Source organism: Polynucleobacter sp. MWH-UH24A, from assembly GCF_018687475.1.
Classification (GTDB): Bacteria; Pseudomonadota; Gammaproteobacteria; order Burkholderiales; family Burkholderiaceae; genus Polynucleobacter.
This window is the reverse complement of sequence record NZ_CP061292.1, coordinates 1,834,435-1,891,269: the sequence shown is the minus strand read 5'-3', so window position 1 is coordinate 1,891,269 and position 56,835 is coordinate 1,834,435. Positions and strand designations below refer to the sequence as shown.

The window sequence follows — 56,835 nt, the reverse complement described above, 5'->3', positions numbered from 1 at the left end:
GCTCTATAAGGGCAGGGTTGTGCGCAGGGGAGTTTGTAACAGCCCCCTTTGGAATCAGTTAAATGCCGCACCGTTTGATACCTTCGTTGAGCTTAGCTTTCCAAGCTTAGAGGATGCGAAGCGTTGGGCCAATAGTCCAGAGTACTCCGCATTATTGCCCGTTCGCGAACGGGCCATGCAATTGACGCTTTTCCCTGTTGTGACCTAAAAGCGCTCTTGTTTACCCAAAATACGCCACTGACCGCTTGGAAGTGATCCTAGGCTTATTTGACCAATACGGATTCGTTTTAGACCAATGACAGTGAGATCAACGAGCTCACACATCCTCCGAATTTGCCGTTTGCGCCCCTCTCGCAAAACAAAACGGAGTTGATCCTCATTTTGCCAACTTACTTTTGCCGGTTTTAGTGCCTTACCATCAAGCGATAGGCCATGCTGCAAAGAGCGTAAGCCCGCATCAGATAAATTGCCACTAACACGAACTAGATATTCTTTTTCGATCGGACTATCTTCCCCGATTAATAATTTAGCAATTCGTCCATCTTGAGTAAGCACCAACAAACCAGATGAATCAATATCAAGGCGCCCCGCTGGAGCAAGACCTCTAAAATGAGCGCGTTCAGTTTGATGGGATGCACCCATAAATTGATTATCGGGAATGATGAGTGATGCTGCTGGCTTGTATTGTTCTTCGTCATCTAAATGCGAAATATAGCCTACCGGCTTATTTAATAAGATGGTGAGGCGTTGTTCTTGCTGACGCTTGGCGCCAGAATGCAATTCAATGGTTTGATGCCGAAAGGCTCGAGTACCTAATTCTTGAACGACTTCGCCATCAACAGTCACTAAACCTTGTTCAATATAGGCATCCGCTTCTCGCCTTGAACACAAACCACGTTCAGATAATAGTTTAGAGACCCGAATTTTTTCCATTACCAAAATAGTAACCAAATGAGGCCAAAAATTAAGACCCATTTGCCGATGTAATAAATCTGACGATGGGAAGCCTTTAGTTTTTTTGTCTGCATCCGTAGTCGATAAAAATAAGTGAAAAGAACGTTTACAAAACCAAGCGATTCACCCTCGACATTTTGAGAAGCGGCCGCACTCATTACTTGCAAACCAAACCAGCGATTAAAACATTGCATTATCTTGGTGTGCAGCGGCCTCTCAATATCGCAGAATAAAACAATGCGTTGATGTTCGGTGTTGTTGGCTGCGAAATGGATATAAGTTTCGTCAAACATAACTGCTTCGCCGTCTTTCCAAAAGTAGGACTCACCATCCACATTAATAAAACAATGCGGACTATTCGGAGTTACAAGACCTAGGTGGTAGCGCAATGACCCAGCATAAGGATCGCGATGACGAACTAAAGTTGCTCCAGGTGGTAGTGAGGCAAACATGGCGGCCTTGATACTCGGAATCGATTTAAGTAATGCAACCGTTTGGGGGCAGGACCCTTCTGCCGATGGCAGATCTTTACCGTACCAATATAAATAAAAGCGTTTCCAGCCAGTGCGAAAGAAAGAATTAAACCCGATATCGTTGTAGCCGGTTGCTTGACGAATTTGTCCGCTGTCTTGAAGCGCTAAAGCCTCATCTCGAATCATTTGCCAGTGATCGTTTAGTGGCCGTAGTTCTGGAAACTCATTGGTGGGTAGATAAGGACTGCAACCCACTTTAGAGAATAAATAAATCAATGCATTGATGGGTGCTAGCAATACTACATAATCAGTGAGGGAGCGAAGCAAACCAAAGCGCACCTTACCCCGATAGTAAATAAATAGCGCTGAGCCTAAAAAGATGAGAAAAATCCCGTGACGAAGCTCCATCTAGATACCTACTTCCGAATCTGTGCCTGACGACGCAAAATCTCAGCATCAATCCTTTTTAACATGGCATCATCCGGATTGCTCCAGGTTGCGCCAGACTGATTGGCCATGTAGACAACCGACGCAGCAAAATCACTCACACTTAAATCCGGTTTTCCACCTTTGGCGGGCATACCACGAATCCCAACATAGCCATGAGCCGTAATTTGGATTTGGCCTTCCTTAATTAGAACGGCCCACTTGGCTTTGTCCCCTAGCTTTGGGGCCCCCGCAACCCCAGGCGTATGACAGTTTGCACAAACTTGCTTATATATTGACTCGCCCGAGCTAGCAAATGAGTGGCTAGAAAACACCATTAAGAAGCAAATGCTAAATAAATAACAAGCTGAATTAGGGCGCTTCATAAACTCATCCTCTTCGGTCAATTTAATCCAGTAAGATAGCTTTTTATTAAATAAATCGTATGGCACGTTTTTTTCGATCATTTCTCATTTTAATTCTGATTAGCGCGGTTTTAATCGCTGGTTATACATATTTAATGCTCAATTGGAGTTATGCCGAAGGCGATCGAGCCGGCTATGTTCAAAAGTTCTCTAAGCGCGGCTGGTTTTGCAAGACCTGGGAGGGAGAGCTTGCGATGGTCTCAATGCCTGGAACCATGTCTGAAAAATTCTTCTTTTCGGTGCGCGATGATGCCGTGGCGAACAAAATAAACGCTAATATGGGGCGTAAAGTTTCATTGCAGTATGAGCAACACGTTGGTTTGCCAACCAATTGCTTTGCTGAGACTGAATATTTTATCGTTGACTTAGTTGTTCTAGATTAGCCATACCCTAAAAGGCTTCACGGCTATTTTTTTCTAAAGATTATTTATTTTTATAACATTTTGTGTTTACAATTGCACCAGCGCATGTGCGCAACACAATGAACAATTAACAAGGAGCTTCACTTGAATAAAGCAGATTTAATCGCAGCAATTGCTGACGATGCCGAGATTTCTAAAGCAAAAGCAGAGTACGCTTTGAATTCTGCCATTGAGCACATCATTAAAGCAGTAACTAAGGGTGACTCAGTACAGTTAATCGGTTTTGGAACCTTCGCTTCTGGTAAACGTGCTGCTCGTATGGGCCGTAATCCAAAAACGGGCGAGCCTCTCAAAATTGCCGCCTCCAAGACAGTCAAGTTTTCTGCAGGTAAGGCATTTAAAGACGCTGTAAATAAGCGTAAAAAGTAATCGAGAACAATCTCAGACAAACCCAGCTTCGGCTGGGTTTTTTGTTGCCACCCCTTCTAAATACTTAGCTTTGAACTAGTCGTCGATGGCGGTGGATACTCATCAATATGCCGGCCCCAAACCCAAGCGTTACAAGGGCGGTTCCGCCATAACTGAGGAGCGGAAGCGGAACCCCAACCACTGGAAGAAGTCCTGTGACCATGCCGATATTTACAAAGGCATAGGTGAAGAAAATCATACTAATGGCACCCCCTAGGAGGCGCGTAAATAAAGTAGGCGCATTGACTGAGATTGCTAAGCCGCGTTTAATAAGCGCAAAAAAGAGCAGGATCAAAAGAATATTGCCAAGAAATCCAAACTCTTCAGCAAAGACAGCAAAGACAAAATCAGTATGTTTTTCAGGAATAAATTCTAAGTGGGATTGAGTACCTTCACGCCAACCTTTGCCAAAAAAGCCGCCCGATCCAACCGCAATAACTGCTTGAATGGTATGAAAACCTTTTCCAAGCGGATCGCTTGATGGATCAAGTAAGGTACAAATCCTATTTTTTTGATATTCCCGAATTAGTGGCCAATTGATGTCGGGCGCACATATGCTGCCGCTAAATACAACAAGAAATAAAATGGCAACTACTGCAATCGCCACAACGGGAATGATCCAACGCCATGGTAAGCCCGCCAAAATAATGACATAGAGACCCGAGGCGAAAACCAATAGCGCAGTCCCAAGATCGGGTTGGCGAGCAATCAGAAATACCGGTAAAGCTAGCAATATTGCTGCTACAAGATAATCAACTGCTGAGCGAATACCCTCACGTTTTTGAAAATACCAAGCGAGCATGAGTGGTACCGCAATCTTCATAATTTCCGATGGCTGAATAACAATACCAACATTGACCCAGCGTCTGGCCCCTTTTTTAATCAATCCAAAAAGAGCAACGGCGATTAATAGCGCAATGCCAATGCCGTAGATCCAAACCGCAGCAGTTTCAAGCCACTTGGGCGGGATTTGTGAAACCGCCCACATGATGACAAAGGCAATGACCAAGTTACGTATTTGGTCAACAAGAGCCACGGGGGTGCCCTGCCCGGCCGATAAAAAAACAATAAAACTAATAAATGCAAGGGCCAAGAAAATGAAGCCCAGGCGAGCATCAAAGCCATTAAACAGGTGAAGGAGGATTAATTTAAGCCGAACTAAGGCACTCTTTTCCATTCCGGAATCTCCTTAGGCCATTTACCATCAATGTAATAGTCAAGCGCTTTGCGCGCAATCGGCGCAGCATGCTGGGCACCAAAACCAGCATTTTCAACAATCATCGCAATGGCAATTTTTGGTTTGTCATTGGGTGCGTAGGTCACAAATAAAGCATGATCGCGAAGAAACTCAGGGGTTGAGCCGTGGTGATACGTTTTAGAGTTCAAGCTAAATACCTGAGCAGTACCTGTTTTGCCTCCCGCACTGTAGGTGGCATTACGAAATGACGATGCAGATGTTCCTGATTTATTCACCTCAACCATCGCTTTTTTGATGAGTTCAATATTTTCTGGCTTGAGATCAATGCGATAGCTTTCCTTGGGGGTGGTGAGTTCCTTTTGTCGTGTGAATGGATCCTCAATGGCTTTGGCAATATGAGGTTTCATGACCACACCATAATTGAGAACATTTGCAAGGCCATGTGCTAATTGCAAAATGGTGAATGCGTTATAGCCTTGTCCAATGCCTAGTGAGATGGTCTCACCCTCAAACCACTTTTGCTGCTCCGGCTTTTTGAAGGCTGTTTTCTTCCACTCTGTGGATGGCAAGACACCTTTTGCCTCACCCTCTAAATCAATCCCAGTAATCTGACCAAAGCCCAATGGTTTCATAAAATCATGCATCATGTTGACACCCATGTCGCGTGCTAAGAGGTAGTAGTAGGTATCACACGATTCCACAATGGATTTTTCCATATTGACCATTCCATGGCCGCCTACTTTATCGTCACGAAAGGTGTGATTACCAAACGTAAAAAATCCCGGATCTGCAATCGCATCTTCGGCTTTGCGTTTATTAAGTTCAAGCGCAGCAAGTGCCATGAAAGGTTTGTAGGTGGATGCCGGCGGATAAATACCCTTTAGGGGCCGGTTATAAAGGGGTTTTTCCTTTGACTCATTCAGTTCTTTCCAAGTGACAGGATCAATTCCTTCGACAAAGTCATTGGGATTGAAATTGGGCTTTGAAACGAAGGCTAGAATATCGCCGGTTTCGGGCTCAATGGCCACAAAGGCCCCGCGATGCTTGCCATACAGTTGCTCAACTAGCGCTTGAAATTTAATGTCAATTGAGAGAATGACATTTTTGCCAGGGATGGATGGCGTGCTTGAAAGAGTACGAACGGGCTTACCACCAGCCGTAATTTCTACTTCATCATAGCCTGGAACGCCACGCAAAATTCTTTCATACGTTTGTTCGATACCAATTTTGCCAACATATTGAATGCCGGGTAAAAATGCGCCCTGAAGCGCATAAGGGTCTTGACTGCCTCTCGTTTCCAGAAGCTCGTTTTGCATCCTTTCTTTATCTTTTTGTGAAACTCGTCCGATATAACCGATTAAATGGGATGCTAATTCGTTATAGGGGTATTCACGAAAGTTACGTGCGCTGACATCAACACCCGGAAAGCGATATCGATTGGCTAGAAAGCGAGCCATCTCGGCTTCGGTCAGCATGGAACGCAAAGGAAATGTACCCATGTTTCGAGAATCTTCGAGGGCACGTTTAAAGTTTCGGCGATCTCTAGGGCTAATTTGAATAATCTCCGAAAGCTCATTGATGAGATCGTCTACGTTGCCATTAATTTGTGAGGCATCTACTTCCAAAGTTAGTGCTGAGTAATTACGCCCAATCACAATCCCGTTGCGGTCAATCAGCAAGCCTCGATTGGCGGGCACCGGTACGATTGCAATGCGATTGCTATCTGCAAGTGTCGAATATTGTTGATGGCTAATGATTTGTAACCAAAACAAGCGTATAGCCAATAAGCCAAAACATACGCCAACAAAAATTATTGCAACTCGTGCCCGTTCTTGAAATGAATAGAGATCAGGTTTTTTTATTGAAGACATATCGTTTAAAGAGGTCGATTGGGATCAACATCAATTGGTCTTCGCTGTGGCAAGAGTAATAAGTAATTGGCTAACGGCCATAGCAATGCCTCAATAATCGCCTGAATCAAACTAGAAAATCCGCGCCAATGAATTTGTTCATTTAAGACCCACAGCATGAATACAGGGAATAATGAAACTAAAGCAAATATTGGAAATACATTAAGGATTTGAGACGAAACACGTAATGCTGTTACGCGGTTATGCCAAGCAATTGCGATGTAGGAGACTAGTGAATAACTAAACGCATGCATTCCCAAGAGTGAGCCACTATGAATGTCCATGAGAATTCCAAAAACAAAGGCGGTGATAACGCCTACATAGCGATGTTGGTGAATATTCCAAAAGATAATGCACACGATAAGCCAATCAGGAACCCAGGCATGGTTACCCCATGGTAAGAAATTAAGCAACAGCGCAATCGCGAGACTAATATAGATGAAGCTGGGATTAACCGGGCGCAGGATGTAGCCACTTTGATAATCAATCATGGCTGCCCTTTGGGACGTGTTTGACGGCGACCGCTAGTTTGCGCAGGTGCGTTCAACGCAGAAGCAGGTTTGGCATCAATTTCAGGATCGTAAATTAGAGCTAAGGCCTGTAAATGTCGATTGATTTCAGCAATTGGGTTGCAAAATACATTCGAGGAGTTTTGGTCAAGGTTTCGTTCAATCTTTGTAATAACTGCTACTGCAAACCCGGGCGGATAAACTCCATCAACCCCAGATGTAAGAAGAATGTCGCCCACCTCGAGATCGCTTGCGACGGGTAAATAGCGCAGCTGAAGTAATTGGTTTCTACCGCTTCCGACAACTGCAGCACGTAGTCCATTGCGGGCGACCAATACTGGTACAGCAAAATCACGATCCTCTAATAAAGAAACCTCTGCCGAGTTGTCGTATAGGCGTACCACTTGCCCCAAGATACCCATTTCATTGGCTATTGGCGACCCTAATTTAAGGCCTTGGTTTTGGCCCTGATTCACTACGACACGTTGTGAGAGGGGATTTGGAGGATTAAAAAGAATTTCAACTGGAACGGTTTTGAACCCTACATTTTTTTGTAACTCAAGAAGGTTTCTAAGATGTTGATTTTCAACTGCTAGCAAAGATGACTGATTGGCTAGCAAAGAGAGCTCAGCTTGTCGTAGTTTTAGTACCCCATTTTCGCGCTCAAGAGTGGAGCGTGAGGTGAAATAGTCTGTGCTATCAGCAACTACGGTAGTGGGGAGCAGCATTAATTGCTCAAGTGGCCGCAAGATAGTAATAACTTGATTTCTGATGAAGTCTAATGACTTAAATTTAAAGTCAATGACCATCAGCGCCAAACTTACTACGAGACAAACAATTAATTTAGCAAGAGCCGGTATGCCTTGCTTAAATAGGGGTGGGGCACTATGTTGCATAGCCCGCTCTGTCGCCTAACCGTTTACTCTTGAGAGAACACTCCACCTAATTTATCCATACGCTCTAATGCAATACCGCAACCACGAGCAACGCAGGTTAGGGGGTCTTCTGCAACATGGATTGGTAACCCAGTTTCTTCCATCAGCAAGCGATCTAGGTCTCGAAGCAAAGCTCCGCCCCCAGTAAGCATTAAGCCACGCTCAGCAATATCAGAAGCGAGTTCAGGTGGGGTTTGCTCTAATCCGGCTTTGACTGCAGTCACAATCTGATTTAGGGGATCAGTTAGTGCCTCTAGGATTTCATTGCTGGTAACCGTGAAACTGCGAGGTATGCCTTCAGAAATATTGCGACCTTTTATCTCAAGCTCTTTAATGTCTGCGCCAGGAAAAGCTGACCCAATTGCCTTTTTAACGGCTTCCGCGGTTTGTTCACCAATTAACATCCCGTAATTACGTCGAATGTAATTTGTGATGGCCTCATCAAATTTATCACCGCCCACTCGGACTGATCCTTTGTAGACCACCCCTCCTAAGGACATTACGCCAACTTCGGTTGTGCCCCCGCCAATATCAACAACCATCGATCCTGCGGCTTCAGCAACCGGAAGACCGGCACCAATGGCTGCCGCCATAGGCTCCTCAATTAAAAATACTTGAGAAGCTCCAGCCCCCAAAGCGGATTCTCGGATGGCGCGTCGTTCAACTTGAGTTGAGCCACATGGGACGCAAATAATAATTCGGGGGCTTGGTTTTAGTAACTTACTTTCGTGAACCATCTTAATAAACTGCTTGAGCATTTGCTCGGTGATGGTGAAGTCGGCAATCACACCATCTTTCATCGGACGGATTGCTTCAATATTTCCGGGGACTCGGCCCAGCATGCTTTTGGCCTCTCGACCAACGGCTAAGATTGTTTTTTTGGCATTAGGCCCACCTTCTTGGCGAATAGCAACCACAGAGGGCTCGTCGAGAACAATCCCTCGATCGCGCATATAAATTAAGGTATTGGCAGTCCCTAGATCAATCGCTAGGTCGTTGGAAAAATAACTACGAAAGAGACCAAACATAATGTAAGTGAGAAAATAGAAAAATTATTAAATACAAAAGTGAAATGATACTCTAGCACCTCATGGATATAAATGAAGTTCACCGTATAGCGAAGCTCTCTCGCTTGGAATTAAGTGCCTCCGAGGCCGTCGCGGTACTGCCACAATTAGAGGCTGTTTTTGCATTGGTTGAACAAATGCAAGCAGTCAACACCGATCAGATTGAGCCTTTGTCCCACCCCATTTTGTTTATTGAGGATTTGGCAGAACCTTTGCGGGTCGACGCATGCACGGAGAGCAATGCGCGCGAACAGAATATGGCCAATGCGCCCGCCCAAGCCGAGGGTTATTTTTTGGTGCCGAGGGTGATCGAATGAATTGGCAGCATCAAACCTTGCGTAATCTGTCTAACTTATTGATTAATAAAGAAATATCTAGTTTAGAATTGTGTGAATTCTTTTTGGAGAGAATGACAAGGCACCAGCATTTAAATGCCTATCTAGATGTTTTGCCAGACCAGACCCGAGAGCAGGCTAGACGGGCTGATCACCTGAGATCCCAAGGGCTTGCTGGCCCCTTAACAGGGATTCCGATTGCTCATAAAGACGTTTTTGTAACCAAAGAGTGGGTGACGACCGCTGCCTCCAAAATGCTGGCTGGCTATAAAAGCCCTTTTAATGCGACTGTGGTGGCGGCTTTAGGAATCCCAGACGACGATCAGCCGCAGGCTGCGGGCATGGTGTGCCTGGGCAAAACCAACATGGATGAGTTTGCAATGGGCTCGTCCAATGAAAACTCGGCTTTTGGGCCTGCTCTTAACCCATGGGATATCCGGCGGGTCTCGGGAGGCTCCTCAGGAGGGTCAGCCGTCGCCGTTGCAGCTGGTTTAGCACCGATTGCTACGGGGACCGATACTGGCGGATCGATTCGGCAACCAGCAGCGTTTTGTGGGCTAACTGGGATTAAGCCGACCTATGGACGGGTCTCTCGATACGGCATGATTGCTTACGCCTCCTCATTGGATCAGGCGGGCCCAATTGGTAAAACGGCCGAGGATTGCGCTCTCTTACTAAGTGCAATGTCGATTCATGACCCGCGTGACTCAACATCGCTTGCTGATAGCGGCGAGGACTATGGACGTTTTTTGAATCAGCCGTGGTCAGAAGCAGATGTAAAAAAACCATTGGCGGGCTTACGCATCGGTTTGCCAAAGGAATTCTTTGCCGAAGGCCTCGCACATGATGTTGCCCAAGCAGTATTGGCCGCTAAAGAGCAACTTCAGGCCTTGGGAGCATTCATTACCGAAGTGAGCCTCCCCAAAACCCAGCTATCGATCCCGGTGTATTACGTCTTGGCTCCGGCGGAAGCATCGAGCAATTTGAGTCGTTACGATGGAGTTCGCTATGGGCATCGTGCGAGTAATTATTCTGATTTGATGGAGATGTATCAACGTTCTCGTAGCGAGGGCTTTGGTGCCGAAGTTAAACGACGGATTTTGATTGGCAGCTATGTTTTATCGCATGGCTACTACGATGCTTATTATCTGCAAGCCCAGAAAATTCGTCGCATTATTGCTGCAGATTTTGCCCAAGCTTTCACTCAGTGCGATGTGATTTTAGGACCAGTGGCCCCGGATGTTGCGTGGGGGCTGGGAGATAAGACCAAAGATCCATTGCAGATGTACTTAGAAGATATCTATACCTTATCAGCGAATTTAGCAGGCCTGCCAGCAATGAGCGCTCCCTGCGGATTTTCGGGTGATGGATTGCCGATTGGCATGCAGTTGATCGGAAATTACTTTTCTGAGGCCCGCCTGTTACAAGTTGCACACCAGTATCAGCAAGTCAGCGACTGGCATCTGCGCAGACCCGAAGGGGTGGCATGATGAAGTGGGAAGTTGTCATCGGACTTGAGACGCATACGCAATTGTTAACACAGTCCAAAATATTCAGTGGGGCGAGTACGCAATTTGGCGCCCAGCCAAATACCCAGGCATGCGCAGTCGATTTGGCTTTGCCAGGCGTGTTACCAGTTCTAAATCGTCAAGCGGTTGAGCACGCAATCCGTTTTGGTTTGGCGATTGGAGCTCAGATTTCTCCGCGCAGTATTTTTGCCCGTAAAAATTATTTTTATCCTGATTTGCCCAAAGGCTACCAAATTAGTCAATACGAGATACCAGTGGTGGTTGGGGGGCAAATTGAAATCGTTGTCGATGGACAGACAAAGGTTGTAGAGCTAACGCGGGCCCACTTAGAAGAAGATGCTGGCAAATCCGTTCATGAAAATTTTACTGGCCCCCATGGCGAACCGGCAAGCGGAATTGATTTAAATCGAGCCGGGACTCCTCTTTTAGAGATTGTCACTGAGCCGGTAATGCACAGTGCTGCGGAGGCAGTTGCTTATGCCAAAGCCCTTCATAGTCTTGTGGTGTGGCTAGGGGTATGCGATGGCAATATGCAAGAGGGCTCTTTTCGCTGCGATGCGAATGTATCAGTACGACCCATGGGGCAGACTGAATTCGGGACACGCTGCGAGATTAAGAATCTAAATTCATTTCGATTCTTAGAAGAGGCTATTCAGTATGAAGTGCGTCGCCAAATTGAATTGATTGAAGATGGCGGTACGGTCGTTCAGGAAACGCGCCTATACGATCCTGATCTTCAAGAAACGCGCAGCATGCGCAGTAAAGAAGATGCACAGGATTATCGGTATTTTCCAGATCCTGATTTATTACCGCTAGTCATTCATTCGGATTGGATTGAAGAAATTCGTAGTGCTATGCCTGCTTTACCAGCGACGCTACGCGCGCGGTGGCAATCTGAATACGGACTTAGCCCTTACGATACTCAGATCCTCAGCCAAGATCGTGCGACAGCTGATCTATTCATGGAGCTGGTCCGCCGTTTAGGCGCAAAATACGCCAAGACCGTTGCGAACTTTATTGCCGGCGATTTAGCCTCGTCTTTAAATCGCTCGAATTTATCCGCCCATGAATTACCAATTGATATTACCCAGATTGAGGCACTACTTAATCGTTCTATAGACGGAACGATTTCCAACAAGATTGCAAAAGAGATATTCATTTTGATTTGGGAGGACGCGCTGGCCAATAAGCCGACTATACCAATTGATGAGATTATTGAGCAACGCGGATTAAAGCAAATTACCGATATCGGCGCCCTAGAAGCCCTTGTTGATGGGGTTTTACAGGCTAATGCAAAATCCGTTGAGGAGTTTAAGTCTGGTAAAGAGAAGGCCTTTAATGCCTTGATTGGGCAGGTGATGAAAGCCTCGCAAGGCAAGGCAAATCCTCAGCAGCTCAATGAGTTACTGCGCAAGAAATTACAAAGTGGATAGGAAATGAGATGAGCGCCCCAGAGCTTAGTCAGGATGAGCAAGAAGCCTTGGTAGTCCAATGGCTGAAAGCGTGCCCAGGATTTTTTGAGCGTCACGCAGAAGTATTGCAAGAAGTTCGCCTAAAAGACCCCAATAGTGATCGAGCCATTTCTTTGCAAGAGCGACAAATGCACCTGTTGCGCTCACAAAATCAAGAACTCAATTTACGTTTAAACGAGATGCTGCGTTTTGGTAGTCGTAATGACAAGACCCAAGTGGCGATGGTTGCTTGGTTACAAAAACTCATTGAAGCAAAAGATATCAATGAAGTAAACAGCGCGCTTGAAAGTGGTCTCTCCTCTGTCTTTGAGGTTGAGGTTTGTAAGGTTTTGCCAAACGACCCCATATTTGAAAAATTATTAGATCGTCCGATTTGCCAAGCTTTTGCAAACTGCCCTGATTTATTTAAAGAGAAGCTAGGGCATTTGCAAACGAATAATGAATGGGAAAGCTTGGCCATATTGGCAATCCCATTGGATCAGAGTCGCTTTGCCGGCCTAGTCCTTCTTAGTAAAGATAGGGAGCGCTTTACAGAGGATATGGGCGTGTTCTATTTAAGACAAATTGCTGGTTTGGCTGCAGCAGCGTTGCGGCGAGTTGCTAGCTAAGCCCATCCCAGAACGATTGTGGATACTCTCTCGGCAAAGATCGAGGCCTACCTCAATAACTTGCATATTGTGCGGCAATTGTCAGCCCATACGATTAAAGCGTATCGCGCCGATTTAAAAATACTGAGTGAGAATGCGCAAGCTGAAAAGTGTGCGATTGATCAAATAAACCATGTACACATTCGCCGTTGGACTGCAACGCTGCACGCTAAGGGACTGTCTGCGCGATCGATTGCTCGAGTTTTATCTGCGTGGCGCGGTTTTTATGATTGGCTCTTATTAGAAAGTAAAGATCAGCTCGGTCTAGGATCAAACCCTGTCACCGATATCAAAGCACCCAAGCGAAGTAAGTTGTTACCAAAGGCGTTATCGGTTGAGCAGGCGTTAGCGTTAATTGAGTTCGCCGCTAAGGAGGCGACTGAAAAAGATGAATGGGAGCTGAATCGGGACCATGCCTTGATCGAACTTTTGTATTCATCGGGTTTGCGCTTATCGGAATTGTTGGGGTTAGATAGTGAGCCAAGTCGAGATTCTTTAGGTTGGATTGATTGGAATGAAAGCGAGGTATCAGTTCTTGGCAAGGGTAATAAGCGCAGAACTATTCCAGTTGGTAAGCCCGCCATGCTGGCATTACAGCACTGGAAAACACAGCGCGCTTTATTGCCACTAAAGGATCAGCACGCATTGTTTGTGTCCATTCAGGGTAAACGTCTTGGGCCACGAACTGTTCAGGCCCGTTTGCGATCGATGGCCATCCGCGCCGGTTTACCCACCCATGTGCATCCACACATGATGCGGCACAGTTTCGCGAGCCATGTTTTGCAATCGTCTCATGATTTACGAGCGGTGCAAGAGATGTTGGGTCACGCGAGCATTGCAAGTACACAAATTTATACCGCATTGGATTTTCAGCATCTAGCAAAAGCCTATGACAGCGCTCACCCGCGTGCAAAAGTAAAGGGTAATAAATCGTGAATTGCAGCATTACTCTTGAGGCAAGTAAAGAGCGCCCCATTGTGCGGAGGCACCCCTGGGTGTATGCGACTGCGATCAAGCGAGTTGATGGACAGCCTAAAGCAGGTGCAACGGTTCAGATCCTGAGTCAGGATGGTCGCTGGATTGCCAAAGGAGCCTATAGCCCTTTATCTAAAATCCGCGTTCGCGTTTGGTCATGGAGCGAAAGCGAAGCCATCGACCACGCCTTCTTTAAGCGCAAAATTAGTACAGCAATACAGCACCGACAGCAATGGGTTAGGGGTACAAATGCGATTCGATTAATCGCTGGGGAGGCCGATGGATTGCCCGGCCTAATCGTTGACCAGTATGACCGTGTGATTGTTTGCCAATTTCTGAGCGCGGGCGTGGAGTATTGGCGTGATGCCATCATTGGTGCTTTGCTAGAGCAAACCCGGTGCACTTTAATGGTTGAACGCTCCGATGCTGCTGTGCGAGCTCGCGAGGGATTGGCGGAGCAGAGTGGTATTTTGTTTGGCGAGCATGATGGCGAGCTCATTTCGGTCAATGAGCATGGGGTTCAGTATGGAATCGATGTGCTCGGGGGTCATAAGACCGGTTTTTATATTGATCAGCGGGATAATCGCCGCATGGTATCTGAGCTCTCAAGAGATCGCCGGGTACTCAATATGTTTTGCTACACCGGCGGATTCTCTTTGGCGGCTTTGCAAGGAGGGGCAAAGAGCGTCATGTCGGTTGATTCATCTGGCGATGCGTTGGTATTAGCACAGCGTCAAATGATTATGAATGGATATTCTCCAGAATTGGCGACCTGGCATGATGCCGATGCATTTTCAACGCTGAGAGAGCTAAGGGGCGCCCAAGAAAAGTTTGATTTAATCGTTTTAGATCCACCAAAGTTTGCGCCTTCAGCCCAACATCTTGAGCGTGCCCTAAAGGCTTATAAAGAGATTAACCGTGCCGCATTGCAATTACTTAATCCAGGCGGTCTATTATTTACATTCTCCTGTTCGGGCGCTGTAAGCCCCCAGCATTTTGAGCAAATGATTGCCTCATCCGTTAGCGAGGCCTTGGGACACATGCAAGACGAGGCAACGAATTATCGCGTTATGCAGCGTTTGGCGGCAGGGTTAGACCACCCAGTTTTGGCGAGTTTTCCGGAAGGGGAGTACCTCAAAGGTTTGTTACTCCAGCGTACTTAATAATCGGTAAGATACTTTCTTTATTCACTCTTTTTAAGAAATCACACCACGATGGCATTAATACCAGTAACGATTCTCACGGGATTTTTGGGCAGCGGCAAGACCACTTTGTTAAAACATATTTTGACTGGTGAGCACGGTAAAAAAATTGCTGTAATTGAAAACGAATTTGGTGAAGAGAATATCGATAACGATATCTTGATTCAAGATACCCAAGAGCAAATTGTGCAAATGAGTAATGGCTGCGTCTGTTGCTCGATTCGCGGCGATTTGGTTGAGGCGTTAAATCAACTGTGGGAGCAGCGCAAAAATAAAAAAATTCAGTTTGATCACGTGGTCATTGAAACAACCGGTGTGGCAAATCCTGGTCCAGTTGCGCAAACGTTTTTTATAGATGACGACATAGCAAATCATTACGTGTTAGACGCCGTTGTTACCCTTGTGGACGCGAAGCATGGACAAAAGCAACTGAATGAGCACGAGGAGGTTCAGCGCCAAGTTGGTTTTGCCGATCGCATCTTTATTACCAAAACAGATCTTGTAAGCCCAGAAGAAATTGCGACCTTAAAGAATCGGTTGATGCATATGAACCCAAGAGCACCCATCCAAACGATTACAAAGGGCGTAGTGTCTCTCGATTCTGTCTTGGATTTACGGGGATTTAATTTAAACGCGAAGCTTGATATTGACCCCCATTTTTTGGAGGAGGATGATCACGACCACAGTGAGTGCGGTCATGATCACCACCACGATCATGAGCATCACCATGACCATGGCCACAACCATCACAACCACCATGGACACACCGATCGAATTCAGTCATTTGTATTTAAGAGCGATAAACCCTTTGATCACCGCAAACTAGAGGATTTTTTAGGTGGCGTTTTATCTGTATTCGGGGAGAAGATGTTGCGCTACAAAGGCGTTCTGTACGTGAAGGGCTCGGCTCGCAAGGTGGTCCTCCAAGGCGTTCATGAAATGATGGGTAGTGATTTGGCGGGTCCATGGGGGGCGGAGCCCAAACAAACTCGTATGGTGTTCATTGGGATTGACTTGCCAAAAGATACTTTGCTGGCTGGATTAGAAGGCTGCTTAGCTAACTAATTGAATTAATTGAATTACTGTACAATGCGCCGCCACGGTTGCAATTAAATAGCCATTGAAACTTTTATAGAAAGCGTAATAATGCTCCCTTGAAAGTGCAATTAAGCGACTTTTAGTAGTAACCCTGATTGGCGATTTTGCCCTAGGGTTTAAGGTGTTGACTATTTGGAACGAAGGAAAAACGATGACGACAAAAGAAGCTAGTACGAAAGCTAAATCTGCTGAGTCCAGTAAGAAAGCTTCTGGGTCGTCCGCTAAAGGCGCCCCACTCACTGAGGCTGAATTGCTGAAGATGTCTGAAAAAGACTATATGAACGCTGCTCAGTTAGAGTTCTTCCGCACCAAATTGCAGACGCTCAAAGAGGATATCTTGAAGCACGCCAGTGAAACGACCGAGCATCTGCGTGAAAACATACTGGTACCTGATCCCGCGGATCGGGCGACGATTGAAGAGGAGCACGCGTTAGAGCTCCGAACCCGAGATCGCGAGCGAAAGCTCTTAAAAAAGGTTGAGCAAGCTTTGTCCAGAATTGACTCGGGTGATTATGGTTGGTGCGAAGAAACCGGTGAGCCGATTGGCTTGTCCCGCCTGATCGCCCGTCCAACCGCTAATCTTTCGCTCGAGGCACAAGAGCGCCGTGAGCTGCGTCAGAAGTTATTTGGTGAATAGGATTTCTATTCATCATGACTAAAGCAGTACCAACACTCGCTGACATCCCACCATTATTGAAGGCCGAGATTCTGGCCGAGGCTTTGCCCTATATTCGACAATACCATGGCAAAACCATTGTGATTAAGTATGGCGGCAATGCCATGGTTGAGGAGCGCCTTAAAGAGAGCTTTGCGCGTGATGTTATTTTGCTAAAGCTTGTTGGCATGAACCCTGTTGTTGTTCATGGTGGCGGCCCACAAATTGATGAGGCCCTTAAGAAAATTGGTAAGACCGGCACTTTTATTCAGGGAATGCGGGTTACCGATGAAGAGACGATGGAAGTGGTTGAGTGGGTATTGGGTGGCGAGGTTCAGCAAGACATCGTGATGCTAATCAATCATTTTGGCGGTCAGGCAGTTGGCTTAACCGGCAAAGATGGTGGCTTAATCCATGCTAAGAAAATGATGGTTCCTAATGAACAAATTCCATCAGGCGCACCGATTGATCTCGGTTTTGTGGGTGAAATTGAATCAATCAATCCAGCCGTAGTGAAAGCTTTGCAAGACGATGCGTTTATTCCAGTAATTTCACCGATTGGCTTTAGTGAAGAAGGCCAAGCCTACAACATCAACGCTGATTTAGTTGCCGGCAAAATGGCTGAAATCTTGAAGGCCGAAAAATTAGTGATGATGACCAATATACCGGGCGTCATGGATAAGGCAGGCAAACTCTTGACGGATTTAAGTGCGCGCGAGATTGATGCGTTATTTGCAGACGGAACGATTTCTGGCGGGATGCTCCCCAAAATTTCATCTGCCTTAGATGCTGCCAAGAGTGGGGTGAACTCGGTGCACATTATTGATGGCCGAATTGAGCACTCCCTACTCTTAGAAATACTGACGGAACAAGCTTTTGGTACCATGATACGTTCTAGATAAAAAAATAATCATGAACAGCAGCGGTAGCCCTCTTCATCAAGAATCAGCTTCTGAGATTAGCGGGGGCGAGACTAAGACTCGCAAGCGCCCACGCCCAGGTGAGCGTCGCTTACAGATTCTGCAGATTTTGGCCGAGATGCTACAAAACCCAAGTGGCGATCGCGTCACAACGGCCGCTCTAGCTGCCAAGATCGGTGTTTCAGAGGCTGCTCTCTATCGGCATTTTGCAAGTAAAGCACAAATGTTTGAGGGCTTAATCGCATTCATCGAGCAAACGATTTTTGGACTCATTAATCAGATTAATCAAAAAGAAGAACTAGGCATCGCACAAGTGAAGGGGATGGTGCAAATGCTATTAGTCTTTGCTGAGAAAAATCCTGGCATGGTGCGTGTTTTACTGGGCGACGCATTGTTGCAGGAGGATGAGCGCCTTCAGGAACGTATTAATCAAGTTTTAGATCGTGTGGAAACATCCCTTAAGCAATCATTACGTATTGCGCAAAGTCAACATCAGGATGGTGCAGCTTCGGATACAGCCGGTTTACAGTCTGCACTTTTGATGAGTTATGTGGTTGGTCGTTGGCATCGCTTTGCTCGAAGTGGCTTTAGAAAGTTGCCTAGCGAAGGAATTGAACCAAGCCTACGAATTCTGCTTACTGCATGAATGAGCTGCATCTTTCAAAGAAAACTTATCATTTTGATGCGCCCCTGAGGCTTCAAAGTGGCGCTAGCATTGATCAATACAATTTAGTTGTCGAAACCTACGGACAGCTCAATGCAAATGCGAGCAATGCGGTTCTGATTTGCCACGCGCTGAATGCATCGCATCATGTAGCGGGCATTGATCCTGATAATTCAAATGAGTTGGGTTGGTGGGACAACATGGTTGGGCCTGGTAAGCCAGTCGATACCAATCATTTTTTTGTGATTGGGGTGAATAATCTAGGTTCGTGTTTTGGCTCAACAGGACCCATGAGCATTAACCCGCAAACCAATGAGCCTTATGGAGCTCGCTTTCCAGTGCTCACCGTTGAGGATTGGGTCAATGCTCAAGCGCGCTTAGCTGATCAAATGGGCATTAGAAAATTTGCGGCAGTGATGGGCGGAAGTTTAGGTGGTATGCAGGCGATGTCGTGGGCCACTCAATATCCAGAGCGCGTCGCCCATTGTGTGGTGATTGCCTCGACGCCAAAGCTCAGCGCTCAGAATATTGCCTTTAATGAGGTTGCCCGTAATGCAATTTTGTCAGACCCTGATTTTTATGGCGGCGATTACTACAAACATGGCGTCGTCCCAAAACGTGGTTTGCGCTTAGCGCGGATGGTGGGCCATATCACGTATCTATCGGATGATGATATGGCTGAAAAGTTTGGACGTGATTTACAGCGCTTAGCTGGTGCGCCAGACGAGTATCGATTTAGTTTTGATGTGGAATTTGCCGTCGAGAGCTATTTACGGCATCAAGGCGATAAGTTCTCCGGCTATTTTGATGCCAATACCTATCTATTGATTACGCGGGCCTTGGACTATTTTGATCCAGCAAAGCGCTACCATGGTGACTTGAGTCAAGCGCTAGCGAATGTCCGTGCTAAATTTTTGGTCATTAGCTTTTCAACGGATTGGCGATTTTCGCCCGATCGCAGTCGTGAAATTGTGCAAGCCTTGCTCAACAATAAAACCGATGTAAGTTATGCCGAAATTGATGCACCGCATGGACACGATGCATTTTTACTGGATGATGAACGCTATCACCGGTTAGTGCGGGCCTATTTTGCGACGATGGCGGAGGCAAAATGCAATTAAGATCCGATTTTGATGCGATCGCGAATTGGGTTGAAACGAACAGCTCCTTGCTGGATTTAGGTTGTGGTGACGGCTCGTTCCTCGAGTTCATTCGTGCAAAGCGCAAGGCAATCACTTATGGTGTTGAAATTACCGATACTGCTGTATTGGCTTGTGTGGAAAAGGGCCTAAATGTAATCCAGCAGGATTTGGAAGGCGGTTTAGCGCTTTTCAAGGATCAAAGTTTTGATACCGTCGTGTTATCGCAGACCTTGCAGACGATTCATCAAACGGAGCGTATTTTGCGAGAAGTTGTACGTGTCGGAAAACAATGCGTTGTCTCGTTTCCAAATTTTGGACACTGGTCGCACCGTTATGCGGTTGCTCTGGGTCGCATGCCCGTTTCGAAATCATTACCATACGAGTGGTTTAATACGCCCAATGTCCGAGTTCTGACCATTGCTGATTTTGAAGCCTTGGCACACAAATTAGGAATTGAAATTTTGGGACGGGTTGTTTTGCATCACGGCAAGACAGTCCACTTGCTACCTAATTTATTTGGCAGCTTAGCAATCTATCGCGTGTGTGGAGCTAAATAGCATTCGCTCTTGGTTCAATGATTTACGGGTCTATTTTGAATGGCCCAGTATTCGTATTTTCTTTTTAGGATTCTCAGCCGGACTTCCGCTTCTTTTGGTATTAGGTACCTTAAGTTTTCGTCTCAGAGAGCTCGGTATTGATCGCAGCACCATTGGCTATTTATCATGGGTTGGCCTGTTTTATGCCGGGAAGTGGCTTTGGGCGCCGTTGGTAGATCGAGTACCAATTCCCGGAATCACAAAACGTCTTGGGCGTCGGCGTAGTTGGCTGTTGCTTGCTCAAGCGCTCATTATGGTCGGCTTAGTCGGCATGGCGATGAGCGATCCCAAACAAGACTTACAAGTCATTATTTGGTTTGCATTATTAGTCGCCTTTGCTTCAGCCACCCAAGATATTGCGCTTGATGCTTTTCGGATTGAGTCGGCCAAAGCCGAGTACCAAGCCGCATTGGCAGCCAGCTATCAAACAGGGTATCGCTTGGCGATGATTTGGGCGGGAGCGGGGGCATTGTGGCTTGCTGCTCGTGCTGAAGAAAGCACCAGCTTGTACTTTACGAACGCCTGGCAATTTGCCTATTTGGTGATGGCGTTATCGATGAGCGTTGGGGTAATAACAACGTTACTCAGCCCGGAACCCCAAATTATCCAATTACCCAAAGCACGTTCTGCAGGCGAATGGCTTTTGCAAACTCTTATTCAGCCCTTTGCAGATTTTATCGGTCGGTACCGTTGGCATGCTTTTTTAATCCTGGCGCTCATAGCTGTCTACCGCATTAGTGATGTTGTTATGGGGATTATGGCGAACCCGTTTTATGTCGATATGGGCTATACCAAGGATGAGGTAGCGGCAGTCACAAAAGTATTCGGGGTCATCATGACCTTATTGGGTGCATTTATTGGTGGGATTCTGGCATTGCGTTTTGGTGTCATGCGTATTTTATTTTTGGGAGCCATTCTCTCAGCAGCCAGTAATCTTCTTTTTGCTTGGCTTAGTACACGCGGTCATGATTTGACGGGTTTAATTTGGGTGATCTCAGCGGATAATCTGAGCTCTGGTATCGCCTCGGCTGCTTTTATTGCTTATCTATCTTCATTAACTAATGTGCAGTACTCAGCAACGCAATATGCATTATTTAGTTCAATGATGGTATTGCTACCAAAATGGATGGCCGGATTTTCTGGAGTATATGTTGACCGCTTTGGCTACGAGAGCTTTTTTATCTCGACCGCACTCATTGGTATCCCGGTGCTTATCTTGATTGGGATTGCAATCCGGATGCAGGTTAAAGTGCCCAGTCGTACTCAATCATAAGCGGCGCATGGTCTGAGAAGCGCTGCTTTTTATAAACACCAGCCTTTTTAGCGGACTTGCCAAACTCTGGTGTGGCGATTTGATAATCAATACGCCACCCTACATTCTTGGCATACGCTTGGCCTCGTTGACTCCACCAGGTATAGCAGCTATCGCTTGCGTGAGGCTCGAGATGTCGATAAACATCCATATAACCCTCCTTCGTAAAAAGCCTGGTTAACCAAGCGCGCTCTTCGGGTAAGAACCCAGAATTCTTTAGATTCCCTTTCCAGTTCTTCAAATCAATTTCTTGATGTGCAATATTGACGTCACCGCACAAAACAACCTGCCGACCTTTTTGTTTGAGTTTGATGAGATGGGGTAAAAAGGCATCTAGAAAGCGAAATTTAGCCTCTTGGCGTTCAGGTGAGCTTGAGCCGGATGGCATATAAACTGAGACCACTGAAAGGGAACCGATCGAAATTTCAACATAACGCCCCTCGGCATCGAATTCGGGATTACCAAATCCAATTTGCAGATCATCAATGGGGTGGGGGGTGTAGATTCCCGCACCGCTATACCCTTTTTTCTCAGCGTAATGAAAATACGAATTTAGTTCGTTGGGAGAGCGAATTGCTGGCTCTAGGTCAGACTCTTGCGCTTTGAGTTCTTGTACGCAGATAAAATCAGCATGTTGATCGTGCATCCACTCCATAAAGCCTTTTTTGGCTGCGGAGCGAATGCCATTGAGATTGGCAGAAATGATGCGTAACATACAGACCTATGAGTGTAAATCCAGAAAAAAATCAGTCGGACTTTATTCAATTCGCGCTTGAAGCAAAAGTATTGTCCTTTGGCGAGTTTAAAACGAAGGCCGGGCGATTGTCCCCCTATTTTTTTAATGCCGGGCTCTTTAATAATGGCGCACAACTGGGAAAGCTTGGTGAGTTTTACGCGCACGCACTGCTTGGATCAAACATTGATTTTGATATGCTCTTTGGGCCCGCATACAAAGGGATTACTTTGGCAGCGAGTACGGCAATTGCACTAGCACGCTCTGGACGCAATACCCCTTTTGCCTATAACCGCAAAGAGGCGAAAGATCATGGTGAAGGCGGAACCTTAATTGGTGCTCCCGTTAAAGGCCGAGTTGTCATTATTGATGATGTGATTTCAGCGGGCACCTCGGTGCGTGAGTCGGTTGATTTAATTGTTCGAGCTGGTGCTAAGCCTTGTGCAGTATTAATTGCACTCGATCGAATGGAAAAGTCAGGAGATGCGCTCAAGGTTGGTCAATACTCTGCGGTGCAAAGTGTCGGACAAGAATTTGGATTGCCGGTGATTGCAATCGCTAACCTAGAGGGTTTAATGCATTATTTACAGCAATCGCATGACCAGCAATTGCAAACGTTTCTTCCAGCAGTTCAAGATTACCGAAATCGATACGGAATTTAAAGCGTATCTAAATCGATTTCGCCACGGTACACCGTTTGCGTAGGTCCACGCATTAACACTACCGCGTTGGGATTCTTAAAACCATCCCACATAATCTCAAGTTCTCCGCCGCGGGTGCTTACATTGACTGGTGAGTCTAGTAGTCCCCGGCGGATCCCCGATACAGCTGCAGCGCATGCACCGGTACCGCACGATAGGGTCTCACCCGCACCGCGCTCATAGACTCGCAATCGAATGGAATGGCGATTAAGAATCTGCATAAAACCGGCATTGACTCGATTTGGGAAGGCAGGATGCGACTCAATTAAAGGCCCATCGATCAACACTGGCGCACTATCAAGATCTTCAACGACTTGAACGGCATGGGGGTTCCCCATCGATAAGGCTGAAACCCAATCGGCATGCGCGCCGCTATTGCGACTGAGAGGGAGCGCATAAAGAGTTTCGTGTAATTCTTGTTTACTTGTGAGGCCTGATGGATTGAAAGGTATTTCAGGAGGGTTAAAAATCGGCCTACCCATATCAACCTCTACAGAGCCATTGGCTAGGCGTTTAAGAGTTAGAAGGCCGTTGCTGACTTCAACTCGAACTTCATTTTTAGTGCTTAAGCCCTCTTCATGCACAAAACGCACAAAGCATCTCGAGCCATTTCCGCATTGCTCCACCTCACCACCATCGGCATTAAATATGCGGTATTTGAAGTCGACATTAGGCAGGTTACTTGGTTCAACGATCAAAATTTGATCGGCTCCGACACCAAGTTGACGATGTGCTAGCTTGCGCCATATCGCTGGAGTAATTGATCGAATATCTTGGCGTGTTCCATCAATGACAATAAAATCATTGCCGGCGCCATGCATTTTGGTAAAGCGTAATCGGGTCATAACATGCAGTTGGTCTGTGTGAGCCTAATCATACAAGCTTGCTTCGCCCGGAGGTCGATATTTGAAGCGCTTATGAACCCAATAATACTCAGCAGGGCGTTGACGAATTTCTTCTTCAAAGCATTGATTTAGTCGAGCGGTATCAGCTACTGGATCATCGCTTGGAAAATTAGGCAATGCTTTGTGGATTTTGCAAATGTACTTACTTTTATCCGGATTGAGTGTTGTGATCATTAAACACACTTCTGCACCACATGCTTTAGCTAGACGTGAAATGGCAGTAATCGTATTGGTTTGAATTCCAAAAAAGGGTACAAACGCCGAGTCTTTCGGTCCTAAATCGATATCAGGTGCAATCACGACAAAATTACCCTTCCGAATCTCCCGAATTAAATCAAAGAGCCGATTCTGACGATTAATCGATTTAGCACCAAAGCGGTTGCGCCATTCGATGATTTTTTGATTGAAAAATGGATTTTTCATGTTTTGATAAAGTCCGGCGCCGCGCTGCCAGCCATTCTTTTCCCCAAGGGCAGAAAGTGCCATAAATCCGCATTCAAAACCGACAAAGTGGGGAATCACCAAAATTCTGGGCTTGTTATCGCCCAGAGGAATTTCACTTTCAATATCAACCAAGGAAAAAATTTGTTTTGCACTACCAAGCCAAACACGGCTTCGTTCGATTACGGCGCGCCCTAAGAGTCGCCAATGTTCGTTAGCCAATCTTTGTATTTGATGGGAGGTAAGATTTGGAAAACAGAGTTGTAAATTTCGAAGCACCACATATTTGCGTTGATGGGGAAGTCGTCCAAATAAATATCCGAGGGCATATCCGGTTTGAACCGTCCAGGCGTAGGGCAAGAAAGCAAAAAGCCTCAGAATACTTAGGCCAATGTAATTCAAGAAGGTATGCAGCCAGCTCATCAAATCATTTACTCTTGGGGTGGAAGTTCTGCACCCTCCGGGTGTTTATAGCGGTTGTATGACCAAATGAATTGTTCTGGAGCCTCAAGAATGACCGCCTCGATGGCTTGGTTCATTTGCGTTGCCGCATGATGCGCATCATCAGAAAAGGATGCCAAGCGATGGGCTTTAATCGTCCAGCCCTGGCCGAGTGATTTACGAATTGCTGAGAACAGAATGACCGGGGTTTGGTTACGATTGGCCAGGCGAGCCGGCAGGGGTGTGGTGTAGGCGTATCGATTAAAAAACTTCACCCACACCCCATCGCCACCACTGGGAACTTGATCTGGAAGAATGCCAATTGCCTCGCCCTCCTGAAGGGCTTTAACCATTTTGCGAACTCCCTGGAGGTTTGTAGGCACAAAATGCATGTTCGGATAGGCGCGCTGCTCCTCAATGAGGTTATTTAACCATTCTTGACGAGCCGGTCGATACAAAATGGTTGCCGGGAAATGAGTAGCCAGTATCCGAGGGATGATTTCAAAGCCCCCTAGGTGGGGTGTGAGCATCACTAAGCCCTTGCCCTCTTGAACCGCTTGGTCGACTGGGCTCCAGTCTTGAACGTCAGCCCGTTCAAGGGCCTTTTGGGGGTTATGCCAGATCCAAAGACTGTCGATAAATAGCATTCCCGAGGCTGCTGCTGCTTTCAACGAATGGGTTTTCTTGCCATGCAGTTGCATAGCGTGGTGGTAATTTTCTTGAAATAAGCTCCGAAAATGAGGAAAAAAAGTGAAGGCCACAATCCCGCCGAAGCCACCCAGAATTTGGGCCAAACCCAAAGGGAGACTGGCGACACTTTTTAGAATGAAATGCAACGCCCAATGTGACATGTGCTAATGATATTCAATTCAAAATGGGGTTTAGCGACCAGTCGTTAAATAAGATAGAATCCTATTATTCGCCGAGTTAAAGACAACTTGCGGGGCGAATTAAAAAAATCTGCTAAAGCGTCGCCGTTGTATTCCCCGGCACGTGGCGTTGTCAGTGCTTAAACAAATGGAGAATAGAATGGCTAACGATTATTTCTTTACCTCAGAATCTGTTTCTGAAGGACATCCCGATAAAGTTGCAGACCAAATCTCGGATTCAATCCTAGATGCCATTTTGGCGCAGGACCCGAAGGCACGTGTTGCTGCCGAGACCCTTTGCAACACTGGCTTAGTGGTTCTTGCCGGCGAAATCACAACTAACGCCAATGTTGATTACATTCAAGTCGCACGCAATACTTTGCGCGAGATCGGGTATGACAACACAGAATATGGCATCGATTACAAAGGGTGCGCAGTTTTGGTAGCCTATGACAAACAGAGTCCAGACATTGCTCAGGGCGTTGATAAGGCACACGATGATGGTTTGGATCAAGGCGCTGGTGATCAGGGATTAATGTTTGGTTATGCCTGTGATGAGACTCCTGAGCTAATGCCTTTACCAATTTATTTGTCGCACCGCCTGGTGGAGCGTCAATCTCAATTGCGTCGTGATGGACGCCTAAATTGGTTGCGCCCCGATGCAAAATCCCAAGTGACCTTACGTTATGTAGATGGAAAACCAGACTCGATCGATACCGTGGTGCTATCGACTCAGCATGCTGCTGATATTCCTTTGGAGAAATTGCGTGAAGCAGTGATTGAAGAAATTATCAAACCAGTTTTACCAAAGCATTTAATTAAAGGGGATATTAAATATTTAGTGAATCCAACCGGTCGCTTTGTAATTGGAGGTCCGCAAGGCGATTGTGGTCTTACAGGTCGCAAAATTATTGTGGATACCTATGGCGGTGCCGCTCCTCATGGCGGCGGTGCATTTTCTGGAAAAGATCCATCGAAGGTTGATCGATCCGCTGCCTATGCTGGCCGCTATGTAGCGAAGAACGTGGTTGCTGCTGGTTTGGCAAGCAAATGCCTCATCCAAATTTCGTATGCGATTGGTGTCGCCCGTCCCACATCGGTCATGGTTAGCACCTTTGGTACGGGCAAGATTGCCGACGAGCAGATTGCAAAACTCGTATCGGAGCATTTTGATCTTCGCCCGAAAGGTATTGTGAAAATGCTTGATCTTTTGCGACCCATTTACAAAAAGACCGCTGCATATGGCCATTTTGGCCGTGAGGAGCCTGAGTTCACTTGGGAACGCAAGGATAAAGCGGCTGCTTTGAAGGGTGCGGCAGGCCTCTAGCCCGAAATTGATTACAATTTAGGCAATTCCTTCAAGGAGCGTTGCAAGGGGCGTATTTTCGCCCCCCAGGCTTGGAGGGGAGTTACTTAGTAACTTCATTGCAACTGCGCTCGCTAACCCGAATGCTAGCGGTTAGCGAGTCAATACTGGCTCCACTAGCATTCTTTAGCTGGAGCTATTCATGAATACTGTTGCTGATTTGAAGCTAAATGGCGATTTTGCAATTGCCGATATTGGTTTGGCCGATTTTGGTCGTAAAGAAATCAAAATTGCTGAAACCGAGATGCCCGGTTTGATGGCTATCCGCGAAGAGTTTGCCGCCAAGCAACCCTTACGGGGCGCACGCATTACCGGATCGTTACACATGACAATTCAGACCGCCGTTCTCATTGAGACCCTTGAAGCCTTAGGTGCCGAAGTCCGTTGGGCGTCGTGCAATATATATTCAACACAAGATCATGCCGCCGCCGCAATCGCTGCGAATGGCACCCCCGTATTTGCGATCAAAGGCGAGACTCTTGAGCAGTATTGGGATTTCACCCACAAGATCTTTGAATGGGCAGACGGTGGTTATAGCAATATGATCTTGGATGATGGTGGCGACGCAACCTTATTGCTGCATTTAGGTACTAAGGCTGAAAAAGATCTAGCCGTTCTCAATCATCCAACCAGCGAAGAGGAACGGATTCTTTTTGCGGCAATTAAGAGTAAATTGGCGATTGATCCAACATGGTATTCAACGCGATTAGCCAAAGTTAACGGCGTTACTGAAGAGACAACGACGGGTGTGCATCGTCTCTATCAAATGCATGCAAAGGGCGAGCTGCATTTCCCGGCCATTAACGTCAACGACTCCGTAACCAAGAGTAAATTTGATAACTTATATGGCTGCCGCGAATCTTTAGTGGATGCGATTAAGCGTGCGACCGATGTCATGATTGCCGGTAAGGTAGCCGTTGTGGCTGGTTATGGTGATGTAGGTAAAGGTTCAGCCCAAGCATTACGTGCACTCTCCGCTCAAGTATGGGTGACCGAAGTTGACCCGATCTGTGCATTACAGGCCGCGATGGAAGGGTATCGTGTGGTGACAATGGAGTACGCCGCTGATAAAGCCGATATCTTTGTTACAGCGACAGGTAACTATCACGTCATAACGCATGATCACATGAAGAAAATGAAAGACCAGGCGATTGTTTGCAATATTGGCCATTTTGATAATGAAATTGATATTGCCAGTATTGAAAAATACCAATGGGAAGAAATTAAGCCTCAAGTTGATCATGTCATTTTCCCAGCGGCAAATGGGCTTCCTGAAAAGCGCCTTATTATTTTGGCCAAGGGCCGATTAGTCAATTTAGGTTGCGGCACAGGGCATCCCTCGTATGTCATGAGCTCTTCGTTTGCGAATCAAGTGATTGCGCAGATCGAACTCTGGGGAGCGGCAGGAACCAATAAATACCCTGTAGGGGTCTATACCTTGCCTAAGCACTTAGACGAAAAAGTTGCCCGTTTGCAGCTTAAGAAATTGAATGCGCAGCTCACTGAGCTATCAGATCAGCAGGCCGCCTATATTGGGGTTCAGAAGGAAGGCCCCTTTAAGCCTGAAACCTATCGTTATTAAAAGCTTAAAGGGTCTGCTATGGAGTTAAGCGTCGAGTTCTTCCCTCCCAAAACCCCGGAGGGGGAAGCGCGTTTGCTACAAACGCGGGAGCGAATTTCAGCGGCATTAAAGCCCGCCTTTTACTCAGTAACCTTTGGTGCGGGCGGATCGACTCAATCAGGAACCTTGCAGACGGTTGAGGCTATTCATCGGGCCGGAGAGCTCGTTGCGCCCCATTTATCGTGTGTCGGCAGTTCCAAAGAATTGATTACGCAGCTTCTCTCGCAATACAAGGCATTGGGCATCAAACGGATTGTGGCGTTACGCGGTGATTTGCCATCTGGCATGGGTCAGTACGGTGAGTTACAGCATGCCAACCAACTCGTTGAATTCATTCGCCAACAGACCGGTGATTGGTTTCATATCGAGGTAGCAGCTTATCCAGAGACGCATCCTCAAGCACAATCCCCAAGCAAAGATATTGCATACTTTGCTCAAAAAATTAAGGCCGGTGCCAACTCAGCAATTACCCAATACTTTTTTAATAGCGATGCCTATTTTCGGTTTGTGGACGACGCTTATCAATTGGGTGTTGATGTGCCTGTGGTTGCCGGCATTATGCCAATTACAAGCAGTACCCAATTACTCCGGTTTTCAGATGCATGCGGCGCAGAAATTCCGCGTTGGATTCGTTTGCGTCTTTTGGCTTATGGCGATGACAGCGCTTCAATTAAGGCATTTGGTGAGGACGTAGTCAGTGCACTATGCGAACAACTCATCGTTGCTGGAGTACCTGGTCTGCATTTTTACTCACTTAATCAAGCAGATCCCGTAATTCGTATCGTACAAAATTTACAATTGGACAACGCCGCTAAGCCCTAGACGTATTTTGGTGGATCCCGGAGTTGGTAATCATAAGATCAAGGGCTTGGTCATGGACCTGAGGGGTCCAGCGATGGTGATCCAGCGCTTGCCAGTCAAAAGCGATACCAGCCGTTATAAATCGATGCCCTGTAAGCTTTAAGGAAGCTATAGTTCGATCAAAATATCCCCCGCCATATCCGAGTCGCCAAAACTGGTTTTGATAGTTCAGCCAGCCAAGGCAAGGGATTAGGATACAGTCGGGGTTCATAGGCTCCACCCCTTTAGCTTTTGGGTTGGGTTCGGCAATTCCGTAGGTATTTAAAATTAAGGAGTCTGGGTCTGACCAGGTGTAAAAAATCAATTGCCGATTGGCCTCAACTTTAGGCAACAAGAGGTATCGATTCGATCTAGATTCTCGCCATGCGCACAGAGGTTCCCGCAGATCAAGCTCGTCGCGGTAAGGCCAGCAAAATGCAAGTGACCGGTATCCCTCTCCTTCTTGGAGAAGAAATTGACGAAATTGGGATAAAAAAAGAGCATATGTGGAATCAAATTCGGATGACTGGGCAAATGACGAGCGCTGGTTTAAGAGATCCTGTCGAATTTGCTGAATAGGGGTATGCATGGTACTTATTATCGGGTGAAAATAGCACGATGATCCAAAACTTTACTTTTAAGCCAAAACGCCCGAACGCACCCTTTCTTTTATCGGCGATTCTGGTGCTTTGCTTGGGCGCTTGGAACAGTGGTTTTGCAAAAAAACCAAACGTGAGCAAATCATCTGCGAGCCAGCCCGCTGCCTATGAGCTCACAGAGGCTGATAAATTATTTATTGAGCTGCGGGATGCTGCGCGGCGTAATGATGTACCAAAAACCCAACAGCTCTCCGCACAATTAAACAGCTATCCAGATACGGATTATGTGCGGTATTTTCGGATTAAGCCCCAAATGTTCGATAAGGGGAATGAGGCGCGCGCTGATTCCTCGGTCGATGAGGAAGTTGGTGCATTCTTAAAAACCTATGAGGGAACCGCAATTGGTGATCGGATGCGCAACGATTGGTTGTTGGTTCTTGGTAAACGAAAAGATTGGTCTCAATTTGATCGGGAATATCCAAAATTTGTCTTGGATGATGACACCAATGTGAAGTGTTATGCACTTCAATCGCGACTTATGAAGCAGGAGGATGCAAAGCTTGTTGGACAGGATGCATTAAAAGTGATGATTGATCCACGTCATTTTGGATCAGCCTGTCAGGAGCTCGTACCCGCATTAGTGCAAGCAAATGGCCTAACGAGTGCTCAGGCTAGAGCGCTTGGACGAGCGGCTGCCGAAATGAATTTTGAAACAGCAGGGCGTCGCATTGGCGGTGATGATCCGATCGCTAGTATTGTGCGTAGCGCAAGGGCAGATCCCAGTAAAACATACCGCGACTTTTCACAAACCAACCTACGCTATAACAAAGAAGATCAAGCGATGGCATGGGGTGTGATTGGTCAATTTTTAGCAAAACGCTTAGATCGAAATGCATACGATGCGTATCGACGTCAACAGCAACTTGGTTTTAATCCCTTGCTATCCGCAGAAACACAGGAATGGAAAGTACGCACCGCTTTACGTGCTCATGATTGGCAGTTAGTGCGTGACTCGATTGAATCGATGAATCCGGTGGTTCGTCAACGCGATCCTGCATGGACCTATTGGTACGGAAGATCATTCAAAGAATTGGGAGATTCTGAAAAAGCCAATGCCCAGTTTCATTTACTGGAAGACCAGTTTAATTTTTATGGTCAGTTGGCACGGGAGGAATTAGCTAAACCAATCGTTATCCCACCAAAAGTGAGAGTTAGTGATGCTGAAATTAAGGAGATGGGTAAACGCCCAGGATTTAATCGGGCTGAACGTTTTTATGCCATGAATCTCCGCTTTGAAGGCAATCGTGAATGGAACTGGGAGTTGCGCGGTATGAGCGATCGCCAATTATTAGCCGCCGCTGAATATGCTAAACGAATCCATTTATACGATCGAACGGTTAATACGGCTGATCGCACAAAAGGGGAGCATGATTTTGCTCTTCGTTATCCAACCCCTTTTAAGGATCAACTTAGTCCGATTGCTAAAACCATTGATTTGAATTTAGCCTGGGCTTATGGCCTGATTCGTCAAGAGTCTCGGTTTATTACCAATGCATCATCGTCAGTGGGTGCTTCGGGGTTGATGCAGGTGATGCCCAATACCGCTAAGTATGTTGCTAAGAAAATTGGTATGAGCTCGTATACCAATGAGCGTCTTAAAGAAACGCAAGTTAATTTAACCTTGGGCAGTCATTATTTAAATATGGTTCTAAAAGATCTCGATGATTCTTGGGTCCTGGCATCCGCCGCATACAACGCTGGACCTTCTCGTCCCAAATCATGGCGAGAAAAGTTAAATCAAACCACTGAGGGGGCAATTTTTGTGGAATCCATCCCCTTTAATGAGACTCGGACGTACGTTAAGAATGTGCTTGCAAATGCGAGCTACTATTCGATTTTGATGGATGGTCAAACGACCCCCATGAAACAGAGGCTTGGAGTGATTGCACCTAAAACTGCTGTATTGAGTGAGTTACCATGAAACATGACATTTTATTAATTGGTGGCAGCGGCTTTGTTGGTAAAGCCATTAGCCAGAAACTTCAAAGTAAAGGCTACTCCGTCTTGATCCCATCGCGTCGATATAGCGCAATGCGAGACCTTCGATTATTGCCTAGTGTGACATTGGTTGAGGCGGATGTAAATCAGCCAGAAGTGATTGAGCGCCTGTGTGAAGATGTGAAACCACAAGGGGCAGTCATTAATTTAGTCGGTATTTTGCAAGATCACGAAGCAAAACCATATGGTCCGGGTTTTAAGAGAGCCCATGTGGACTTGCCCCAAGCAATCATTGCGGCCATGAAAGGCAAGCAACTCAAGCGCTATTTGCATATGAGCGCGCTGGGCGCGGATTCAAATGGCCCCTCAATGTACCAACGTAGTAAAGGTGACGGTGAAAATCGTGTTCGAGCTAGCGATTTAGATTGGACCATTTTTAGGCCATCGGTCATTTTTGGAGAGCAAGATCAATTCATTAATACCTTTGCTAGCTTAGCGAGAATATTCCCAATCATTCCATTGGCATATTCAAGTGCTCAATTCCAGCCGGTGAGCGTCAACGATGTTGCCAGTGCATTTGTAATGGCACTAACGCATCCGCATACCATTCATCAGTCCTATGATTTGGTTGGTCCTCAGGTCTTTACGATGAAACAGTTGGTTGAATTTGCGGCTCGTAAAGCAGGTAAAGACCGTCTAGTTATTTCATTGCCGAATTGGGTTGGATACTTGCAAGCGCTGGCATTTGAGCTTAGTCCAGGCCCAACACTAATGTCACGTGACAATATTGCCTCCATGAGTATCCCTAATGTATTGGCTGTGGGTGGAAAAGATGCTTTGGTCGAAGATTTTAAGATCACCAAACAGCGCATTGAGAGTTTGCTGACTTGAAGGTTTATCAAGTTGGCGGTGCGGTGCGGGACCGTTTGCTTGGAAAAGCGGTTCATGATATTGATTATGTGGTGGTTGGCAGTACAGCCGATCAAATGATAGAAAAGGGATTTCGGCCAGTAGGAAGTCATTTCCCAGTGTTTTTGCATCCCGTCACGAATCATGAATATGCCCTAGCTAGGACGGAGCGCAAAACAGCGCCAGGTCACCAAGGCTTTATATTCCATGCAGATCCTGCTGTGACCTTAGAAGAGGATCTGCAGCGCCGTGATTTGACAATGAATGCCATGGCCCAAGAAGTAAATGAGATTGGTGAGCCAGTTGGTGAGATCGTCGATCCCTACGGTGGTCAGGCTGATCTAAAGGCCGGCGTATTGCGACACGTCTCGAAGGCCTTTTTGGAGGACCCTTTAAGGGTATTGCGCGTCGCTCGCTTTGCAGCACGTTTTGCAGATTTTCATATCGCCCCCGAGACACTTCTTCACATGAGGCGAATGGTTGAGGCGCTAGAGCTAGAAACCTTATCCAGGGAGCGTATCTGGCAAGAGTTATCGCGCGCCATGGAAGAAACAGAGCCGCTCCGCTTTATCGAAACACTCAATCACTGCAATGCCCTATCCGATGTTTTGCCAGCCAGCTTTGAGAAACAGTGGCATCAAGAGGCAGCTCAAGAGCGTATTCGGCAAGCAATGCAATTAATCGACCGAGTAAGCCCACGACTAAATCAACGTATGGCATGTTTATTAAGATTCATTTCATCAACAGAGATCCAGGAATGGGCCAAGGGCTCAAAGTGGCCTAATGAGATTACCGATTATTGCCAGATTGTTGCTGATTTTGAGGTCGTGCATGCCAAATTAATCGCCAAGGATATGCTGGCATTTTTTAATCGAGCGGATTTGTGGCGTAAGCCAAACCGCATTAGCGAATTACTGGCTCTTTATGAGGCGCTAGGAATTGATACTGCTATTTGGGTAACGCTTGTCAATCAATTGATGGGTATTGATGCCGGACAAATTGCTGCGTCTGTGAGCCAACGTTCTAATGCGAATGACTTAGGTAAAGCAATTCATGCGGAGCTTGAGAAGGCGCGCCTCTTACTGATTCAAGAGACCTTATCTCAATAAACGCGATTACGACCTCTAAAGCCAGGGAGTGCATGGAGGTCTAAATCAAGACTGCCCAAGTTTTTCCCAAAAGCCAATACTTTGAATAGTTCGCCCATTTCTGCCTCTGAGATTAGTTTCTGAATCCCGTTGGATATTGCGATCATTTGCTGAGGATCATTCGGGTCAGATTGCTGCAATACCAGATCGGTAATGCCAGCATCTAATAAATAAGTTGCTTGGCTAGAAAAAAATGACTGACTATTTTCTGCATCTTCAATTAAATGCAAAAGGCTTGAAAAATTAATATGGCAGGTGATATCCGATATTCCTGGAAGAGTAAGAACATTAGTTAGTGCTTGATGACGGTAATGCACCATCAGCGTTCCAGTATTTCGTTGGGGGTGATAATACTCATGATGATGAAAGCCATAGTCAATCATCAATAAGAGACCTTGTTCAAATCGATTGATCAGCTGTTTAAACCATGCCTCCGCCTGAGGATGGATTTCGGTTATATATCCATCAGCAACGTTGTCAATTGATGGCTGGCTCTCTAGTTGTGCTCCAGGTGCCGATGTAAGGGGTTGATCCGGCTTAGATCCGAGTCCAACTCCAGCGTAGTACCAAGCATGATCTTGGTAGACAATGCGTTCACATGGAATCGCGTCGAGCACTTCATTGGCCAGAATGACACCATGAAAGCTTGGTAAAAACTCTGAATGCCACTGGCAACGAGTTTGAATCCCGTGACTTTCACATGCATCAAATAATAATTCGTGTTGACGCTTAATTAAGTTGGGTGACACGTCAATGATGTGATATTCATCTAAGGTAAAGCCACGTCGATGCAGGTCTAATAGGATCGTTTTGGCAAGTTGCCCAGTACCGGCACCGATTTCGATCACCCGGGTCGGGTGCCCATGGATTCTTAATTTATCGAGGACTGGCAGAATTGTATTGACGATGGTTTGACCAAAAAATGGACTAATTTCTGGAGCTGTTACGAAATCACCAAAGCGCCCAAATTTCTCAAGGGCGCTTGTGTAATAACCAAGATTTGGCTGATACAAAGCAATTTCCATGTAGCGTGAAAAAGGAATCCAGCCACCTTTTTCCTCAATTTCTTGGGAAATTTTGGTCAGTACAGCTTTTAAATGCTCCGCTTCGGCATTGGTCAGGTTAATATCCATAGCTCGCTAGTCTAAGTGAGTTTTTCTACAGCATATGAAAACAATGGTAGATCGGACAGTTTTGGTCACCGGCGCAGCCAAGCGTCTTGGTCGGGAAATCGCCTTGCATTTTGCCAACCAGGGCTGGAATGTCATTATTCATTATGGCCAATCCGCCCAAGAGGCTGAATCTGTACTTGATGAGATTCGGGCATCGGGAGTTAAGGCGATTGCCGTACAGGCAAATTTAGCCTATCAAAAAGAAGCAGAGTCGCTGATCTTAAAAAGTATTGATCATTTCTCAAGAATTGATTGTTTAATCAATAGCGCTGCGATTTTTGAATACGATCGTCCTAGCCAAACTGATCATCCCGTAAGCGCCGATCTCATTGAGCGGCATACACAAATTAATCTAGCGGCACCAATTATTTTGGCTCAAGCAATGTTTCGTCACCTCAAGACTCAGCCAATTAACAAAGATTTTGTTCCTGCAACGATTCAGCTATTAGATCAAAAACTAATTAATTTAAATCCCGATTATTTTTCTTATACGCTCTCTAAGAGTGCATTGCTAACTGCTACTGAAATGATAGCTCGTGATTTTGCGCCGTATATGCGCTCGGTTGGTTTAGCCCCAGGAATTACCTTACCATCGGGCGATCAAAGTCAGTCCGAGTTTGAGAAAGCCCACCAAGTAACTCCGATGGGATTTTCTTCAAGCGCCCATGACATAGCTAGCGCCGCATTTTTCTTGGCCAACGCCAAGTCCATTACTGGCACTACACTGTATGTTGATGGCGGGCAACATTTATTGGCATCCGACCGTGATGTGATGTTCAAAATTAAATAATAGGTTCTATGCACTCATTACTTTCCCATCCAAGCCTGATAAATTGTCGACGTCTTTTTTTAAAAGATTACGAGGTTTATATCAATATTGGTGTTCATGATTTTGAAAAGCGCGCTGAACAGAGGGTGATATTCAATGTCGAGATTTATGTTCCTTTGGAACTAAATACTCCGAAGCAGGATCGCTTAGAGGAGGTGCTTGATTATGATTTCATTCGTAAAACAATTGTTGAGCGCGTCAAACGTGGGCACATCCATTTACAAGAGACACTCTGCGATGAAATTGTTGCGGCAATTCTTGAGCATCCAAATGTGATGGCAGTTCGAGTTAGTACTGCAAAGCCCGATGTCTATCCGGATTGTGAGGCAGTTGGCGTCGAAGTCTTTAAGATGAAGCAACCATAAGGCTAATGGGAGCCGCAGATGGTAGACCCTCGCAAGCAAGCATTTGAAGAGAATAAGCTAGATAAAAAACTATGTCGTCTGGTTGGTCAGGCCATCGGTGATTTTGGCATGATTGCCGATGGGGATAAAGTGATGGTGTGTTTATCTGGCGGTAAAGACAGCTACACCCTACTAGATATTTTGCTGAAGTTACGTGAGCGAGCTCCCATTTCATTTGATTTGGTTGCTGTCAACTTAGATCAAAAACAGCCCAACTTTCCAAGCGATACCCTACCTAATTACTTGCGTCAACTCAATATCCCATTTCATATTGAAGAGCAGGATACCTATAGCATTGTGAAGCGCGTGATTCCTGAGGGGAAAACAACTTGTGGTTTATGTTCCCGTTTACGCCGTGGGATTTTGTATCGAGTAGCGGATGAGCTTGGCGCAACGAAGATTGCTTTAGGTCACCATCGCGAGGACATCTTAGAAACATTATTACTAAACATGTTTTATGGCGGCAAGCTCAAGGCAATGCCTCCGAAGTTGCGTTCAGATGATGGCCGCCATTTAGTGATTCGGCCATTAGCCTATGTTCCAGAAAAGTTGATTGAACGCTATGCACAATCGATGGAATTTCCAATTATTCCGTGTGACTTATGTGGAAGTCAGCCCAACTTACAACGATCTGCGATGAAAAAATTGTTACGTGATTGGGAGAGGGATTTTCCTGGACGAATTGAAAATCTATTTCGTTCCTTACACCACATTGTTCCTTCCCATTTATTAGATCAGGATGCCTTTGATTTTCAGAATCTAACCATTCATTCTGATTTAGCTCATTTAAGTAAATCGTACGAGGGCGACCGCGCTATCGACGAAGGTATTGATGCCTGTGAATCAATTGAACCTTCGTGGTCTTCGCTGACATGGATTAACAAAGATTAATTAGTTCCTATTCAAATAAATCTAGATGGTTCTAAGCTCTATAATTAGTCATATGAATATCGTCATCTTGGCTGCTGGGCAAGGCAAGCGCATGAAATCGGCCTTACCAAAGGTCTTGCAGCCCTTAGCGGGAAAGCCGTTACTTCAGCATGTGCTTGAAACAGCATTAGCACTTGCGCCCAAGGCCGAGCCGATTGTTGTCATTGGACATGGGGCGGAGCAGGTTCAATCATTTTTAGTTCATTTGGCCAGCTTAGAAGTGCGCTTTAGAAATGTAAAAACGGTCTTACAAAAAGAGCAAAAAGGTACAGGTCACGCGCTCTTACAGGCTTTACCAAAGCTAAATCGTTTATTACCCACACTTGTTTTGTATGGCGATGTACCGCTGTGTTCTAAAGAAACTTTGAAAAAGCTTGTACGCTTGAGTGATGGGGCCGTTGGCTTACTGACCCATCGTATGCAAAATCCGCATGGGTATGGACGAATCGTTCGCGATATCGATGGCAATATTGATGCAATTGTTGAGGAAAAAGATGCCAATCTGGCCATTCGCTCGATTCAAGAAATTAATACCGGCATCATGGTTTTGCCTACCGAAGAGTTAGGCAAATGGCTAAAAGGCATCAAAACTAAAAATGCCCAAGGCGAATACTATTTAACGGATGTGATAGCAATGGCTGTTAAAGCGGGGGTTCCCGTACGCTCTGCTCAAGCGGCTCATGATTATGAAATTCTAGGGGTTAACAGTCGTTCGCAATTGGCGCAGTTAGAGCGTGTTCTACAGCATCAGATTGCGCATGCGCTTTTAGAGAATGGCGTCACACTTTTTGATCCTCATCGAATTGATGTACGTGGTGAGCTCAATTGTGGAAAAGATGTTTGGATTGACGTTGGATGCATTTTTGAAGGAGTCGTGACTTTGGCCGATAAGGTTCGCATCGGACCCTATTGTGTCATTAAAGATACACAGATTGGAGAGGGTGCAGCGATCGAAGCATTTAGCCATATAGATGGGGCTAAGATCGGCCCAGCCAATCGCATTGGTCCTTATGCGCGGATCCGACCGGGTGCTGAATTAGGAAGCGAAGTTCACATTGGAAATTTTGTGGAAGTAAAGAATAGCCGAATTGCTGCACAGACCAAAGCCAATCATCTCGCGTATGTGGGAGATTCAATTGTCGGATCACGAGTCAATATCGGCGCGGGAACAATTACTTGTAATTATGATGGCGTTAATAAGCATCAAACCATAATTGAAGATGATGTGTTTATAGGATCGGATACGCAGTTAGTTGCTCCCGTAAAAGTAGGTAAAGGTGCAACGCTAGGGGCAGGAACGACGCTGACCAAAGATGCGCCATCAGGCAAATTAACCGTATCGAGAGCAAAACAAATTTCCATTGATTGGCAGCGACCCACAAAAGCAAAAAGCGGATCGCCAAAGACAAAAAAGACCTCTCGAAAGTAAATCCCTTTTATGTGTGGAATCGTTGGAGCAGTTGCCAAAACGAATATCGTCGATACCTTAATTGAAGGATTACGACGCTTGGAGTATCGGGGTTATGACTCCTGTGGCTTTGCTGTCATTGATAGTCAGCAAGGATCTCATCCCATTAGGCGCGCTCGAACCACTGATCGTGTAGCTGATTTAGCGAAGCAGGCGCAAGACTTTTGCGGACAGGTCGGGATTGCACATACGCGTTGGGCGACGCATGGCAGGCCAGATACGCATAATGCTCACCCACACATTTCCAATGGCCAAATTGCTGTTGTTCATAACGGCATTATTGAAAACTATGAGGCATTACGTAATCAGTTAAAAATTTCCGGATATGTGTTTGAGTCGGAGACCGATACCGAGGTCATTGCCCATTTAGTTCATCAGGAGTTCATTAAGCTCGATAAGCCAGATCTAAAAATTGCTGTGACACAAGCCACCAAGCAACTAAAAGGTGCTTATGCGATTGCTGTCATTGCTCAAGCAGAGCCCCATCTCATGGTGGGAGCACGAGCGGGTTCGCCACTTATTATTGCAATCGGCGATGATGGTCATTACTTATCCTCAGATGCACTTGCTTTAGCTGGTAAAGCCAAAACAATGGTTTATCTTGAGGAAGGCGATCTTGTCACATTAACTGTCAATGGCTTTACGGTTTGGGACCCGGTCGGTCAGGCCATTGAGCGAGAAGTTAAGCCGATGCCTGTTCAGGCCCAAGCAGTGGAGTTAGGGCCCTATCAACATTTCATGCAAAAAGAGATATTCGAGCAAGCGCGTGCGGTCTCAGACACGATTGCAAACATTGACGAACTTAGTCCCGCATTATTTGCTGCAGATTCTGTGGAGTGGCAGGAGTTTGATCAGGTATTGATCCTTGCTTGCGGAACAAGTTACTACTCTGCATGTGTAGCCAAGTATTGGTTTGAAGACATTGCAAAGATTCCAACCCAGGTTGAAATTGCTAGCGAATATCGGTATCGACAATCGATTCCAAACCCTCGATCTTTAATTGTTGTTGTCTCTCAATCGGGAGAAACGGCTGATACTCTGGCAGCCTTGCGCCATGCTAAACAGCTCGGTCACCCCTTAAGCTTATCGATTTGCAATGTGGCTTCGAGTGCCATGGTACGAGAAACTAAATGGCACTTTTTGACACACGCCGGCACTGAAGTTGGAGTAGCGTCTACCAAAGCGTTTACCACTCAATTGGTTGCTTTGTACTTATTGGCTAATACGATTGCAAAACGCTCAAAACACTTATCACTACCTGCTGAGAAAAAAGTTCTTGAAGATTTGCGCCATTTGCCGCAAGCAATCCATGCCGTATTGGCATTAGAGCCACAAATTATTGCTTGGAGTCGATCCTTTGCGAACTGTCAAAACGCACTTTTCTTGGGGCGCGGCTTACATTTTCCGATCGCTCTCGAGGGGGCCTTGAAGTTAAAAGAGATCTCTTATATTCATGCAGAAGCCTATCCAGCAGGCGAGTTAAAGCATGGACCGCTTGCCTTGGTAACCGAGGCCATGCCGGTTGTTACCGTAGCTCCCAATGATGTGCTGCTTGAAAAGTTGAAATCAAATATGCAAGAGGTCAAGGCACGCGGCGGGCGTCTTTATGTCTTTGCTGATCAGGGTACAGAAATTAAAAATGAAGACGGTATTCAGGTGATCAGGCTACCAGAGCATTACGGAAATCTGTCACCTCTTTTACACGTGATTCCACTACAACTCTTGGCTTATCACACCGCAGTAGCCCTTGGTACGGATGTTGATAAACCACGTAATTTAGCTAAAAGTGTTACGGTCGAGTAATTCATCCAAAAGTAGCCTCATTGTGGTCAAATAATGGATGTGAAGAGCCATTTTGATTCTCAATCTTCCCTCCATCATTCCATTTCACTAAATCCACTCAAGTACGGCTTTAGTCTTTTGGTTTGCCTTGGTTTAACGGCCTGCGCTGTAGGGCCAGATTTTAAAAAACCTGATGCACCAAAAGTTGGTGTCTATACCGAAAAGCCAGTTTCTTCAGAATTGGCAACAGCCCCGAGTATCGGGGGAACCAAACAGATATTCGATCCCGCTGCTGACATTCCTGCAGAATGGTGGTCCTTGTATCGCTCCCCCGAATTAGATGCACTCATTAAGCAGGCTCTAAAACGGAACCCAACTTTAGCCTCGGCTGATGCGACCTTGCGCGCAGCTCAAGAAAATGCAAATGCTGCGTTTGGATCCCTTTTATTTCCAAGTATTGGCTTGGGAGCCTCAGCAACGCGACAACAAATTACGCCTTCGAGCTTTGGATTAAGTTCAGGAAACCCAAATATCTTCAATCTTTACAACACATCGGTTTCCGTGAATTACAACTTGGATGTGTTTGGTGGTGCTCGACGTGCAGTTCAGAGTGCTCAGGCCCAAGCAGAAATTTCTGGATTTCAACTTGAGAGCGCCTACCTAAGCTTGACAGCAAATATTGTTACAACCGCAATTCGAGAGGCAGCGCTTCGTGCTCAATACCAATCCAATTTGGAGATCTATGAGGCCCAGAAAAATCTTGCCGATATTATTCGCAAGCAATTGGAAATTGGTACGGTATCTCGAGTTGATTTAACGTCTCAGGTTTCGCTTGCGGCTAGCTCTCAAATTGATTTATTAAATATTGATAAAAATCTTTCATTTATTCGTAATCAACTAGCAGTCTATGTGGGGGATTTTCCTGGTAATGCACAGCTAGCAAAGTTTGATTTAGCCAAACTCAATTTACCAGAACGCATTCCGCTTTCGATTCCATCAGAGCTCGTTCGTCAGCGCCCAGATATTCGTGCAGCGGAGGCGTACATCAAGTCGACCAATGCACTTGTGGGTGTGGCAACCGCTAATCTTTTGCCGCAAATTACTTTGAGTGGTGCGATGGGATCGCAAGCCTTAACGACTGGGGCCTTATTTGGACCTAATGCTGCCATTTGGTCTGTGGCTGGCGGAGTATTTCAACCTTTATTCCAAGGTGGAGCGTTGCTTGCACAGCGACGCAGCGCGCTTGCCACTTATGAAGCCGCAGTGTATCAATATCAAGCCACTGTCCTCAATGCATTTCAAGAAGTAGCAAATGCCTTACAAGCGCTTGAAAGTGATGCCTTGGCTCTTAGAGCCGCCTCAGAAGCCGAAAGTAATGCCTTGGAGTACCTCAATTTATTAGAGGAACAATATAAGCTGGGTACTGGAAGTTACCTAGCTGTATTAATTGCTCAGCGTCAATATCAGCAAACTAAATTTCGTTTGATTGATGTTCAAGCAAGTCGTTTTGCTAATACCGCCGCATTATTTGCTGCGCTTGGTGGCGGATGGTGGAATCGCAGCGGTCCAGCTTTTCAGGCGCAGGCCGGTGAGCAAGTGGGCGCACCTAAACAAAGTAATTAAGAGATCGGCTCATGAATCAATTTCATCAATTCGTTGCTTGGATAAAAAACACGCTTTTTACAGAAAAAACGCTCAAGCTAATTTGGGCTAAATTTGCATGGATTGGGGCACGTTTACGACCACGTGAGCGTTTTAAAAAGACCAAAGCATATGCTGCTCTCATGCAAATGCCCCCCTTAAAGCGTCGTATGGTTGTGATGCTATTCGGGGTATTTATCTTACTAGGCTTAATCTTTGCGTTTAACCAATTAAAAACATTTATGTTTAACCAGTTTATGGCTGGTATGGGTATTCCCCCCGCTTCGGTGACGACCATAGTGATTGAAAAGCAAGAATGGCAGCCTCGTATGAACAGTGTTGGTAACGTTCGTGCATTCCGAGGGGTTGATTTAAGCACCGAAGTTGGTGGACTAGTGGTGGAGGTCCCCATTAAATCTGGTATGGATGTTAAAGAGGGCTCATTACTGATTAAGCTCAATGACTCCGCAGACCTTGCTCAATTGAATTCTTTAAAAGCGATGGCCGATTTAGCCAAGGTCATTAATGAGCGAGACAAGGCGCAATTAGCTATTCAGGCGATTAGTAAGAACGTGTACGACACCAGTACTGCCGACATGAAGGCCAAACAAGCGCAAGTGGATCAGCAAATTGCTTTGATCGCCAAAAAGAATCTTAAAGCCCCATTTAGTGGGCGAGTTGGAATTGTTACCATTAATCCTGGTCAATACATTAATCCAGGCGATAAGCTGCTAACGCTTCAAACTATTGACCCTATTTTTGTGGATTTCACTCTACCCCAAAGCTCAGCTGGAATCATCGCAGTTGGCCAAACGATTGAATTACAGACCGATGCGTTTAAAGAAGTGGCATTTCTGGGAAAGATTACGGCTGTTAGTCCTAAGGTGGAGCTCAATACACGCAATATTCAAATTGAAGCCCAAATTAGTAACCCAGATAAAAAGCTGTTGCCTGGTATGTTTGCAAACGTCAATATTAATTTAGGCGATAAGGTTGAATTATTGACTTTGCCCCAAACCGCCGTTACTTACAACCCATATGGCAGTACCGTATTTATTGCCAAGAAAACCAATCGCCTAGATAAGAAAAAGGTTCCAATTCTAGAGGCCCAGCAGGTATTTGTAACCACGGGAGCAACTCGAGGTGATCAGGTTGCGATTCTTAAAGGTTTGGAGCCTGGTATGACTGTTGTCACCAGCGGACAGTTGAAATTAAAGAATGGCACACCGTTAATTGTTAATAACAGCGTCTTGCCATCTAATTCACCAGATCCAAAACCACAAGAGCAATGAGTCAAGATTTTCAGCGCCATCAATGGACGGATTTGTTTATTCGTCGCCCAGTACTTGCAATCGTGGTGAGCTTGCTTATTTTGTTACTGGGCTTGAAAGCAGTTGGGTCATTGCCTGTCAATCAATATCCACAAACTCAAAATGCCGTGGTAACGATTACCACCACCTATTTTGGGGCGGATCCCGAGACGATTGCTGGATTTATCACTCAGCCTTTGGAGGGGGCCATTGCTCAAGCCCAAGGCATTGATTACTTATCTTCAATTAGCATTAGCGGTATTTCAACAATAACTGCCACCCTGCGCCTCAACTACGATGCGAACCAGGCGCTAACTCAAATTAATACGCAAATTAGTTCCGTGCGGAACCAATTGCCACCCCAGGCGCAACAACCCATTCTGACCGTACAGGTCGGCCAAACCACTGCGGCAATGTATATGGGTTTTTACAGTGACGATATTGCCAATAATAGTATTACGGACTATCTATTACGCGTCGTCAAGCCTAAGTTGGATTCAATTAATGGCGTGCAAAATGCCGAAATCTTAGGTGGTCGTAAATTTGCCTTACGTGCGTGGCTTGATCGTGACCGAATGGCGGGACTTGGTGTTGCACCAGATGATGTATACGCAGCCATGGCAGCAAATAATTATTTAGCCCCTGTAGGAAGCACGAAGGGTCAAATGGTTTCGGTCGATTTAGTTGCCAATACCGACCTTCACTCCTTAGATGAATTTCGTAAATTAATCATTAAACGCAATGGCGCAGACATTGTGTATCTAGACCAAGTTGCAACGGTTACTCTGGGATCTGAGGATTACAACAACAATGTCGCGTTTAATGGCAAACAGTCGGTATTTATTGGTATTAAAGTTGCGCCCGATGCAAACTTGTTGGATGTAGCTAAACGAGTTCGTGATGCATTTCCTGATATTCAGAAGCAATTGCCAACTGGCTTAAATGCCAAGATTGTGTATGACTCAACCGATTTCATTAATACCTCCATTCAAGAAGTCGTCCAAACACTTCTAGAAGCTTTAATTATTGTGACGGTTGTTATCTATCTCTTTTTAGGTAGTTATCGTGCAGTTGCGGTCCCAGTGCTGGCAATGCCATTGTCATTAATTGGCACATTTTTCATGATGCAAGTCCTTGGCTATTCCATCAATCTATTAACTCTACTGGCCTTGGTATTGGCAATTGGTTTGGTCGTGGATGATGCCATCATTGTGGTTGAAAACGTCGATCGCCATATGAAAGAGGGGAAGTCACCGCTAGAGGCATCGTTGATCGCAGCACGTGAGCTCGGTAATCCCATTTTGGCAATGACGATTGTACTGATTGCGGTTTACATTCCAATTGGTTTTCAAGGCGGATTAACGGGCGCCTTATTCACTGAGTTTGCATTTACCCTAGCAGGTGCTGTAGCCGTTTCGGGGGTAGTTGCCTTAACACTATCACCAATGATGTGCTCACGACTCTTTTCGCAAGAGGAGGAGATGTCTTCGTTTGTGCAAAAGATTGATCGAGTATTTGAAGGCGTTCGACATTCATACCAAAACACATTACGAGACCTACTATCAACCTGGCAGGTCATCATCGTGATGGGAATTTTATTGTTCATTGGCGTTGTGTACCTTTATGCAACTGCACGTTCAGAACTTGCGCCTACAGAAGATCAGGGCATCGTTCTGGTTTCGGCCGTTGGTCCGCCGAATTCGACAGTGAATCAAATGCAAGGGTATGCTGATCAGGTTTTTCAGATTGCTAGTAAAGAGCCTGAATATAAGCAAATGTTTCAGATCACCAGTCCAAATTCAAGCTTTGGTGGTGTGATTATGAAAGATTGGGATGAGCGCAGTCGTAGTGCCAGCAAATTCCAGGAGGATCTGCAAAATAAATGGAATAGCATTGCAGGAACACGGATTGCTGCATTTCAATTCCCAGCCTTGCCAGGCGCCCAAGGCTTTCCAGTCCAAGTAGTCATTAATACGACAGAGCCTTATGCCAATCTAAATGAGGTATCGCAAGCAGTCCTTGATAAAGCAAGGCAAAGCGGCATGTTTTTCTTTGTTGATTCAGATTTAAAGATTGATAAGCCACAAGACGTGTTGCAAATTGATCGTGAGAAAGTAGCTGCTTTGGGAATGACTCAGCGCGATGTTGGTAATGCCTTATCCGCTGCCTTGGGAGGCGGCTTTGTTAATTATTTCTCAGTCGCAGGTCGCTCGTATCGAGTCATTCCTCAGGTGAAGCAAGCAGATCGTTTAAATCCGGATCAGATTTTGGACTACTACATTAAAACGCCAACCGGTGCCATGATTCAGGTAAGAACGATTGCAACTATACAAAGTCGAGTCGTACCCCAATCCATTAATCGCTTTCAGCAGTTAAATTCAGCCACGATTAGTGGTGTTAGCACTCCGTTTGTATCGCAAGAAGAGGTCTTGGATTTTCTGGAGACAGCCATTAAAGAAGCTGCACCATCAGGCTATTCGATTGATTATGCAGGCCCATCGCGTCAGTTTAAGGCTGAGTCTGGGGGATTTTTAGTAACCATGATGTTTGCTGTATTGATTGTGTTTTTAGTTCTTGCCGCTCAGTTTGAGAGTTTCCGTGATCCCTTGGTTATTTTGGTCTCTGTGCCATTGGCATTATTTGGGGCATTAATCTTTATCAACCTTGGATTTACCACCTTAAACGTCTATACCCAAGTGGGATTGGTAACCTTAATGGGATTAATTAGTAAACACGGAATCCTGATGGTGGAGTTTGCTAACGAACTTCAAGAGGCAGGACGATCCAAGCTTGAGGCAATTATTGAGGCAAGCAGTGTTCGTTTGCGTCCAATTTTGATGACGACCGCTGCGATGGTATTAGGCGTTATTCCACTTGTGATTGCATCAGGAGCCGGGGCTGCTGGACGCCAATCGATGGGGATCGTTATTTTTACTGGCCTTGCAATTGGCACTCTATTTACTTTATTCGTGGTGCCGGCGATGTATCTTTACATTGGCGCCGATCATCAGCAAAAGAAATTTAAGCAGGTTTAATTACTACTCAACCGCTTTGGTCAATTGGGTTGATTTACAAATTTGATCGTACCAACGGGCAATATGGTGTAACTCAGCACGCGGGCCAGTTTTATCGGGGTATTGATCGCTGAGCATGTGCCAGCGTTTTACGCATAGCGTGAGAGCGATGTCGCCCAAATGAAAATTAGACCCTGAACAATACGATTGTTTGCTCAAGACGGCATCTAAAATTCCGAGTAATCTATTGGATTCTTGAAACGCCTTGTGGATTGCCAAATAGTCTCGTTCAGCCTCGGGAACACGAGTTAAGCCTAGGAACGGAATTCGTAGTGCTGGCCACAAGGTCGACAATTGCCAATCGAGCCATTTATCGGAGGCTGCCATGGCTACCGTATCTACCGAAAAGCGATTTCGATCGGCGTACTTATGAGCTAAGTAGCGCAGGATGGAATTTGACTCCCAAAGAACTAACTCTCCATCGCGCAAAGTTGGTACTAATCCATTCGGATTAAGCGCTAAAAATTCAGGGGTTTTATTAACCCCGAATTGCAGGCCCGCATCGATTCGTTCAAAATCGCGTCCTTCAAGAAGACCTAACTCTGCAAGTATCCACAATACTTTTTGAACATTAATGGATGATTTTCTGCCCCAAAGCGTCATCATCATAGACTCCCTGCTGGATCAAATGCAAGTTGCGTAAATTGACTATGCGCAAACAGTAATGGCTGTAGCTCTGGGTCGTATTCAATCGCCAAAACGCGAGCTACGATAATTTGATGGTCGCCACCTTCATGAACTGCAACGGTTTCACATTCGTAGTAGGCGGCACAGTTTGCCAGTCGATATAAGCCACTGCTGTTGATACTGTGATTTAAATCAAGAATATCTTTCTTGATTTGTTTGGCAAAAATCAAAGCCAGATCTTTTTGACTAGCCTCAAGAACATGAATCAGTTGCCGCTGCCCAACGCTAAAGCAGCTTTTTAGATCCGACTGTTTCCCAATACTCCATAAAATAAGTGGCGGTGATAGGGATACGGTATTAAACGAGCTTACTGTAATCCCGACTGGCTTCATATCAGAATGAAGCCCAGTAATTACCGTGACTCCTGTGGGAAAGCTAGAGAATGCCTGCCTTAGCTCGAGGGAAGAGAATTGAGTTTGCAATGAAAACTTTACTTGGAGGAATTAATTTTGGTAGTTGGAATGGGAATTAATGCTTCATTTTCATCGGCTCTGACGCATTTGAATCGATAATCTTTGCCCGCCTTCGAAATAAAACTAGCACCGATGTAAAAGTCATCTTTGCAGACTTTATTTGCAAAATCCATCACGCGCTGAGGATCGGCGCCTGAGTTAATTAGGCGCATATTTCCAAGCGACATAGTCAGCTCAGTTGAAGCGCAAGCACTTAAAATAAGAGGGGTTGCAACAATTAATACAATACGTTTCATGAAAAGCCCCATAATCGATCCTGAACCAATAGGATAAACGGTTTTATAAAGTACACGCATTCAATTTTTAATCTATTTTGGAACCCGCTATGTTTAAAGCCATTTTAATTAATAAAGATGATCAAGGTTATTGCGCTCAATTAAGTGATGTTGATGAAAGCGCCTTACCTGATGGGGATGTTCGGGTTAAGGTCCATTACTCTACATTAAATTACAAAGATGGTTTGGCAATTACAGGCAAGGGGCCAATTGTTCGCCAATTTCCCATGATCCCGGGGATTGACCTAACTGGCAAGGTGATTGAAAGCAAAAGTCCTGAGTTTAAGATCGGCGATTTAGTGATATTAAATGGTTGGGGTGTGGGGGAGTCTCATTGGGGTGGGTTGGCTCAGTTGGCAAGCGTAAAGTCTGAATGGCTGATACCTTTACCTAAAGCCTTTACACCTAAACAATCCTTAGCAATTGGTACCGCAGGTTATACCGCCATGCTGTGCATTATGGCGCTACAAAGACATGGACTTAAACCCTCAGATGGTGAGATTTTGGTAACTGGGGCAGCTGGCGGAGTAGGAAGTTTTGCAATTAGCCTAATGCATCAACTTGGTTTCACCGTTGTTGCTAGTAGCGGTCGTCCTGAAGAGACTCCTTATTTAAAATCGCTTGGAGCAACTGAAGTGATCGATCGTGCCAGCCTTTCACAGCCCGGTAAGCCGCTAGCCAAAGAGCGCTGGGCTGGAGTGATTGATTCGGTGGGAAGCCATACCTTAGCCAATGCGTGCGCCGCAACCAAGGCGAATGGTGCAGTTGCCGCATGTGGTTTAGCACAGGGCATGGATTTTCCGGCGACGGTTGCCCCATTCATTTTACGAGGCATCACACTTTATGGAATCAATAGCGTTACTCAGCCAAAACAACAGCGCATTGAGGCTTGGGACCAGCTTGCATCCTTGTGTAAGCCTGATCAATTAATGACGATCGCCAAGGAAATTTCTCTTGGTGAGAGTATTCAGTACGCCGAGAATCTGATCGAGGGCAAAGTTCGTGGTCGGGTTATTGTGGACGTTAATCGCTAGAGTTTGCAGTCGCTTGTCGTAAGGCAAGAGTCAACCATACTGCTTCTTTATCGGCTTCACTCAAATCAGACCAGCTTGCAATTTCGTCAATACTGCGAAAGCATCCAAAGCAGTAGTTCGACTTTGGATTCATTTCGCACCAATTAATGCATGGTGAGCCAATACTGCCATCCAAGTTTCGAATCATCGATAGTTATCCGGGAAAATATTTCTTAATCGTAGTGACTGATCGTATTCAATGAAGTCAGGAATTTCACCTGCAAGTAATCGGTTCTTGTAAGACTGCCACATTGTAGGTTGAAATAAATCAGCATGGTGTTTAAGTAAAAGATCACGAATTTGATCATTGCCAAGTAAAAATGTTTTATAAGTCTCTGGAAAAATGTCTTTAGGGCCGATGCGATACCAGGGCTCGCTTGCCATCTCATCATCTTCATTGCGTGGCGCAGGCACTTCTCGAATTTCACAATCCGTTAAGTATTCAATTTCATCATAGTCATAAAAAGCAACTCGCCCATAGCGCGTGACGCCAAAGTTTTTATACAGCAAATCGCCTGGAAAGATATTGGCTGCAATTAGATTTTTAATTGCCTCGCCATATTGAATCACCCCATCTTCGATTTCTGCAGGCGATCCCTCTTGAAGACGAATATTGAGTGGGGTCATGCGTCGTTCGATATAAAGATGTTTAATCACTAACTCAGCATTGGGATCATTGCCACCGCAGAACTCAAGCAGTGATGCACAGTGTTCTTCAAGCTCGGCTAGTAATTCTGGGGTAAATCGATTTAATGGAAAGGCCACATTGGAAAATTCCAGAGAGTCAGCCATTCGTCCAACCCGATCATGCTGCTTAACCAATTGGTATTTCGCCATAATCTGATCGCGTGAGGTCTCTTTAGGCGGTGGAAAGTAATCCTTAATAAGCTTAAATACATAGGGGTAGCTTGGCAGGTCAAATACCAGCATTACTAAGCCTCGAATTCCAGGCGCAATCCGAAACTGATCAGTGGAATGCATTAGGTGATGCTGAAAGTCGCGGTAGAAGAGGTTCTTGCCATGTTTTTGCAGTCCAATCATGTTGTAGAGCTCGGCCCGAGGCTTATGCGGCAATAGACTGCGCATAAAAGTTACATAGGCTGATGGGACTTCCATATCAACTAGAAAATAACTATGGGTGAAGCTAAAAATAAGACGTAAATGAACCTCTGAAAGCAAAATGCCATCAATGACCAGTTCACCTTTAGAGTTATGCATCAGGGCCAACACCAATGGAGAAATCCTTTCTCCATTAATGATGCGCCCCATGATGTAAGCAGTTTTATTGCGAAAGAAAATTGTGCTTAGCGCATGAATTTGAAAATCCGTTGAGCTCGTGGTGCTCGAGAGAGACTCTTTGATTAGTTTAGTTGTTAAGTCAAGATCACGATCTAAATTTTCAAAGGGGTTTTTAAGATCAAAACTCGCAATTAAGCTTTTTAGAACGGGTTGAAGGCCCTGAATATCTCCAGGGTAGTACGCCCGGTACGATGGCTTTGAGGGCGCCTCATCATTTTCTAAATATTCGGTTGATATCGTGGGGCGGACAAAAATGAATTTGTTATTGAAATATTTGCTTGCAAGAATTCGTGTTGTAACCGAGTTAAAAAACGTTTCCGCTAACTCGGGTTGATGAAGATTGGATAGAAGTCCGATGTAATGCAATTTCACCTGTTGCCAAATTTCATCGGATAGGGCATGCGCATCAAACTCTTCTTCAAGATGGTGAGCTGTTTCAATTACCCGTTGGTCATAAAAGGTGATCCGATCACGTAATAGTTGGCGAATGCCATGCCAGTCTTGATTTTCAAAAGCTTCTTTGGCTAAGCGGCCAGCGTCTCTAAAAATGCTGTAATGGCGCATAAACCCCTGAAGTAGGGTTTGGGCCATATCAAAAGCGACTTGCGACGATAATAGTTTTGGAAACGGATTGTTCATACCAAGAGTGTATCTAGCAATTAATTAGGATTCAAAGATGACCCAGTCAGGACCTGCAGTTAATAATCATGCAATAAACCAATTGGTCTATCCATATGGGGAGACCCTAGTGGCACAGGGAGCTACGATGGAAGTTGCCCCCGGCGTATATTGGATACGAATGCCGCTGCCATTTGCCCTCGATCACATTAATTTGTGGCTCTTGCGCGATGAATTGGATGGTCAGCCAGGCTGGACCATTGTGGATTGTGGGATTACTAATGACCAGACGAAGTCTTGCTGGGAATCGATCTTTGCCAATCATCTTCAAGGCCTTCCTGTTTTACGAGTATTGGTTACCCATATGCATCCGGACCATATTGGATTGGCCCATTATCTGTGTGAGTGTTGGAAGGTTGGGCTATGGATTTCCATGAGTGATTTTCTGATGGCTCAATGGTTAAGCAGTAAAGAAGGAGGTGCTGCCATTGGTTCAACCCCAGGTAATGGCGGAACGGCCGATCATTATGCGCGTCATGGCTTGCAGCATGCTGAAGATCTTGAGCGGATTCGAAGTCGTGCAGACTATTACAGCCGTTTAGTCCCTGAAGTGCCTAAACGCTATCACCGCATCATGGATGGCGATCGAATTCAAATAGGTGAGCATGATTGGGTAGTAGAAATGGGGTATGGGCATGCACCTGAGCATGCCACGCTATATTGCGCATCCCTAGGAATCTTTATCTCGGGCGATATGGTCTTGCCCCGTATCTCTACCAATGTCAGTGTCTATGATGCAGATCCCGATGCAAACCCATTGGATCTTTATTTACGATCAATCGATCGTTGGCGCTTATTACCTGCCGATACTTTCGTTTTGCCATCGCATGGCAAACCATTTCAGGGGTTACATCAGCGAATCGAGCAGTTGCATGAGCATCACCGCGCTCGGTTGAGTGAGACCGTGATGGCCTGTAAAGAGCCGCGAACTGCCTATGAGATTATTCCAGTTCTATTTCGACGACCGCTCGACAACCATCAGCTCAGTTTTGCGATGGGCGAGGCTATTGCTCACCTGAACTATCTGTGGCACCAGAGGATTTTGCAGCGCTCTTTGGGCGCGGACGGGATTTGGCGCTTTTGCGCTCTTTCGACTTAGATTCTGAGGAACCTTCGGTGCTCGATGGACTAGGAGGATTGGCCATCGCCTCGCTAAATGATTTGATCGCCATAAGGGTGGCACGCTGCACTTCAAGGGTCTGAATGGTTGACTTTAGAACATTGAGGTTCATGCTCAGCCAAGACTCAACGCTTTTGAGGTCTTTGATACGCTTATCCAATTCCTCAATATCAAAGGTTGGCATTGCGCCATTAAAGCCTGACATGCCCCCACTCATGTCTGGCATAAAAGAAGCTCCAGGAGCCCCAGCGGCATTCTGACCCCACATCGTTTTGAACATTTCTAGGCTCTGGTTAAAGTCGGGTATCGCACCAAACATATTCTCTCCTCGCGGGCTAAATAATCACATTATCGATAAAATGATGGGTCAATGAAGATTAATACGAGTTCTGCGCCAATGCAATCCCAGGAAAGTCAATCGAAGTCCATTTCGCCATATACCCGAGGCGCTACCCTTCCTGCTTTGTTAAAAGAGAGAATCTTAATTCTGGATGGGGCAATGGGGACCATGATCCAGCAGAAAAAGTTTACCGAAGAGGATTATCGGGGTTTAAAAACCACTTCGCGGTTTGCGAATCATCCAGTTGATCTCAAAGGCAATAATGAACTACTTGTGATTACTCAACCAGAGGCCATCTTGGATATTCATCAGCAATACCTTGAGGCAGGCGCTGACTTAATTGAGACGAATACCTTTGGTGCCACTTCAATTGCACAAGAGGATTACAAAATGCCAGAACTAGCACATGAGATGAATGTGCAGGCAGCTAAGCTGGCAAGGCAGGCATGTGATCAATACTCAACATCGGATAAACCACGATTTGTAGCAGGTGCAATTGGCCCCACACCAAAGACTGCAAGTATTTCTCCTGATGTGAATGATCCGGGTGCTCGAAATGTAAATTTTGATAGTTTGCGGGCTGCTTATCGCGAACAGGTTGAAGGCCTTTTTGAGGGTGGCGTCGACTTGCTGTTAGTGGAAACCATTTTTGATACGCTCAATGCCAAAGCTGCATTATTTGCCATTGATGAGTTTTTTGAGGAATCCGGCGAGCGATTACCGGTCATGATCTCGGGGACGGTCACCGATGCATCCGGTCGAATTCTTTCAGGGCAAACGGTCGAGGCATTTTGGAATAGTTTGCGCCATATTAAGCCCCTAACATTTGGCTTGAATTGTGCGCTTGGTGCTGCGCTAATGCGACCTTACATTGCTGAGTTAGCACGGGTATGCGATACGGCAGTTTCCTGCTATCCAAATGCTGGCTTGCCAAATCCAATGAGCGATACAGGTTTTGATGAAACCCCCGAAGTGACCTCAGGACTTGTTGATGAATTTGCTCGCGATGGATTAGTGAATCTAGTTGGTGGATGTTGTGGAACAACCCCGGACCATATCCGTCAAATTGCTCAGGCGATGACCAAACGAAAGCCTAGACCTTTTCATAGTGACCGGACTGAGGAAATGGCATGAGCAAAGCGATGACCCGGCCAATGCGCCTATCCGGACTTGAGCCTTGCAATATTTCTCCCCAGATTGGGTTTGTAAATATTGGTGAGCGGACTAATGTAACTGGTTCAAAAGCCTTCTCACGCATGATTTTAAATAATCAGTTTGATGAAGCACTAGCAGTTGCTCGGCAGCAGGTAGAGAATGGTGCGCAAATGATTGATATCAATATGGATGAGGCCATGTTGGATTCTGAGGCAGCCATGGTGCGCTTTCTGAATCTGATTGCTTCAGAACCCGATATTGCTCGGGTTCCCATCATGATTGATTCATCGAAATGGACGGTCATCGAAGCCGGTCTGAAATGCATTCAGGGTAAGCCGATCGTTAATTCGATCTCTCTGAAAGAGGGTGAGGAGCAATTTAGGCAGCAGGCAAAGCTAATTAAACGTTACGGAGCCGCAACGGTTGTGATGGCTTTTGATGAAAAAGGTCAGGCCGATACCTATCAACGAAAAATAGAAATTTGCCAACGCTCGTACAAGATTTTGGTTGAGGAATTAAATTTTCCTCCCGAAGATATTATTTTTGATCCGAATATTTTTGCAATAGCTACCGGAATCGAAGAGCACGATAACTACGCTGTGGACTTTATCAATGCCACCCGCTGGATTAAAGAGTGCTTACCAGGGGCCAAAGTAAGCGGCGGTGTATCCAATGTGAGCTTCTCATTTCGGGGCAATGATCGGGTTCGTGAAGCTATTCATACGGTCTTTTTGTACCATGCCATCCAGGCAGGCATGGATATGGGAATTGTGAATGCCGGACAACTTGGCGTATATGCTGACCTCGACCCTGAGTTACGGGAGCGTGTTGAGGATGTGGTTCTAAATCGTTTTAAAGAAAAAGAGGGGCAAACACCTACCGAGCGTTTATTAGCGATTGCCGATCAATACAAGGGCGGAGGCATTAAGCAAGAAGAGAACTTAGTGTGGCGCGAGGCTCCAGTGCGCGAGCGCTTAACCCATGCACTTGTCCATGGCATTACTAATTTTATTGTTGACGATACTGAGGAGTTGCGTGCCGAAATAATGGGTTCAGGTGGGAGACCCATTGAGGTCATTGAGGGGCCGCTCATGGATGGCATGAATGTGGTCGGCGATTTGTTTGGTGCCGGCAAAATGTTTTTACCTCAGGTGGTGAAGAGTGCGCGGGTGATGAAGCAAGCCGTGGCTCATTTAATACCGTATATCGAAGAAGAAAAGAAGCAATTGGTTGCGGCTGGCGGAGAGAGTAAAGCCAAGGGCAAAATCGTGATTGCAACCGTTAAAGGCGACGTACACGATATCGGAAAGAATATTGTGACAGTGGTTTTGCAATGTAATAACTTCGAAGTGGTCAATATGGGGGTGATGGTTCCTTGCGATCAAATTTTGAAGAAGGCCAAGGAAGAAAACGCGGATATTGTTGGCCTGTCTGGATTAATTACGCCTTCGCTCGAAGAGATGACCTATGTTGCTCAAGAAATGCAACGGGATGCATACTTTAGGGATCGAAAAACCCCATTATTAATCGGGGGCGCAACGACTTCTCGTGTTCACACAGCCGTTAAGATTGCTCCCCACTATGAAGGCCCAGTGGTTTACGTTCCGGATGCATCGCGATCAGTTTCAGTCGCAGCCAGTCTGCTATCCGACGAGGGAGCTAAAAAGTTTGTACAGGATTTGTTGGCCGATTATGAGCGCATTCGTCATCAGCATGCGAATCGCAAGAGTACGCCGTTAATTAGCCTACAAGCTGCTCGGGCTAATTGTGAGCAAATTGATTGGGTGAATACTCAACCTAGCAAGCCAAAATTCATTGGTCGCCGGGTATTTAAAAACTATTCCTTAGCCGAGATTGCGAAGTTCATCGACTGGACTCCATTTTTTCAGACCTGGGATCTCGCAGGTAAATTCCCTGCAATTTTAGATGATGAAGTTGTTGGGGTTGAGGCTCGTCGGGTCTATCAGGATGCACAAGCCATGCTAGAAAAGCTCATTAAAGGCCAATGGCTTCAGGCTGATGCAATTATTGGTCTTTTCCCTGCTAACAGCGATGGGGATGATATTTTGTTTTATGCCGATGAGGAGCGCTCACAACCATTTCTTGTGTGGCATAACTTAAGACAGCAAGCAGAGCGCCCGGTTGTCGATGGCGTGATGCGTCCTAATCGTTGTTTAGCAGACTATGTTGCAAGTAAAGGCAGTGGCGTTCGAGATTACGCAGGGTGTTTTGCTGTTACGACAGGTCATGGTGTTGATGAAAAAGTCGCCCAATTTATGGCTAAGCATGATGACTACAGCGCCATTATGCTTAAAGCCCTAGCAGATCGTTTGGCTGAGGCATTTGCTGAACTGATGCATTGGCGGGTGCGAACCGATCTTTGGGGATATGTCGCGAATGAAGAATTAACCCCAGAGGACTTAATCGATGAAAAATATCAAGGTATTCGTCCGGCCCCCGGTTATCCAGCTTGCCCCCAGCACGATGTAAAGCAAGCGATGTTTGCTGCTCTGAAGGCCGATGAAATTGGTATGAGTCTGACAGAGTCATTGGCCATGAATCCTGCATCGAGCGTTAGCGGTTTTTATTTGGCTCACCCAAATGCCCAATACTTTAATGTTGGGAAGATCGGAGTGGATCAGGCAGAGGACTTAGCTAAGCGAAGCGGTCAATCGTTTGATCAAATTAAACGATCGTTAGCAAGCTCTTTAGATTAGTGATTCAGGTACCCCAGACTACAGGCTCTTGGCTTTCCTGAGCACGACGTAAAAGCTCAAGAAATGGATAAGCTCTTCTTCCCAAAGGGCTAAGATCAGCCGATTGATCATCATCACTAACGCTTGAACTCGATGCACTATTTTGTTCAGCATTAATTGCTGCTTGCAGTCGTTCGATATATCCCGGAATCTGCTCTGGAAGAAAAATACCTTGATTCTCAAAAGGGCGACCAATGGCATTAAAGATGCGATGGGTCAGATCATCAAGCATGATGACAGGGGCTGCATTTTTGGTCTGAAATTGATGAATCATATGTTTAGCTTACCATCACTGATAAACTTTCACTTCTATGTTGTCTAGTCAAAAAACTCAGCTCACACAATCCATTACCAATGCTCTCAACGCCCTAGCTCAAGAGCGTGGACTTTTGGCTGGAGAGTTTCCGATTCCGCATTTGGAGCGGCCAAAAGTTGCTGACCATGGTGATATTGCATGCAATATTGCATTGCAGATTGCAAAGGCTTGGAAGTCTAATCCGCGCGAGCTGGCACAAGCCATTCTT

At 45.8% G+C, this 56,835-nt stretch carries 57 protein-coding genes and 1 riboswitch (2 of these 58 cut by a window edge); of the genes, 36 read left to right on the top strand and 21 right to left on the bottom strand.

The window, feature by feature from the left end:
• On the top strand, positions 1-208 hold the 3' portion of the coding sequence (locus ICV32_RS09890) for a DUF1330 domain-containing protein (protein ID WP_215370671.1). 86 nt of this gene lie to the left of the window's left edge; 208 of the gene's 294 nt are visible here — the last part of the coding sequence; the start codon falls outside the window, past its left edge; the stop codon is at positions 206-208.
• Here ICV32_RS09890 and ICV32_RS09885 read toward each other — a convergent pair.
• From ICV32_RS09885 to ICV32_RS09875, 3 genes are read right to left on the bottom strand one after another with little or no spacing between them, the layout of a single operon-like run.
• On the bottom strand, positions 205-933 hold the full coding sequence (locus ICV32_RS09885) for a pseudouridine synthase (protein ID WP_215370668.1): 729 nt from the start codon (positions 931-933) through the stop codon (positions 205-207). The genes ICV32_RS09890 and ICV32_RS09885 overlap by 4 nt on opposite strands.
• Positions 933-1,835 carry an aspartyl/asparaginyl beta-hydroxylase domain-containing protein gene (locus tag ICV32_RS09880; RefSeq protein WP_215370666.1) on the bottom strand — a complete coding sequence of 301 codons (903 nt, stop codon included), beginning with the start codon at positions 1,833-1,835 and terminating at the stop codon, positions 933-935. Before ICV32_RS09880 ends, ICV32_RS09885 begins: the two co-directional genes overlap by 1 nt.
• 8 nt (positions 1,836-1,843) lie before the next feature.
• A complete protein-coding gene (locus tag ICV32_RS09875; protein ID WP_215370663.1) occupies positions 1,844-2,239 on the bottom strand; it encodes a cytochrome c5 family protein in 396 nt (131 codons plus the stop codon).
• Between the two features lie 59 nt (positions 2,240-2,298).
• Here ICV32_RS09875 and ICV32_RS09870 point away from each other — a divergent pair, with 59 nt between their 5' ends.
• The gene (locus tag ICV32_RS09870; RefSeq protein ID WP_215370660.1) at positions 2,299-2,661 is read left to right on the top strand and encodes a hypothetical protein; all 363 of its coding nucleotides are present in this window, start codon (positions 2,299-2,301) and stop codon (positions 2,659-2,661) included.
• A 123-nt stretch (positions 2,662-2,784) separates the two neighbouring features.
• Positions 2,785-3,069 (top strand): HU family DNA-binding protein, encoded by a 285-nt coding sequence (locus ICV32_RS09865; RefSeq protein WP_108509234.1) that lies wholly within the window; start codon positions 2,785-2,787, stop codon positions 3,067-3,069.
• Positions 3,070-3,133: 64 nt separating this feature from the next.
• Here the strand turns inward: ICV32_RS09865 and rodA are convergent, their stop codons facing one another.
• From rodA to ICV32_RS09840, 5 genes are read right to left on the bottom strand one after another with little or no spacing between them, the layout of a single operon-like run.
• Complete coding sequence (gene rodA / locus ICV32_RS09860) at positions 3,134-4,285, bottom strand: rod shape-determining protein RodA (RefSeq protein ID WP_215370657.1); 1,152 nt, start codon at positions 4,283-4,285, stop codon at positions 3,134-3,136.
• On the bottom strand, positions 4,267-6,177 hold the full coding sequence (gene mrdA, locus ICV32_RS09855) for a penicillin-binding protein 2 (RefSeq protein ID WP_215370654.1): 1,911 nt from the start codon (positions 6,175-6,177) through the stop codon (positions 4,267-4,269). Before mrdA ends, rodA begins: the two co-directional genes overlap by 19 nt.
• A 5-nt stretch (positions 6,178-6,182) precedes the next feature.
• Positions 6,183-6,707: a rod shape-determining protein MreD gene (gene mreD, locus ICV32_RS09850; RefSeq protein WP_215370651.1), complete on the bottom strand. Its 525-nt coding sequence runs from the start codon at positions 6,705-6,707 to the stop codon at positions 6,183-6,185.
• Positions 6,704-7,621, bottom strand: coding sequence for a rod shape-determining protein MreC (mreC, locus tag ICV32_RS09845; RefSeq protein WP_215370648.1), 918 nt, complete (start codon positions 7,619-7,621; stop codon positions 6,704-6,706). Before mreC ends, mreD begins: the two co-directional genes overlap by 4 nt.
• Before the next feature lie 23 nt (positions 7,622-7,644).
• The gene (locus tag ICV32_RS09840; RefSeq protein ID WP_215370645.1) at positions 7,645-8,688 is read right to left on the bottom strand and encodes a rod shape-determining protein; all 1,044 of its coding nucleotides are present in this window, start codon (positions 8,686-8,688) and stop codon (positions 7,645-7,647) included.
• A 62-nt stretch (positions 8,689-8,750) separates the two neighbouring features.
• Between ICV32_RS09840 and gatC the strand changes: the two genes are divergently transcribed.
• The 13 genes from gatC (at position 8,751) to ICV32_RS09775 (ending at position 21,235) form a co-directional block, all read left to right on the top strand.
• Entirely contained in the window at positions 8,751-9,044 is a 294-nt protein-coding gene (gene gatC / locus ICV32_RS09835; protein ID WP_215370643.1) for an Asp-tRNA(Asn)/Glu-tRNA(Gln) amidotransferase subunit GatC, read from the top strand.
• The gene (gatA, locus tag ICV32_RS09830; protein ID WP_215370640.1) at positions 9,041-10,552 is read left to right on the top strand and encodes an Asp-tRNA(Asn)/Glu-tRNA(Gln) amidotransferase subunit GatA; all 1,512 of its coding nucleotides are present in this window, start codon (positions 9,041-9,043) and stop codon (positions 10,550-10,552) included. The genes gatC and gatA overlap by 4 nt, the downstream gene beginning before the upstream one ends.
• A complete protein-coding gene (gene gatB / locus ICV32_RS09825) occupies positions 10,549-12,024 on the top strand; it encodes an Asp-tRNA(Asn)/Glu-tRNA(Gln) amidotransferase subunit GatB (RefSeq protein WP_215370637.1) in 1,476 nt (491 codons plus the stop codon). The genes gatA and gatB overlap by 4 nt, the downstream gene beginning before the upstream one ends.
• Positions 12,025-12,032: 8 nt before the next feature.
• A complete protein-coding gene (locus ICV32_RS09820; RefSeq protein WP_215370634.1) occupies positions 12,033-12,671 on the top strand; it encodes a DUF484 family protein in 639 nt (212 codons plus the stop codon).
• A gap of 18 nt (positions 12,672-12,689) precedes the next feature.
• Entirely contained in the window at positions 12,690-13,646 is a 957-nt protein-coding gene (xerC, locus tag ICV32_RS09815; RefSeq protein WP_215370631.1) for a tyrosine recombinase XerC, read from the top strand.
• Positions 13,643-14,848 (top strand): class I SAM-dependent rRNA methyltransferase, encoded by a 1,206-nt coding sequence (locus tag ICV32_RS09810; RefSeq protein WP_215370627.1) that lies wholly within the window; start codon positions 13,643-13,645, stop codon positions 14,846-14,848. Before xerC ends, ICV32_RS09810 begins: the two co-directional genes overlap by 4 nt.
• A 51-nt stretch (positions 14,849-14,899) precedes the next feature.
• The gene (locus ICV32_RS09805) at positions 14,900-15,952 is read left to right on the top strand and encodes a GTP-binding protein (protein WP_215370624.1); all 1,053 of its coding nucleotides are present in this window, start codon (positions 14,900-14,902) and stop codon (positions 15,950-15,952) included.
• Positions 15,953-16,136: 184 nt separating this feature from the next.
• Entirely contained in the window at positions 16,137-16,622 is a 486-nt protein-coding gene (gene dksA / locus ICV32_RS09800) for an RNA polymerase-binding protein DksA (protein WP_215370621.1), read from the top strand.
• A 14-nt stretch (positions 16,623-16,636) separates the two neighbouring features.
• Complete coding sequence (gene argB, locus ICV32_RS09795) at positions 16,637-17,542, top strand: acetylglutamate kinase (RefSeq protein ID WP_215370618.1); 906 nt, start codon at positions 16,637-16,639, stop codon at positions 17,540-17,542.
• Positions 17,543-17,552: 10 nt separating this feature from the next.
• Positions 17,553-18,206: a nucleoid occlusion factor SlmA gene (gene slmA, locus ICV32_RS09790; RefSeq protein ID WP_215370615.1), complete on the top strand. Its 654-nt coding sequence runs from the start codon at positions 17,553-17,555 to the stop codon at positions 18,204-18,206.
• Complete coding sequence (locus ICV32_RS09785; RefSeq protein ID WP_215370613.1) at positions 18,203-19,345, top strand: homoserine O-acetyltransferase; 1,143 nt, start codon at positions 18,203-18,205, stop codon at positions 19,343-19,345. Before slmA ends, ICV32_RS09785 begins: the two co-directional genes overlap by 4 nt.
• Entirely contained in the window at positions 19,336-19,923 is a 588-nt protein-coding gene (gene metW / locus ICV32_RS09780) for a methionine biosynthesis protein MetW (RefSeq protein WP_215370610.1), read from the top strand. Before ICV32_RS09785 ends, metW begins: the two co-directional genes overlap by 10 nt.
• A complete protein-coding gene (locus tag ICV32_RS09775) occupies positions 19,910-21,235 on the top strand; it encodes an MFS transporter (protein WP_251371863.1) in 1,326 nt (441 codons plus the stop codon). The genes metW and ICV32_RS09775 overlap by 14 nt, the downstream gene beginning before the upstream one ends.
• Here ICV32_RS09775 and ICV32_RS09770 read toward each other — a convergent pair.
• Complete coding sequence (locus tag ICV32_RS09770; protein WP_215370607.1) at positions 21,207-21,989, bottom strand: exodeoxyribonuclease III; 783 nt, start codon at positions 21,987-21,989, stop codon at positions 21,207-21,209. The genes ICV32_RS09775 and ICV32_RS09770 overlap by 29 nt on opposite strands.
• Positions 21,990-21,997: 8 nt before the next feature.
• Here ICV32_RS09770 and pyrE point away from each other — a divergent pair, with 8 nt between their 5' ends.
• The gene (pyrE, locus tag ICV32_RS09765) at positions 21,998-22,669 is read left to right on the top strand and encodes an orotate phosphoribosyltransferase (protein ID WP_215370605.1); all 672 of its coding nucleotides are present in this window, start codon (positions 21,998-22,000) and stop codon (positions 22,667-22,669) included.
• On the opposite strand, the gene dapF is transcribed toward pyrE, so the two are convergent.
• From dapF to ICV32_RS09750, 3 genes are read right to left on the bottom strand one after another with little or no spacing between them, the layout of a single operon-like run.
• Positions 22,666-23,553 (bottom strand): diaminopimelate epimerase, encoded by an 888-nt coding sequence (gene dapF, locus ICV32_RS09760; protein WP_251371862.1) that lies wholly within the window; start codon positions 23,551-23,553, stop codon positions 22,666-22,668. The genes pyrE and dapF overlap by 4 nt on opposite strands.
• Positions 23,554-23,577: 24 nt before the next feature.
• Positions 23,578-24,477, bottom strand: a complete 900-nt coding sequence (locus tag ICV32_RS09755; protein WP_215370602.1) for a lipid A biosynthesis acyltransferase — start codon at positions 24,475-24,477, stop codon at positions 23,578-23,580.
• 8 nt (positions 24,478-24,485) lie between these two features.
• The gene (locus tag ICV32_RS09750) at positions 24,486-25,346 is read right to left on the bottom strand and encodes a lysophospholipid acyltransferase family protein (RefSeq protein WP_215370599.1); all 861 of its coding nucleotides are present in this window, start codon (positions 25,344-25,346) and stop codon (positions 24,486-24,488) included.
• A 178-nt stretch (positions 25,347-25,524) separates the two neighbouring features.
• On the opposite strand from ICV32_RS09750, the gene metK reads away from it, so the two are divergent.
• The 3 genes from metK (at position 25,525) to metF (ending at position 29,173) form a co-directional block, all read left to right on the top strand.
• Positions 25,525-26,691, top strand: coding sequence for a methionine adenosyltransferase (gene metK / locus ICV32_RS09745; protein ID WP_215370596.1), 1,167 nt, complete (start codon positions 25,525-25,527; stop codon positions 26,689-26,691).
• A 27-nt stretch (positions 26,692-26,718) separates the two neighbouring features.
• Positions 26,719-26,810, top strand: a riboswitch (S-adenosyl-L-homocysteine riboswitch).
• A gap of 62 nt (positions 26,811-26,872) precedes the next feature.
• Positions 26,873-28,312 (top strand): adenosylhomocysteinase, encoded by a 1,440-nt coding sequence (gene ahcY / locus ICV32_RS09740; RefSeq protein ID WP_215370593.1) that lies wholly within the window; start codon positions 26,873-26,875, stop codon positions 28,310-28,312.
• Between the two features lie 18 nt (positions 28,313-28,330).
• Complete coding sequence (gene metF / locus ICV32_RS09735; RefSeq protein ID WP_215370591.1) at positions 28,331-29,173, top strand: methylenetetrahydrofolate reductase [NAD(P)H]; 843 nt, start codon at positions 28,331-28,333, stop codon at positions 29,171-29,173.
• Here metF and ICV32_RS10090 read toward each other — a convergent pair.
• On the bottom strand, positions 29,163-29,780 hold the full coding sequence (locus ICV32_RS10090) for a 5-formyltetrahydrofolate cyclo-ligase (RefSeq protein WP_215370588.1): 618 nt from the start codon (positions 29,778-29,780) through the stop codon (positions 29,163-29,165). The genes metF and ICV32_RS10090 overlap by 11 nt on opposite strands.
• Before the next feature lie 29 nt (positions 29,781-29,809).
• Here ICV32_RS10090 and ICV32_RS09725 point away from each other — a divergent pair, with 29 nt between their 5' ends.
• The 3 genes from ICV32_RS09725 to ICV32_RS10085 are packed head-to-tail and all read left to right on the top strand — an operon-like array spanning position 29,810 to position 33,806.
• Positions 29,810-31,771 carry a lytic transglycosylase domain-containing protein gene (locus ICV32_RS09725; RefSeq protein WP_215370585.1) on the top strand — a complete coding sequence of 654 codons (1,962 nt, stop codon included), beginning with the start codon at positions 29,810-29,812 and terminating at the stop codon, positions 31,769-31,771.
• Positions 31,768-32,679: a complex I NDUFA9 subunit family protein gene (locus tag ICV32_RS09720; RefSeq protein ID WP_215370582.1), complete on the top strand. Its 912-nt coding sequence runs from the start codon at positions 31,768-31,770 to the stop codon at positions 32,677-32,679. Before ICV32_RS09725 ends, ICV32_RS09720 begins: the two co-directional genes overlap by 4 nt.
• The gene (locus ICV32_RS10085; protein ID WP_215370579.1) at positions 32,676-33,806 is read left to right on the top strand and encodes a polynucleotide adenylyltransferase; all 1,131 of its coding nucleotides are present in this window, start codon (positions 32,676-32,678) and stop codon (positions 33,804-33,806) included. The genes ICV32_RS09720 and ICV32_RS10085 overlap by 4 nt, the downstream gene beginning before the upstream one ends.
• On the opposite strand, the gene ICV32_RS09710 is transcribed toward ICV32_RS10085, so the two are convergent.
• Positions 33,800-34,978, bottom strand: coding sequence for a class I SAM-dependent methyltransferase (locus ICV32_RS09710; protein ID WP_215370576.1), 1,179 nt, complete (start codon positions 34,976-34,978; stop codon positions 33,800-33,802). The two genes, ICV32_RS10085 and ICV32_RS09710, sit on opposite strands and share 7 nt — an antisense overlap.
• Positions 34,979-35,012: 34 nt before the next feature.
• Here ICV32_RS09710 and ICV32_RS09705 point away from each other — a divergent pair, with 34 nt between their 5' ends.
• The 8 genes from ICV32_RS09705 to ICV32_RS09670 all read left to right on the top strand — a co-directional run bounded on the left by ICV32_RS09705 (position 35,013) and on the right by ICV32_RS09670 (position 46,416).
• Positions 35,013-35,807, top strand: coding sequence for an SDR family oxidoreductase (locus tag ICV32_RS09705; protein ID WP_215370574.1), 795 nt, complete (start codon positions 35,013-35,015; stop codon positions 35,805-35,807).
• Between the two features lie 8 nt (positions 35,808-35,815).
• Positions 35,816-36,211 (top strand): dihydroneopterin aldolase, encoded by a 396-nt coding sequence (locus ICV32_RS09700; RefSeq protein WP_215370571.1) that lies wholly within the window; start codon positions 35,816-35,818, stop codon positions 36,209-36,211.
• An 18-nt stretch (positions 36,212-36,229) separates the two neighbouring features.
• Positions 36,230-37,141 carry a tRNA 2-thiocytidine(32) synthetase TtcA gene (gene ttcA / locus ICV32_RS09695; RefSeq protein ID WP_215370568.1) on the top strand — a complete coding sequence of 304 codons (912 nt, stop codon included), beginning with the start codon at positions 36,230-36,232 and terminating at the stop codon, positions 37,139-37,141.
• Between the two features lie 52 nt (positions 37,142-37,193).
• Positions 37,194-38,609 carry a bifunctional UDP-N-acetylglucosamine diphosphorylase/glucosamine-1-phosphate N-acetyltransferase GlmU gene (gene glmU / locus ICV32_RS09690; RefSeq protein WP_215370565.1) on the top strand — a complete coding sequence of 472 codons (1,416 nt, stop codon included), beginning with the start codon at positions 37,194-37,196 and terminating at the stop codon, positions 38,607-38,609.
• A 9-nt stretch (positions 38,610-38,618) separates the two neighbouring features.
• Positions 38,619-40,451 carry a glutamine--fructose-6-phosphate transaminase (isomerizing) gene (gene glmS / locus ICV32_RS09685; RefSeq protein WP_215370563.1) on the top strand — a complete coding sequence of 611 codons (1,833 nt, stop codon included), beginning with the start codon at positions 38,619-38,621 and terminating at the stop codon, positions 40,449-40,451.
• A gap of 39 nt (positions 40,452-40,490) precedes the next feature.
• On the top strand, positions 40,491-42,053 hold the full coding sequence (locus ICV32_RS09680) for an efflux transporter outer membrane subunit (RefSeq protein ID WP_251371860.1): 1,563 nt from the start codon (positions 40,491-40,493) through the stop codon (positions 42,051-42,053).
• A 167-nt stretch (positions 42,054-42,220) separates the two neighbouring features.
• Entirely contained in the window at positions 42,221-43,363 is a 1,143-nt protein-coding gene (locus ICV32_RS09675; protein ID WP_215372717.1) for an efflux RND transporter periplasmic adaptor subunit, read from the top strand.
• Positions 43,360-46,416, top strand: coding sequence for an efflux RND transporter permease subunit (locus tag ICV32_RS09670; protein ID WP_215370557.1), 3,057 nt, complete (start codon positions 43,360-43,362; stop codon positions 46,414-46,416). Before ICV32_RS09675 ends, ICV32_RS09670 begins: the two co-directional genes overlap by 4 nt.
• Positions 46,417-46,419: 3 nt before the next feature.
• On the opposite strand, the gene ICV32_RS09665 is transcribed toward ICV32_RS09670, so the two are convergent.
• The 3 genes from ICV32_RS09665 to ICV32_RS09655 form a co-directional block, all read right to left on the bottom strand.
• On the bottom strand, positions 46,420-47,064 hold the full coding sequence (locus ICV32_RS09665; RefSeq protein WP_251371859.1) for a glutathione S-transferase family protein: 645 nt from the start codon (positions 47,062-47,064) through the stop codon (positions 46,420-46,422).
• On the bottom strand, positions 47,061-47,474 hold the full coding sequence (locus ICV32_RS09660) for a flavin reductase family protein (RefSeq protein WP_251371858.1): 414 nt from the start codon (positions 47,472-47,474) through the stop codon (positions 47,061-47,063). The genes ICV32_RS09665 and ICV32_RS09660 overlap by 4 nt, the downstream gene beginning before the upstream one ends.
• A 98-nt stretch (positions 47,475-47,572) precedes the next feature.
• The gene (locus ICV32_RS09655) at positions 47,573-47,851 is read right to left on the bottom strand and encodes a hypothetical protein (RefSeq protein WP_215370551.1); all 279 of its coding nucleotides are present in this window, start codon (positions 47,849-47,851) and stop codon (positions 47,573-47,575) included.
• 89 nt (positions 47,852-47,940) lie between these two features.
• Between ICV32_RS09655 and ICV32_RS09650 the strand changes: the two genes are divergently transcribed.
• The gene (locus ICV32_RS09650; protein ID WP_215370548.1) at positions 47,941-48,924 is read left to right on the top strand and encodes an MDR family oxidoreductase; all 984 of its coding nucleotides are present in this window, start codon (positions 47,941-47,943) and stop codon (positions 48,922-48,924) included.
• Here ICV32_RS09650 and ICV32_RS09645 read toward each other — a convergent pair.
• Positions 48,914-49,111: a DUF1289 domain-containing protein gene (locus ICV32_RS09645; RefSeq protein WP_215370545.1), complete on the bottom strand. Its 198-nt coding sequence runs from the start codon at positions 49,109-49,111 to the stop codon at positions 48,914-48,916. The two genes, ICV32_RS09650 and ICV32_RS09645, sit on opposite strands and share 11 nt — an antisense overlap.
• On the bottom strand, positions 49,108-50,901 hold the full coding sequence (gene aceK / locus ICV32_RS09640; RefSeq protein ID WP_215370542.1) for a bifunctional isocitrate dehydrogenase kinase/phosphatase: 1,794 nt from the start codon (positions 50,899-50,901) through the stop codon (positions 49,108-49,110). The genes ICV32_RS09645 and aceK overlap by 4 nt, the downstream gene beginning before the upstream one ends.
• 37 nt (positions 50,902-50,938) lie before the next feature.
• Here aceK and ICV32_RS09635 point away from each other — a divergent pair, with 37 nt between their 5' ends.
• The gene (locus ICV32_RS09635; RefSeq protein WP_215370539.1) at positions 50,939-52,039 is read left to right on the top strand and encodes an MBL fold metallo-hydrolase; all 1,101 of its coding nucleotides are present in this window, start codon (positions 50,939-50,941) and stop codon (positions 52,037-52,039) included.
• Here the strand turns inward: ICV32_RS09635 and ICV32_RS09630 are convergent.
• The gene (locus ICV32_RS09630; protein ID WP_215370536.1) at positions 51,945-52,379 is read right to left on the bottom strand and encodes a PhaM family polyhydroxyalkanoate granule multifunctional regulatory protein; all 435 of its coding nucleotides are present in this window, start codon (positions 52,377-52,379) and stop codon (positions 51,945-51,947) included. The genes ICV32_RS09635 and ICV32_RS09630 overlap by 95 nt on opposite strands.
• Positions 52,380-52,457: 78 nt before the next feature.
• Here ICV32_RS09630 and ICV32_RS09625 point away from each other — a divergent pair, with 78 nt between their 5' ends.
• Positions 52,458-53,534, top strand: a complete 1,077-nt coding sequence (locus tag ICV32_RS09625) for a homocysteine S-methyltransferase family protein (RefSeq protein WP_215372713.1) — start codon at positions 52,458-52,460, stop codon at positions 53,532-53,534.
• Positions 53,531-56,272, top strand: a complete 2,742-nt coding sequence (gene metH, locus ICV32_RS09620) for a methionine synthase (protein WP_251371857.1) — start codon at positions 53,531-53,533, stop codon at positions 56,270-56,272. Before ICV32_RS09625 ends, metH begins: the two co-directional genes overlap by 4 nt.
• 4 nt (positions 56,273-56,276) lie before the next feature.
• On the opposite strand, the gene ICV32_RS09615 is transcribed toward metH, so the two are convergent.
• Positions 56,277-56,585: a DUF1840 domain-containing protein gene (locus ICV32_RS09615; protein ID WP_215370533.1), complete on the bottom strand. Its 309-nt coding sequence runs from the start codon at positions 56,583-56,585 to the stop codon at positions 56,277-56,279.
• 37 nt (positions 56,586-56,622) lie between these two features.
• On the opposite strand from ICV32_RS09615, the gene argS reads away from it, so the two are divergent.
• Positions 56,623-56,835 carry the beginning of an arginine--tRNA ligase gene (gene argS, locus ICV32_RS09610; protein ID WP_215370530.1) on the top strand. 1,533 nt of this gene lie beyond the right edge of the window, so 213 of the gene's 1,746 nt are visible here — the first part of the coding sequence; the start codon lies at positions 56,623-56,625; the stop codon falls past the right edge of the window.

What these genes read in the sequence shown, in the direction of transcription:
- ICV32_RS09885 (WP_215370668.1), bottom strand. Translation starts at nt 933, where the DNA reads ATGGAAAAAATTCGGGTCTCTAAACTATTATCTGAACGTGGTTTGTGT.
- ICV32_RS09880 (WP_215370666.1), bottom strand. Translation starts at nt 1,835, where the DNA reads ATGGAGCTTCGTCACGGGATTTTTCTCATCTTTTTAGGCTCAGCGCTA.
- ICV32_RS09875 (WP_215370663.1), bottom strand. Translation starts at nt 2,239, where the DNA reads ATGAAGCGCCCTAATTCAGCTTGTTATTTATTTAGCATTTGCTTCTTA.
- ICV32_RS09870 (WP_215370660.1), top strand. Translation starts at nt 2,299, where the DNA reads ATGGCACGTTTTTTTCGATCATTTCTCATTTTAATTCTGATTAGCGCG.
- rodA (WP_215370657.1), bottom strand. Translation starts at nt 4,285, where the DNA reads ATGGAAAAGAGTGCCTTAGTTCGGCTTAAATTAATCCTCCTTCACCTG.
- mrdA (WP_215370654.1), bottom strand. Translation starts at nt 6,177, where the DNA reads ATGTCTTCAATAAAAAAACCTGATCTCTATTCATTTCAAGAACGGGCA.
- mreD (WP_215370651.1), bottom strand. Translation starts at nt 6,707, where the DNA reads ATGATTGATTATCAAAGTGGCTACATCCTGCGCCCGGTTAATCCCAGC.
- mreC (WP_215370648.1), bottom strand. Translation starts at nt 7,621, where the DNA reads ATGCAACATAGTGCCCCACCCCTATTTAAGCAAGGCATACCGGCTCTT.
- ICV32_RS09840 (WP_215370645.1), bottom strand. Translation starts at nt 8,688, where the DNA reads ATGTTTGGTCTCTTTCGTAGTTATTTTTCCAACGACCTAGCGATTGAT.
- gatC (WP_215370643.1), top strand. Translation starts at nt 8,751, where the DNA reads ATGGATATAAATGAAGTTCACCGTATAGCGAAGCTCTCTCGCTTGGAA.
- gatA (WP_215370640.1), top strand. Translation starts at nt 9,041, where the DNA reads ATGAATTGGCAGCATCAAACCTTGCGTAATCTGTCTAACTTATTGATT.
- gatB (WP_215370637.1), top strand. Translation starts at nt 10,549, where the DNA reads ATGATGAAGTGGGAAGTTGTCATCGGACTTGAGACGCATACGCAATTG.
- ICV32_RS09820 (WP_215370634.1), top strand. Translation starts at nt 12,033, where the DNA reads ATGAGCGCCCCAGAGCTTAGTCAGGATGAGCAAGAAGCCTTGGTAGTC.
- ICV32_RS09805 (WP_215370624.1), top strand. Translation starts at nt 14,900, where the DNA reads ATGGCATTAATACCAGTAACGATTCTCACGGGATTTTTGGGCAGCGGC.
- dksA (WP_215370621.1), top strand. Translation starts at nt 16,137, where the DNA reads ATGACGACAAAAGAAGCTAGTACGAAAGCTAAATCTGCTGAGTCCAGT.
- argB (WP_215370618.1), top strand. Translation starts at nt 16,637, where the DNA reads ATGACTAAAGCAGTACCAACACTCGCTGACATCCCACCATTATTGAAG.
- slmA (WP_215370615.1), top strand. Translation starts at nt 17,553, where the DNA reads ATGAACAGCAGCGGTAGCCCTCTTCATCAAGAATCAGCTTCTGAGATT.
- ICV32_RS09785 (WP_215370613.1), top strand. Translation starts at nt 18,203, where the DNA reads ATGAATGAGCTGCATCTTTCAAAGAAAACTTATCATTTTGATGCGCCC.
- metW (WP_215370610.1), top strand. Translation starts at nt 19,336, where the DNA reads ATGCAATTAAGATCCGATTTTGATGCGATCGCGAATTGGGTTGAAACG.
- ICV32_RS09770 (WP_215370607.1), bottom strand. Translation starts at nt 21,989, where the DNA reads ATGTTACGCATCATTTCTGCCAATCTCAATGGCATTCGCTCCGCAGCC.
- pyrE (WP_215370605.1), top strand. Translation starts at nt 21,998, where the DNA reads ATGAGTGTAAATCCAGAAAAAAATCAGTCGGACTTTATTCAATTCGCG.
- dapF (WP_251371862.1), bottom strand. Translation starts at nt 23,553, where the DNA reads ATGACCCGATTACGCTTTACCAAAATGCATGGCGCCGGCAATGATTTT.
- ICV32_RS09755 (WP_215370602.1), bottom strand. Translation starts at nt 24,477, where the DNA reads ATGAGCTGGCTGCATACCTTCTTGAATTACATTGGCCTAAGTATTCTG.
- ICV32_RS09750 (WP_215370599.1), bottom strand. Translation starts at nt 25,346, where the DNA reads ATGTCACATTGGGCGTTGCATTTCATTCTAAAAAGTGTCGCCAGTCTC.
- metK (WP_215370596.1), top strand. Translation starts at nt 25,525, where the DNA reads ATGGCTAACGATTATTTCTTTACCTCAGAATCTGTTTCTGAAGGACAT.
- ahcY (WP_215370593.1), top strand. Translation starts at nt 26,873, where the DNA reads ATGAATACTGTTGCTGATTTGAAGCTAAATGGCGATTTTGCAATTGCC.
- metF (WP_215370591.1), top strand. Translation starts at nt 28,331, where the DNA reads ATGGAGTTAAGCGTCGAGTTCTTCCCTCCCAAAACCCCGGAGGGGGAA.
- ICV32_RS10090 (WP_215370588.1), bottom strand. Translation starts at nt 29,780, where the DNA reads ATGCATACCCCTATTCAGCAAATTCGACAGGATCTCTTAAACCAGCGC.
- ICV32_RS09725 (WP_215370585.1), top strand. Translation starts at nt 29,810, where the DNA reads ATGATCCAAAACTTTACTTTTAAGCCAAAACGCCCGAACGCACCCTTT.
- ICV32_RS09720 (WP_215370582.1), top strand. Translation starts at nt 31,768, where the DNA reads ATGAAACATGACATTTTATTAATTGGTGGCAGCGGCTTTGTTGGTAAA.
- ICV32_RS09710 (WP_215370576.1), bottom strand. Translation starts at nt 34,978, where the DNA reads ATGGATATTAACCTGACCAATGCCGAAGCGGAGCATTTAAAAGCTGTA.
- ICV32_RS09705 (WP_215370574.1), top strand. Translation starts at nt 35,013, where the DNA reads ATGAAAACAATGGTAGATCGGACAGTTTTGGTCACCGGCGCAGCCAAG.
- ICV32_RS09700 (WP_215370571.1), top strand. Translation starts at nt 35,816, where the DNA reads ATGCACTCATTACTTTCCCATCCAAGCCTGATAAATTGTCGACGTCTT.
- ttcA (WP_215370568.1), top strand. Translation starts at nt 36,230, where the DNA reads ATGGTAGACCCTCGCAAGCAAGCATTTGAAGAGAATAAGCTAGATAAA.
- glmU (WP_215370565.1), top strand. Translation starts at nt 37,194, where the DNA reads ATGAATATCGTCATCTTGGCTGCTGGGCAAGGCAAGCGCATGAAATCG.
- glmS (WP_215370563.1), top strand. Translation starts at nt 38,619, where the DNA reads ATGTGTGGAATCGTTGGAGCAGTTGCCAAAACGAATATCGTCGATACC.
- ICV32_RS09675 (WP_215372717.1), top strand. Translation starts at nt 42,221, where the DNA reads ATGCCCCCCTTAAAGCGTCGTATGGTTGTGATGCTATTCGGGGTATTT.
- ICV32_RS09670 (WP_215370557.1), top strand. Translation starts at nt 43,360, where the DNA reads ATGAGTCAAGATTTTCAGCGCCATCAATGGACGGATTTGTTTATTCGT.
- ICV32_RS09665 (WP_251371859.1), bottom strand. Translation starts at nt 47,064, where the DNA reads ATGATGATGACGCTTTGGGGCAGAAAATCATCCATTAATGTTCAAAAA.
- ICV32_RS09660 (WP_251371858.1), bottom strand. Translation starts at nt 47,474, where the DNA reads ATGAAGCCAGTCGGGATTACAGTAAGCTCGTTTAATACCGTATCCCTA.
- ICV32_RS09655 (WP_215370551.1), bottom strand. Translation starts at nt 47,851, where the DNA reads ATGAAACGTATTGTATTAATTGTTGCAACCCCTCTTATTTTAAGTGCT.
- ICV32_RS09650 (WP_215370548.1), top strand. Translation starts at nt 47,941, where the DNA reads ATGTTTAAAGCCATTTTAATTAATAAAGATGATCAAGGTTATTGCGCT.
- ICV32_RS09645 (WP_215370545.1), bottom strand. Translation starts at nt 49,111, where the DNA reads ATGATTCGAAACTTGGATGGCAGTATTGGCTCACCATGCATTAATTGG.
- aceK (WP_215370542.1), bottom strand. Translation starts at nt 50,901, where the DNA reads ATGAACAATCCGTTTCCAAAACTATTATCGTCGCAAGTCGCTTTTGAT.
- ICV32_RS09635 (WP_215370539.1), top strand. Translation starts at nt 50,939, where the DNA reads ATGACCCAGTCAGGACCTGCAGTTAATAATCATGCAATAAACCAATTG.
- ICV32_RS09630 (WP_215370536.1), bottom strand. Translation starts at nt 52,379, where the DNA reads ATGTTTGGTGCGATACCCGACTTTAACCAGAGCCTAGAAATGTTCAAA.
- ICV32_RS09625 (WP_215372713.1), top strand. Translation starts at nt 52,458, where the DNA reads ATGCAATCCCAGGAAAGTCAATCGAAGTCCATTTCGCCATATACCCGA.
- metH (WP_251371857.1), top strand. Translation starts at nt 53,531, where the DNA reads ATGAGCAAAGCGATGACCCGGCCAATGCGCCTATCCGGACTTGAGCCT.
- ICV32_RS09615 (WP_215370533.1), bottom strand. Translation starts at nt 56,585, where the DNA reads ATGATTCATCAATTTCAGACCAAAAATGCAGCCCCTGTCATCATGCTT.